This is a genomic window from Acidovorax sp. SRB_14 (assembly GCF_012932145.1).
Classification (GTDB): Bacteria; Pseudomonadota; Gammaproteobacteria; order Burkholderiales; family Burkholderiaceae_C; genus Simplicispira.
On the sequence record NZ_MWOK01000027.1, the window covers coordinates 1 to 43,033 of the forward strand.

Annotated in this window: 44 protein-coding genes; 27 read left to right on the forward strand and 17 right to left on the reverse strand. The window is 68.7% G+C overall.

Annotation, left to right across the window (positions count from 1 at the left end; genetic code table 11):
* Window positions 1–997, reverse strand: a 997-nt coding sequence (locus B2J86_RS15755) for a M48 family metalloprotease (protein ID WP_173026073.1), incomplete at its 3' end; no start/stop codon positions are given.
* 107 nt (window positions 998–1,104) lie between these two features.
* Between B2J86_RS15755 and moaC the strand changes: the two genes are divergently transcribed.
* Both moaC and B2J86_RS15765 read left to right on the forward strand, forming a co-directional pair.
* Complete coding sequence (gene moaC / locus B2J86_RS15760; protein WP_173026074.1) at window positions 1,105–1,593, forward strand: cyclic pyranopterin monophosphate synthase MoaC; 489 nt, start codon at window positions 1,105–1,107, stop codon at window positions 1,591–1,593.
* Window positions 1,594–1,816: 223 nt separating this feature from the next.
* Window positions 1,817–2,590 (forward strand): ferredoxin--NADP reductase, encoded by a 774-nt coding sequence (locus B2J86_RS15765; RefSeq protein WP_169170660.1) that lies wholly within the window; start codon window positions 1,817–1,819, stop codon window positions 2,588–2,590.
* Between the two features lie 125 nt (window positions 2,591–2,715).
* On the opposite strand, the gene B2J86_RS15770 is transcribed toward B2J86_RS15765, so the two are convergent.
* Window positions 2,716–3,354 (reverse strand): MBL fold metallo-hydrolase, encoded by a 639-nt coding sequence (locus B2J86_RS15770; RefSeq protein ID WP_173026075.1) that lies wholly within the window; start codon window positions 3,352–3,354, stop codon window positions 2,716–2,718.
* Window positions 3,355–3,518: 164 nt separating this feature from the next.
* Entirely contained in the window at window positions 3,519–4,439 is a 921-nt protein-coding gene (locus tag B2J86_RS15775) for a LysR substrate-binding domain-containing protein (protein WP_173026076.1), read from the reverse strand.
* 174 nt (window positions 4,440–4,613) lie between these two features.
* On the opposite strand from B2J86_RS15775, the gene B2J86_RS15780 reads away from it, so the two are divergent.
* From B2J86_RS15780 to B2J86_RS15820, 9 genes are all read left to right on the forward strand, one after another.
* Entirely contained in the window at window positions 4,614–5,612 is a 999-nt protein-coding gene (locus tag B2J86_RS15780; RefSeq protein WP_169636734.1) for a tripartite tricarboxylate transporter substrate binding protein, read from the forward strand.
* A 55-nt stretch (window positions 5,613–5,667) separates the two neighbouring features.
* On the forward strand, window positions 5,668–6,129 hold the full coding sequence (locus B2J86_RS15785) for a carboxymuconolactone decarboxylase family protein (RefSeq protein ID WP_169170656.1): 462 nt from the start codon (window positions 5,668–5,670) through the stop codon (window positions 6,127–6,129).
* Between the two features lie 35 nt (window positions 6,130–6,164).
* Window positions 6,165–7,625, forward strand: coding sequence for a 2-hydroxymuconic semialdehyde dehydrogenase (locus B2J86_RS15790; RefSeq protein ID WP_173026077.1), 1,461 nt, complete (start codon window positions 6,165–6,167; stop codon window positions 7,623–7,625).
* 67 nt (window positions 7,626–7,692) lie between these two features.
* Entirely contained in the window at window positions 7,693–8,475 is a 783-nt protein-coding gene (gene dmpE / locus B2J86_RS15795; RefSeq protein ID WP_173026078.1) for a 2-oxopent-4-enoate hydratase, read from the forward strand.
* 13 nt (window positions 8,476–8,488) lie between these two features.
* Window positions 8,489–9,403 carry an acetaldehyde dehydrogenase (acetylating) gene (locus B2J86_RS15800; protein ID WP_173026079.1) on the forward strand — a complete coding sequence of 305 codons (915 nt, stop codon included), beginning with the start codon at window positions 8,489–8,491 and terminating at the stop codon, window positions 9,401–9,403.
* 11 nt (window positions 9,404–9,414) lie between these two features.
* Complete coding sequence (gene dmpG / locus B2J86_RS15805) at window positions 9,415–10,455, forward strand: 4-hydroxy-2-oxovalerate aldolase (protein ID WP_169169781.1); 1,041 nt, start codon at window positions 9,415–9,417, stop codon at window positions 10,453–10,455.
* 11 nt (window positions 10,456–10,466) lie between these two features.
* Window positions 10,467–11,255 carry a 2-oxo-3-hexenedioate decarboxylase gene (gene dmpH, locus B2J86_RS15810; protein WP_169169782.1) on the forward strand — a complete coding sequence of 263 codons (789 nt, stop codon included), beginning with the start codon at window positions 10,467–10,469 and terminating at the stop codon, window positions 11,253–11,255.
* Between the two features lie 20 nt (window positions 11,256–11,275).
* Window positions 11,276–12,253, forward strand: coding sequence for a tripartite tricarboxylate transporter substrate binding protein (locus tag B2J86_RS15815; protein ID WP_173026080.1), 978 nt, complete (start codon window positions 11,276–11,278; stop codon window positions 12,251–12,253).
* 30 nt (window positions 12,254–12,283) lie between these two features.
* A complete protein-coding gene (locus B2J86_RS15820) occupies window positions 12,284–12,475 on the forward strand; it encodes a 2-hydroxymuconate tautomerase (protein ID WP_169169784.1) in 192 nt (63 codons plus the stop codon).
* Between the two features lie 101 nt (window positions 12,476–12,576).
* Here B2J86_RS15820 and B2J86_RS15825 read toward each other — a convergent pair whose 3' ends face one another.
* A complete protein-coding gene (locus B2J86_RS15825) occupies window positions 12,577–13,380 on the reverse strand; it encodes an exodeoxyribonuclease III (protein ID WP_169169785.1) in 804 nt (267 codons plus the stop codon).
* Window positions 13,381–13,390: 10 nt separating this feature from the next.
* Here B2J86_RS15825 and pyrE point away from each other — a divergent pair, with 10 nt between their 5' ends.
* Window positions 13,391–14,101 (forward strand): orotate phosphoribosyltransferase, encoded by a 711-nt coding sequence (gene pyrE / locus B2J86_RS15830; RefSeq protein WP_169169786.1) that lies wholly within the window; start codon window positions 13,391–13,393, stop codon window positions 14,099–14,101.
* 35 nt (window positions 14,102–14,136) lie between these two features.
* Window positions 14,137–14,820: a DUF4124 domain-containing protein gene (locus B2J86_RS15835; RefSeq protein WP_371736587.1), complete on the forward strand. Its 684-nt coding sequence runs from the start codon at window positions 14,137–14,139 to the stop codon at window positions 14,818–14,820.
* Window positions 14,821–14,871: 51 nt separating this feature from the next.
* Here B2J86_RS15835 and gatB read toward each other — a convergent pair whose 3' ends face one another.
* Genes gatB through gatC form a run of 3 tightly spaced genes read right to left on the reverse strand, consistent with a single transcriptional unit; the run spans window position 14,872 to window position 18,132 of the window.
* Window positions 14,872–16,323, reverse strand: a complete 1,452-nt coding sequence (gatB, locus tag B2J86_RS15840; RefSeq protein WP_173026081.1) for an Asp-tRNA(Asn)/Glu-tRNA(Gln) amidotransferase subunit GatB — start codon at window positions 16,321–16,323, stop codon at window positions 14,872–14,874.
* On the reverse strand, window positions 16,320–17,825 hold the full coding sequence (gene gatA / locus B2J86_RS15845; protein ID WP_173026082.1) for an Asp-tRNA(Asn)/Glu-tRNA(Gln) amidotransferase subunit GatA: 1,506 nt from the start codon (window positions 17,823–17,825) through the stop codon (window positions 16,320–16,322). Before gatA ends, gatB begins: the two co-directional genes overlap by 4 nt.
* Window positions 17,826–17,832: 7 nt before the next feature.
* Window positions 17,833–18,132 (reverse strand): Asp-tRNA(Asn)/Glu-tRNA(Gln) amidotransferase subunit GatC, encoded by a 300-nt coding sequence (gene gatC, locus B2J86_RS15850; RefSeq protein WP_169169789.1) that lies wholly within the window; start codon window positions 18,130–18,132, stop codon window positions 17,833–17,835.
* 206 nt (window positions 18,133–18,338) lie between these two features.
* Between gatC and B2J86_RS15855 the strand changes: the two genes are divergently transcribed.
* The 4 genes from B2J86_RS15855 to mrdA all read left to right on the forward strand — a co-directional run bounded on the left by B2J86_RS15855 (window position 18,339) and on the right by mrdA (window position 22,972).
* Window positions 18,339–19,382, forward strand: coding sequence for a rod shape-determining protein (locus B2J86_RS15855; RefSeq protein ID WP_169169790.1), 1,044 nt, complete (start codon window positions 18,339–18,341; stop codon window positions 19,380–19,382).
* A gap of 120 nt (window positions 19,383–19,502) precedes the next feature.
* Window positions 19,503–20,420, forward strand: a complete 918-nt coding sequence (gene mreC, locus B2J86_RS15860) for a rod shape-determining protein MreC (RefSeq protein ID WP_169169791.1) — start codon at window positions 19,503–19,505, stop codon at window positions 20,418–20,420.
* Between the two features lie 46 nt (window positions 20,421–20,466).
* On the forward strand, window positions 20,467–20,985 hold the full coding sequence (mreD, locus tag B2J86_RS15865) for a rod shape-determining protein MreD (RefSeq protein ID WP_169169792.1): 519 nt from the start codon (window positions 20,467–20,469) through the stop codon (window positions 20,983–20,985).
* A 37-nt stretch (window positions 20,986–21,022) separates the two neighbouring features.
* Window positions 21,023–22,972 (forward strand): penicillin-binding protein 2, encoded by a 1,950-nt coding sequence (gene mrdA, locus B2J86_RS15870; RefSeq protein WP_173026083.1) that lies wholly within the window; start codon window positions 21,023–21,025, stop codon window positions 22,970–22,972.
* Between the two features lie 22 nt (window positions 22,973–22,994).
* Here mrdA and B2J86_RS15875 read toward each other — a convergent pair whose 3' ends face one another.
* The 4 genes from B2J86_RS15875 to B2J86_RS15890 all read right to left on the reverse strand — a co-directional run bounded on the left by B2J86_RS15875 (window position 22,995) and on the right by B2J86_RS15890 (window position 26,315).
* Window positions 22,995–23,891 (reverse strand): DMT family transporter, encoded by an 897-nt coding sequence (locus tag B2J86_RS15875; RefSeq protein ID WP_173026084.1) that lies wholly within the window; start codon window positions 23,889–23,891, stop codon window positions 22,995–22,997.
* A gap of 116 nt (window positions 23,892–24,007) precedes the next feature.
* Window positions 24,008–24,751 (reverse strand): amino acid ABC transporter ATP-binding protein, encoded by a 744-nt coding sequence (locus B2J86_RS15880; protein ID WP_169169795.1) that lies wholly within the window; start codon window positions 24,749–24,751, stop codon window positions 24,008–24,010.
* Window positions 24,748–25,530 (reverse strand): amino acid ABC transporter permease, encoded by a 783-nt coding sequence (locus B2J86_RS15885; RefSeq protein ID WP_173026085.1) that lies wholly within the window; start codon window positions 25,528–25,530, stop codon window positions 24,748–24,750. The genes B2J86_RS15880 and B2J86_RS15885 overlap by 4 nt, the downstream gene beginning before the upstream one ends.
* Window positions 25,531–25,553: 23 nt before the next feature.
* Window positions 25,554–26,315, reverse strand: a complete 762-nt coding sequence (locus tag B2J86_RS15890; protein WP_169169797.1) for an ABC transporter substrate-binding protein — start codon at window positions 26,313–26,315, stop codon at window positions 25,554–25,556.
* Between B2J86_RS15890 and B2J86_RS18310 the strand changes: the two genes are divergently transcribed.
* On the forward strand, window positions 26,314–26,445 hold the full coding sequence (locus tag B2J86_RS18310) for a hypothetical protein (RefSeq protein WP_256368410.1): 132 nt from the start codon (window positions 26,314–26,316) through the stop codon (window positions 26,443–26,445). The genes B2J86_RS15890 and B2J86_RS18310 overlap by 2 nt on opposite strands.
* Window positions 26,446–26,500: 55 nt before the next feature.
* Here the strand turns inward: B2J86_RS18310 and rocF are convergent, their stop codons facing one another.
* From rocF to B2J86_RS15905, 3 genes are all read right to left on the reverse strand, one after another.
* On the reverse strand, window positions 26,501–27,421 hold the full coding sequence (rocF, locus tag B2J86_RS15895; protein WP_371736588.1) for an arginase: 921 nt from the start codon (window positions 27,419–27,421) through the stop codon (window positions 26,501–26,503).
* Between the two features lie 270 nt (window positions 27,422–27,691).
* Window positions 27,692–28,450, reverse strand: coding sequence for a TSUP family transporter (locus B2J86_RS15900; protein ID WP_173026086.1), 759 nt, complete (start codon window positions 28,448–28,450; stop codon window positions 27,692–27,694).
* Window positions 28,451–28,741: 291 nt separating this feature from the next.
* Entirely contained in the window at window positions 28,742–30,430 is a 1,689-nt protein-coding gene (locus B2J86_RS15905; RefSeq protein WP_173026087.1) for a GMC family oxidoreductase, read from the reverse strand.
* A 274-nt stretch (window positions 30,431–30,704) separates the two neighbouring features.
* Here B2J86_RS15905 and B2J86_RS15910 point away from each other — a divergent pair, with 274 nt between their 5' ends.
* The 6 genes from B2J86_RS15910 (at window position 30,705) to B2J86_RS15935 (ending at window position 35,368) form a co-directional block, all read left to right on the forward strand.
* On the forward strand, window positions 30,705–31,829 hold the full coding sequence (locus tag B2J86_RS15910; RefSeq protein ID WP_169636748.1) for an ABC transporter permease: 1,125 nt from the start codon (window positions 30,705–30,707) through the stop codon (window positions 31,827–31,829).
* The gene (locus B2J86_RS15915) at window positions 31,789–32,667 is read left to right on the forward strand and encodes an ATP-binding cassette domain-containing protein (protein WP_173026088.1); all 879 of its coding nucleotides are present in this window, start codon (window positions 31,789–31,791) and stop codon (window positions 32,665–32,667) included. The genes B2J86_RS15910 and B2J86_RS15915 overlap by 41 nt, the downstream gene beginning before the upstream one ends.
* Window positions 32,667–33,644 carry an MlaD family protein gene (locus B2J86_RS15920; RefSeq protein ID WP_173026089.1) on the forward strand — a complete coding sequence of 326 codons (978 nt, stop codon included), beginning with the start codon at window positions 32,667–32,669 and terminating at the stop codon, window positions 33,642–33,644. Before B2J86_RS15915 ends, B2J86_RS15920 begins: the two co-directional genes overlap by 1 nt.
* Window positions 33,645–33,654: 10 nt before the next feature.
* The gene (locus tag B2J86_RS15925; protein ID WP_173026090.1) at window positions 33,655–34,332 is read left to right on the forward strand and encodes an ABC-type transport auxiliary lipoprotein family protein; all 678 of its coding nucleotides are present in this window, start codon (window positions 33,655–33,657) and stop codon (window positions 34,330–34,332) included.
* 169 nt (window positions 34,333–34,501) lie between these two features.
* Window positions 34,502–34,720 (forward strand): CsbD family protein, encoded by a 219-nt coding sequence (locus B2J86_RS15930; protein WP_169169804.1) that lies wholly within the window; start codon window positions 34,502–34,504, stop codon window positions 34,718–34,720.
* 69 nt (window positions 34,721–34,789) lie between these two features.
* On the forward strand, window positions 34,790–35,368 hold the full coding sequence (locus tag B2J86_RS15935; RefSeq protein ID WP_169169805.1) for a hypothetical protein: 579 nt from the start codon (window positions 34,790–34,792) through the stop codon (window positions 35,366–35,368).
* Between the two features lie 114 nt (window positions 35,369–35,482).
* Here the strand turns inward: B2J86_RS15935 and B2J86_RS15940 are convergent, their stop codons facing one another.
* The 3 genes from B2J86_RS15940 to B2J86_RS15950 all read right to left on the reverse strand — a co-directional run bounded on the left by B2J86_RS15940 (window position 35,483) and on the right by B2J86_RS15950 (window position 38,613).
* Window positions 35,483–36,862 carry an aminopeptidase P N-terminal domain-containing protein gene (locus B2J86_RS15940; RefSeq protein ID WP_169638239.1) on the reverse strand — a complete coding sequence of 460 codons (1,380 nt, stop codon included), beginning with the start codon at window positions 36,860–36,862 and terminating at the stop codon, window positions 35,483–35,485.
* A gap of 54 nt (window positions 36,863–36,916) precedes the next feature.
* Entirely contained in the window at window positions 36,917–37,663 is a 747-nt protein-coding gene (locus tag B2J86_RS15945) for a TSUP family transporter (protein ID WP_169638240.1), read from the reverse strand.
* Window positions 37,664–37,800: 137 nt separating this feature from the next.
* Entirely contained in the window at window positions 37,801–38,613 is an 813-nt protein-coding gene (locus B2J86_RS15950) for a nucleotidyltransferase family protein (RefSeq protein ID WP_173026091.1), read from the reverse strand.
* 99 nt (window positions 38,614–38,712) lie between these two features.
* Between B2J86_RS15950 and tkt the strand changes: the two genes are divergently transcribed.
* The 3 genes from tkt to B2J86_RS15965 all read left to right on the forward strand — a co-directional run.
* Window positions 38,713–40,746, forward strand: coding sequence for a transketolase (gene tkt / locus B2J86_RS15955; protein WP_173026092.1), 2,034 nt, complete (start codon window positions 38,713–38,715; stop codon window positions 40,744–40,746).
* Window positions 40,747–40,777: 31 nt separating this feature from the next.
* Window positions 40,778–41,779, forward strand: a complete 1,002-nt coding sequence (gene gap, locus B2J86_RS15960; protein WP_169169810.1) for a type I glyceraldehyde-3-phosphate dehydrogenase — start codon at window positions 40,778–40,780, stop codon at window positions 41,777–41,779.
* 310 nt (window positions 41,780–42,089) lie between these two features.
* Window positions 42,090–43,033 (forward strand): YihY/virulence factor BrkB family protein (locus tag B2J86_RS15965; RefSeq protein ID WP_173026093.1); only part of this gene is annotated, 944 nt, incomplete at its 3' end.

Consider the following 43,033-nt stretch of genomic DNA (forward strand, 5'->3'; position numbering starts at 1 on the left):
GCGCCCCGGCCTGGCGCACCGGCCCCAGCGCCGCAAAGCCCGGGCCCTGCGGCTCGGCCAGCCACTGGCGCAGCACGTCGACGCCGGGCCGGGAGAGCACGCGCGCGCGCGCCGCCACCATGGCATGCTCGAGCGTCGGCGCGGGCGTCGCCGTGCTGCTGCCCGGCGGCAAGCGCGCGTGCATGTCGGCGATGCGCTGCGTGGTCAGCGGGTGGCTGCGCAGGTAGGGCCAGGAGCCGTTGTCGTTGAGGCGGTTGGCCTGCTGCAGCTTGTCGAACATGCTGACGAAGCCCTGCGGCGCAAAGCCGGCCGGCGCCATCAGGCCGTAGCCGATGCGGTCGGCCTCGCGCTCCATGTCGCGCGAGAAATTGAGCTGGTTCTGCATCGCCACGGCCTGCCCGCCCACCACCAGGGCCTGCGCGGCGTTCGGGCTCTTGCTGGCGGCCAATGCGCCCAGCACCATGGCGCCCAGCATCCAGGGCGTCTGGCGGCTTTGCTGCGACATCAGGCGCGAGATGTGGCGCTGCGTGACGTGGCTGAGCTCGTGTGCCAGCACCGAGGCGAGCTCGTCGCGGCTGGTGACCACGCCGATCAGGCCCAGGTGCACGCCGAGGTAGCCGCCGGGCAGCGCGAACGCGTTCACCGTGCGGTCGCGCCCGAGCAGCACCTCCCATGCAAAGCGCTCGTCGATTTCGGGCGAGAGCTCGCCGCGCGCGCGCGCCGCGTCCAGCAGCGACAGCCACAGGCCCTGCACATACTCGACCAGCACCGGGTCGTCGATGTAGTCGGGGTCGCGGTAAAGCTCGCGGATGATGCGGTCGCCGAGCCGGCGCTCGGCGCTCACGGTCATGTCGCCGCCGTCGCCGAGCGTGGGCAGGCTGGCCTGGGCGCGCGCGGGCACCGGCAGCAGCGCGCCAGATGCTATCAATAAAGAAGCTGCTAGGACAGATGCAGCAAGGGCCAGAGGCCATTTCGGCCTGAAACGTGGCGGGGCCATGGCGGCGTCGGACCCAAGACCATTCGGTGTGCGCTGGTGTGTCGGCATGAACGTATGATGCCCCGTCCCCCGAATGTTTCCCCACCGATTCACCCGGTTACCACCCCATGTCCGCACTCACCCACTTTGACGCCCAGGGCCAGGCCCACATGGTCGACGTTGCCGCCAAGGCCGCCACCCACCGCACCGCCATCGCCAGCGGCCGCATCGAAATGCTGCCCGCCACCCTGGCGCTGATCGAGGCCGGCACTGCCAAGAAGGGCGACGTGCTCGGCATCGCGCGCATCGCCGGCATCCAGGGCGCCAAGAAGACCAGCGATCTGATCCCGCTGTGCCACCCGCTCGCGCTGACCCGCGTCGCTATTGAATTCGAGGCTGCCAGCGCACGCCAGCCGGGCGCGACAGGCATATTGTGTACCGCCACGGTGGAAACCGTCGGCCCCACCGGCGTAGAAATGGAAGCCCTCACGGCCGTGCAGGTCGCCCTGCTCACCATCTACGACATGTGCAAGGCCGTGGACCGCGGCATGTCGATCCATGGCGTGCGCGTCGAGGAAAAACACGGCGGGAAGTCGGGCAGTTATGTGGCGCAGTGAGTGCGCCTAGCGCCTGGCGGCGCGGGCGCACCCGCGCGCCGGCCTTTTCCTTGCCGCACATCAAGCCATGCGGCCCTCCGGTCAGCGCCGATCGCGCTTTACGGGACAATACGCGCGAAGACGCTGCTGGGCACCAGGCAGCGCACTGCGGGGCCAGTCTTGCCGGCCCCGGCGCGCCACCCAGCCGCCGGAATCTGTTTCTCACACCCTCAGCCTACCCACCATGAGCGCATTTCTTGAAGAACGCGTGCTGTCGGTCCACCACTGGACCGACCGGCTTTTCAGCTTCACCACCACCCGCGACACCGCGCTGCGGTTCTCCAACGGCCACTTCACGATGATCGGGCTCAAGGTCAACGACAAGCCGCTGCTGCGCGCCTACAGCATCGTCAGCGCCAACTACGAGGAGCACCTCGAGTTCCTCAGCATCAAGGTGCCCGACGGCCCGCTCACCTCCAAGCTGCAGCACATCCAGGTGGGCGACACCATCGTCGTCGGCAAGAAGCCCACGGGCACGCTGCTGATCGACTATCTGCTGCCCGGCAAACGCCTGTACATGCTGTCCACCGGCACGGGCCTGGCGCCGTTCCTGAGCGTAATCCGCGACCCCGAGACCTATGAGAAGTTCGAGGAAGTGGTGCTGGTGCATGGCGTGCGCCACGCCAACGAACTGGCCTACCACGACTACCTGACGCAGGAGCTGCCCCAGCACGAGCTGCTCGGCGAGATGGTCACGGCCCAGCTCAAGTACTACCCGACGGTGACGCGCGAGCCGTTCCGCCACCAGGGCCGCATCACCGACCTGATCAAGAGCGGCAAGCTGTTTGCCGACCTGGGCCTGCCGCCGCTCGACCCGGTCACCGACCGCGTGATGCTCTGCGGCAGCCCCGAGATGCTGCACGACCTCAAGCACCTGCTCGAGCATGCCGACTTCGAGGAAGGCAACACCACGCGCCCAGGCGACTTCGTGATCGAGCGCGCGTTCGTCGAGAAATAAGACGGCCGCTGCGGGCGCCGGTGCCTGCGCGGCGCCGGTGCGGCCCGCGCGACTGAGCGTCTTTTGGGCTCCAAACGCTTGGTGGACAAGCGCCAGCAGCTATCAAACCAGAAGCACAGAACCCGTCAGGTTCCGCCCACGTACGGGTTGCTGGCGCGCTCGCGCCCGAACGTGCTCTCGGGGCCGTGGCCCGGAATGAACACCGTGGCGTCGCCCATCGGCCACAGGCGGCCGGTGATGCTGTCGATCAGCTGCTGGTGGTTGCCCTGCGGAAAATCGGTGCGGCCGATGCTGCCGGCAAACAGCACGTCGCCGACAAACGCGCGCCCGGTCTGTGGCGCATGGAACACCACATGGCCGGGCGTGTGGCCCGGGCAGTGGCGCACCTGCAGCGTCTCATCGCCGATCTGCACGCTGTCGCCGTCGTGCAGCCAGCGCGTGGGCGTGAAGGGCTGCGCGGGCGGAAAGCCGAACATCGCGCTTTGCTGCGGCAGGCCGTCGATCCAGAACTGGTCGCCCGGGTGCGGGCCGACGATGGGCAAGCACAGGCGCTCGGCCAGTTCGCCCGTGCCGCCCGCATGGTCGATGTGGGCGTGCGTGAGCCAGATCTGTTCGAGCGCGAGGCCCAGGCGCGCGACTTCGCCGAGCAGGGTGTCGAGGTCGCCACCGGGATCGATGACGGCGGCCTTCAGGGTGGCGTCGCACCAGACGATGGAGCAGTTCTGCTGGAACGGGGTGACGGGGACGGTGAGGTACTGGAGCATGGGCTGGCAGGGAGCGGACAAGAAAGCTTCACACTTCAACACATGACTTGAAAACGGTGCTGGCGGCATGTTGCGCAGAGCACAGCACCGTCTCAAATCGCGTTGAATGCAAACGGGTTTCAGCAGCGTACCACCGCTGCGCATGCGTCCAGGGAGGCAGTGGTTCACCCACGCCCGCCCGGGGTCTCGCCGATGTGTTGCTTGTCGGCAAACGCGCGCACCACGTCCAGGAAGGCCGACAGCACGGGCGAGGTGTCATCGCTGCGGTACAGGCAGCTGAGTTCGATGTCGCGCAGGTAGCGCGAGCGCAGCGGCCGGTAGACCACGCCCGGCAAGCGCAGGCTGGTGGCCGACTGGGTGGTGATGCAGCTGCCAAAGCCGCCCGCCACCAGGGCCACGCAGGTCAGCACATCCTCCACGGCCTGCACCACGTTCAGGCGGATGCCCTCGCGGTGAAACGCCGTGGCCACCTCCTGCGCCAGGCCGGGCAGCGGGGCGTTGGGGTAGACGATCATCGGCTCGCCATCGAGATCGCGCAGCGTGATCTCTGGCCGTGCACACAGCGGATGCGTCTCTGGCAGGCCGACCACCAGCGTTTCCTGCAACACGGCCAGCACCTCCAGGCCGGGCTCTGGGGCCACCAGCCGGTTGAAGCCGATGGTGATGCGGCGCTCGCGCAGCGCCTGCAATTGCTCGGCCTTCGTGAGGTTGTGCAGTTCGATGCGCACCTCGGGCCGCGCCCGGTGGAAGGCCGCCAGCAGCCGCGGGATCACGTCGAGCACGCCCGAGCCGAAGATGCCCACGTCGAGCTGGCCGATCAGGCCCTGCCCGGCGCGCTGCGCGCGTTCGCGCGCACGCAGCGCCAAAGCCAGGATGTTGGGCACCTCGTCCCGCAGCGTCTGGCCGGCGGCGGTCAACTCGACGCCCTTGGCGGTGCGCACGAACAGCGGGGTGCCGAGCTCGTCTTCCAGGCCGCGGATCTGCCGCGTCAGGGGCGGCTGCGCCATGTGCAAGCGCTCTGCGGCCCGCGTGAAGTTCAGCTCTTCACAGAGGGCCTGGAAGTACTTCATCTGCCGCAGGTCCATGTTTTTACCCCGTTTGTGAATACCTTAAAGGTATTGATTTTAGAGAATAAGGTATTGGACAGTATCGCAGGCGGTACCGTATCTTTGCGCCAGACCGCTGCGATAACTGCCCGAAACAGGGCTGGCCCGTGTGGCAGCAGCGGCATCCACCACAACACCAGCGAGACAAGACACATGGCGACACACCGGACTTTTTCCCGACCCAACGGCCTTTGCGCCGCGGTACTGCTGGCAGGCAGCTTGGTATGGGGCAGCGTGCATGCGCAGGCGCCGAAATACGCCCAGCGCCCGGTGAAGATGGTGGTGCCATTTGCCGCAGGCGGCGCGATCGATGCGATGGCACGCCCGGTCGCCGACGCGCTGGGCCGCGAGCTCGGCCAGACCGTGATCGTCGACAACAAGCCGGGCGCCGCCGGCAACATCGGCGCCGCGCTGGTGGCCAAGGCACCTGCGGACGGCTACACGCTGCTGGTGGGCACCTCGGCCACGCACGGCGCCAATCCTGCGATGTTTGCCAGCCTGCCCTACGACGCGGCGGCCGATTTCGAGCCCATCTCGCTGTGGGGCGCGGTGCCGAATGTGCTGGTGGTCAACGCGGCGCAGGGCGCGCGCTCGGTCCCCGAGCTGATCGAGGCAGCGCGGCGCGAGCCGGGCAAGCTGACCTACGGCTCGGCCGGCGCCGGCACCTCGCTGCACCTGGCCGGCGTGATGTTCGAAAAGGCCGCCAAGGTGCAGCTCGTGCATGTGCCCTACAAGGGCGGCGCGCCGGCATCGATGGACCTGCTGGGCGGCAACACGAACATGATGTTCGACACCATCTCCGTGGCCTTGCCAAATGTGCGCGCCGGCAAGTTGCGCGCCCTCGCGGTGGCCGCGCCCGAGCGCCACTTTGCGCTGCCCGATGTGCCGACTTTTGCCGAGCTCGGCCTGCCCAGCGTGGAAGCCGCCACCTGGGCCGGCGTGTTCGTTCCCAAGGGCACGCCCGCTGCCATCGTGCAGGAACTCAATGCCGCTTTTGCGCGCGTAATGGCGCAAAAGCCGGTGCAGGATGCGCTGCGTGCCAACGGCGTGCAGATCCAGTCGCTGCAGGGCGAGCGCTTTCGCACCTTCGTGAACGGCGAGATCAAGCGCTGGGGCGCCATGGTGCGCGAAGCCAAGATCACGCCCGAATGACCGCGCGCCGCACCCGCGCCGGCCTCCCCTTGCGTTCCACCACCGAAAGACTTCCATGATCCCTCCCCGCGTCAACGTCGATACCGTCCGCAAAGCCATGGGCGAATACGCCGACCCCGTGGCCAGCCGCGAAGAGCGCGGCCAGATCTACCAGGAGCTGCTCGGCTTCGTGCCGCCCCGCATCGAGGCGCGCCTGAACGTGACCGGCGCACTCGACCCGACGATGCTGGACCTGCAGGAGCAGATGCGCGCCCACGGCATGTACCCGAAAAGCTTCGACACCAAGACGGCGCAGCTGATGCTGTTCGGCATGCTGCTGATGGACGCGAGCGACGCGGCCATCCTTCACGGCATTGCGGCGCGCCGCGCCGGTGCCTCCTGGCACGAGATGCAGGACACGATCAACCTGTGCTTCCTGTTCCGCGGCCTGTCGGCCGCCAACCGGGGCGCCGAAATCCTCGCCAATATCGCCCAGCGCGAGCAGCAGGCGCCGCAGGACAAACCGGCCCAGGGCTGAACCAGCGCGGCCCCTTCCGACCAAGAGAGAGTGACATGCTAGAGCCCAAGATCCTGAACTTCATCAACGGCGAATTCGTCGCCACCAACAAGTGGTTCGACAACCGCACGCCCACCACCAACGCCGTCATCGGCCAGGTGGCCGAGGCCGGCAAGCCCGAGGTCGATGCCGCCGTGGCCGCCGCGCGCGCCGCACTCAAGGGCCCGTGGGGCGCGATGCCGCTGGCCAAACGCGTCGAGTTGCTCGAAGCCCTGGTGGCCGAGATCACGCGCCGCTTCGATGAATTCCTCGAAGCCGAGTGCGCCGACACCGGCAAGCCCAGGAGCCTCGCTTCGCACATCGACATTCCGCGCGGCGCCGCCAACTTCAAGGTGTTTGCCGACGTCGTGAAGAACGTGCCCACCGAGTTCTTCGAGATGGCAACGCCCGACGGCCGGGGCGCGATCAACTACGGCTACCGCAAGCCCGTCGGTGTGGTCGGCGTGATCTGCCCGTGGAACCTGCCGCTGCTTCTGATGACCTGGAAGGTCGGCCCGGCGCTGGCCTGCGGCAACACGGTGGTGGTCAAGCCATCCGAGGAAACCCCGCGCACCGCGGCGCTGCTCGGCGAGGTGATGAACAAGGTCGGTATCCCCAAGGGCGTCTACAACGTGGTGCACGGTTTCGGCCCCGGCTCGGCCGGTGAATTCCTGACCACGCACCCGGGCGTCGATGCGATCACCTTCACGGGCGAAACCCGCACCGGCGAAGTCATCATGAAGGCGGCCGCCAATGGCGCGCGCCCCGTGAGCCTGGAGATGGGCGGCAAGAACGCCGCCATCGTCTTTGCCGACGCCGATTTCGACGCCGCCATCGAGGGCACGCTGCGCTCGGCCTTCGTCAACAGCGGCCAGGTCTGCCTGGGCACCGAGCGGGTGTATATCGAGCGCCCGATCTTCGACAAGTTCGTCGCCGAGCTGAAGAAGCAGGTCGAGGGCTGGAAGATCGGCGTGCCCGAAGACACCGCCACCAAGCTGGGCCCGCTGATCAGCAAGGAGCACCAGGCCAAGGTGCTGTCGTACTACGCACTGGCCGTGGCCGAGGGCGCCACCGTGGTCACCGGCGGCGGCGTGCCCGACATGCCCGGCGAGCTGCAGGACGGCTGCTGGGTGCAGCCCACGATCTGGACCGGCCTGCCCGAGACGGCGCGCGTGATCCAGGAAGAAATCTTCGGCCCCTGCTGCCACATCGCGCCGTTCGACAGCGAAGACGAGGTGCTGGAAAAGGCCAACGACAACGTCTACGGCTTGGCGACCGCCATCTGGACCAAGGACCTGTCGCGCGCGCACCGCGTCGCGCAGCGCATGGAGGTCGGCATCTCCTGGGTCAACAGCTGGTTCCTGCGCGACCTGCGCACGCCGTTCGGCGGCTCCAAGCAATCGGGCATCGGCCGCGAGGGCGGCGTGCATTCGCTGGAGTTCTACACCGAACTCCAGAACGTCTGTATCAAGCTCTGAATTTGAATAAAAAAGGCTTCTGGCGCTTACTGGGTAAGCGCTGATAGCTATTAAATCAATAGTAATCATGAACACCACACAGATCGAATCCCTGGGTGACGAGCTCTACGAAGCGCTGCAGGCGCGCCGCACGGTGGCGCCGCTCACCAGCCGGCACCCCGACATCACCATCGAACACGCCTACGCGATCCAGCAGCGCATGCTCGCGCGCCGCCTGGCCGCCGGCGAGCGCGTGGTCGGCAAGAAGATCGGCGTGACCAGCGCCGCCGTGATGAACATGCTCGGCGTGTTCCAGCCCGACTTCGGCTGGCTCACCGACGCCATGGTCTACAACGAAGGCCAGGCCATCCCCGCCAACACCCTGATCCAGCCCAAGGCCGAGGGCGAGATCGCCTTCATCCTGAAGAAGACCCTGAAGGGCCCCGGCGTCACCGCCGCCGATGTGCTGGCCGCCACCGAGGGCGTGATGGCCTGCTTCGAGATCGTCGATTCGCGCATCCAGGACTGGAAGATCCAAATCCAGGACACCGTGGCCGACAACGCCAGCTGCGGCGTGTTCGTGCTGGGCGACCGGCTGGTCGATCCGCGCGACGTCGACCTGGCCACCGTCGGCATGGTGCTGGAGAAGAACGGCGAGATCGTCGCCACCGGCGCCGGCGCCGCCGCCCTGGGCCACCCGGCCAATGCCGTGGCCTGGCTGGCCAACACGCTGGGCGCGCACGGCATCGCGCTCGAAGCCGGCGAGGTCGTGCTCTCGGGCTCGCTCGGCATCATGGTCCCGGTCACGGCCGGCGACAACCTGCGCGTGACCATGGGCGGCATCGGCGGCTGCTCCGTTCGTTTCGTCTGAAGGAAAAACTCCCATGTCCCGAAAAATCAAATGCGCCCTGATCGGGCCCGGCAACATCGGCACCGACCTGCTGGCCAAGCTGCAGAGGAGCAGCGTGCTCGAACCCGTGTGGATGGTCGGCATCGACCCGGAGTCCGATGGCCTCAAGCGCGCCCGTGAAATGGGCATCAAGACCGCCTCGGACGGGGTCGACGGCCTCATCCCGCACATGAAAGCCGACGGCGTGCAGATCGTCTTTGACGCCACCAGCGCCTACGTGCACGCGGAAAATTCGCGCAAGGTAAACGAGCAGGGCGCGCTGATGATCGACCTCACGCCCGCGTCCATCGGCCCGTTTTGCGTGCCGCCGGTCAACCTCAAGGAGCACCTGGGCCAGGGCGCAATGAACGTCAACATGGTCACCTGCGGCGGCCAGGCCACGATTCCCATGGTCGCGGCGGTTTCCCGCGTGCAGGCCGTGGCCTATGGCGAAATCGTGGCCACCGTGTCGTCCAAGTCGGTCGGCCCCGGCACGCGCAAGAACATCGACGAATTCACCCGCACCACGGCCGGTGCGGTCGAGCAGGTGGGCGGCGCCAAGAAGGGCAAGGCCATCATCATCGTCAACCCGGCCGAGCCGCCGCTGATCATGCGCGACACCGTGCACTGCCTGACCGAGGAAGAGCCCGACCAGGCCGCCATCACGGCGTCCATCCACGACATGATCCGCGAAGTGCAGAAGTACGTGCCCGGCTACCGCCTGGTCAATGGCCCGGTGTTCGACGGCAAGCGCGTGAGCGTGTTCCTCGAGGTCGAGGGCCTGGGCGACTACCTGCCCAAGTACGCCGGCAACCTGGACATCATGACCGCCGCCGCCGCCCGCACGGCCGAGATGTTCGCCGAAGAAATCCTGGCCGGTTCGCTCACGCTTGAACCTGTGCCCGCGTAAAGAGACCGCACATGACCAACACACTCCAAGGCAAAAAAGTCCGCCTGCACGACATGACGCTGCGCGACGGCATGCACCCCAAGCGCCACCTGATGACGCTGGAACAGATGAAGACCATCGCCTGCGGCCTGGACGCTGCGGGCATGCCGCTGATCGAGGTCACCCATGGCGACGGCCTGGGCGGCAGCTCGGTGAACTACGGCTTTCCCGCGCACACCGACGAGGAATACCTCGGCGCGGTGGTTCCGCTGATGAAGAACGCCAAGGTCTCGGCCCTGCTGATCCCCGGCATCGGCACCGTCGACCACTTGCGCATGGCGTACGACCTGGGCGTGCACACCATCCGCGTGGCCACGCACTGCACCGAGGCCGACGTCAGCGAGCAGCACATCGGCATGGCGCGCCAGCTCGGCATGGACACCGTGGGCTTTTTGATGATGAGCCACATGAACAGTGCCGAGGGCCTGGTCACGCAGGCCAAGCTCATGGAAAGCTATGGCGCCAACTGCATCTACATCACCGACTCGGCCGGCCACATGCTGCCGCACGACGTGACGGAAAAGCTCGGCGCCGTGCGCCAGGCCCTGAAGCCCGACACCGAGCTGGGCTTTCATGGCCACCACAACCTGGCCATGGGCGTGGCCAACAGCCTGGCCGCCATCGAGGTGGGCTGCAGCCGCATCGACGCGGCCGCCGCGGGCCTGGGCGCCGGTGCCGGCAACACGCCGATGGAAGTGCTGGTGGCCGTGTGCGACCGCATGGGCATCGCAACCGGCGTCGACGTCTTCAAGATCCAGGACGTGGCCGAAGACCTGGTGGTGCCGATCATGGACTTCCCGATCCGCATCGACCGCGACGCGCTCACGCTCGGCTATGCGGGCGTGTACGGCTCGTTCCTGCTGTTCGCCAAGCGTGCGAGCGTGAAGTACGGCGTGCCGGCGCGCGAAATCCTCGTCGAGATGGGCCGCCGCGGCATGGTCGGCGGCCAGGAAGACATGATCGAAGACACCGCGCTCACGCTGGCCAAGGCGCGCGGACTGCAAGTGGCTTGAAGGACAAGAACATGGCATTGAACGCATCCACCCTCGACCAGCTTGCCGAACTGCTGGAAAACTGCCAGCTCCAGGCGCAAGACACGCTCAAGATCACGGACTCGCACCCCGACATGGACTGGGACGACGCCTACGCCGTGCAGGACCGCATCCTGGCGCGCAAGCGCGCGCGCGGCGCCCGCGTGGTCGGCTACAAGGCGGGCCTGACCTCGCACGCCAAGATGCAGCAGATGGGCGTGACCGACCCGGTGTTCGGCTTCCTGGTCGACGAGTTCGTCGTGGCCGAAGGCGCCGAGATCCAGGTCAGCGACCTGATCCATCCCAAGGTCGAGCCCGAGATCTGCTTCATCACGCGCACCGAGCTCAAGGGCCCCGGCTGCCACATCGGCGCCGTGCTGGCCGCCAGCGACGTGGTGCTGCCCGGCATCGAGGTCATCGACAGCCGCTACCGCGATTTCAAATTCGACCTCAAGAGCGTGGTGGCCGACAACACCTCGGCCGCGCGCTTCGTGGTCGGCGGCCGCATTGCATCGGCGCGCGACGTGGACCTGCGCACGCTCGGCGTGGTGCTCGAGAAAAACGGCCAGGCCGTGGCGCTGGGCGCCGGCGCCGCGGTGCTCGGGCACCCTGCCGCCGCCGTCGCCATGCTGGTCAACCACCTGGGCCGGCGCGGCCAGTCGCTGCCGGCCGGCTCGCTGGTGCTCTCGGGCGGCATCACCGAGGCGGTGTCGGTGCAGGCGGGCGACAACATCACGCTGCGCATCCAGAACCTGGGCAGCGTGTCGGTTCGTTTTGTGTGATAGAAAAGAAAGGCAGAAAAATGCAACGGAGACAAATCATCGCCGCCGGCGTGGGCGCCGCCCTGTCGGCCCCGCTGGCCACCTGGGCGCAGGACGCCTGGCCCTCCAAACCGGTCAGGCTGATCGTGCCGTTTCCGCCGGGCGGACCGACCGACGTGATGGGCCGCACGGCGGCCAAGGTCATGGCCGAGAAGCTGGGCCAGCCCTTCGTGGTCGAAAACAAGGCCGGCGCGGGCGGCAACATCGGCACCGAGGCCGTCGCCAAGGCGGCCACCGATGGCTACACCATCGGCCTGTCGGCGATCAGCAGCCTGGCCATTGCGCCACACCTGTACGCCAAGGTGCCGTTCTCGGTCGAGAAGGACTTTGCGCCGATCTCGCTCGTGGGCACTTCGCCGTGCGCCATCGTCGTGCACCCGACCGCGCCGTTCAACGACCTCAAGGGCCTGGTGGCCTATGCCAAGGCCAACCCGGGCAAGCTCAACTACGCGACCTCGGGCATCGGCACCAGCAACCACCTGGCGGCCGAACTGCTGCAGGCGACGGCGGGCATCCAGCTCACCAGCGTGCCGTACAAAGGCTCCAGCCAGATCGTGCCGGACCTGCTCTCGGGCATGGTCATGATGAGCATGGAAAGCTCGCTGGCCACCACGCTGCAGCACATCAAGGCCGGCAAGCTCAAGCCGATCGCCGTGACATCGGCCAAGCGCTCGCGCGCGCTGCCAGAGGTGCCGACGATTGCCGAGTCGGGCTACCCGGGCTTCGAGGTCGAGACCTGGTTCGGACTGGTCGCGCCCGCGGGCACGCCGCGCGCCATCGTGGACAAGCTCCAGGCCGCCTGGCGCGACGGCTCGAAGATGCCCGAGGCCATCAGCGCGTTCGATGCCATCTCGGCCGACATCCGCGTGCAGACACCGGCGCAGTTTGCGGACTTCATGCGCACCGAGAACGTGCGCTGGGGCGAGCTGATTCGCAAGCTGGGCATCAAGCTCGACTGACCCCGGGCGACGACATTCAAGGAAGCCACCATGCCATTTGCCCAGATTTACATGATCGAAGGCCGCACCACCGAGCAGAAGAAAGCCGTGATCGAAAAGGTCACAGAGGCCCTGCACCAAGCCGTCGGTGCCCCCAAGGAAAACGTGCGCGTGTGGATCCACGACGTGCCCAAGGAGAACTGGGGCATTGCGGGGATCAGCGCCCAGGAACTCGGGCGCTGAGCGCCGGCGCACCAGGCTCATTCCTGTTTTGATAGCGTGTAGCGCTTGCTGGGCAAGCGTTACACGCTGTTTTTATTGGAAACCCCCGGCACCCCGCCAACTCACAGCATGAAGTCGTACTCCAGCGTGATGGGCGCATGGTCCGAGAATTTCTCGTCCTTGTAGATGTGTTCGCTGCGCGCCAGCGCGGCGACGGCGGGCGTCGCCAGGTGGTAGTCGAGGCGCCAGCCGACGTTCTTGGCATAGGCCTGGCCGCGGTTGCTCCACCAGGTGTAGGCGGTGTCGGTGGCGTCGGGCCGCAGATGGCGGTAAACGTCGACCAGGCCGCCGCTGTCATCGCTTGTGTGCAACAACTTTGTCATCCAGGCGCGCTCCTCGGGCAGGAAGCCGCTGTTCTTCTGGTTGCTGCGCCAGTTCTTCAGGTCGATCTGCTGGTGCGCGATGTTGATGTCGCCGCAGAGGATGAATTCGCGCTCGGCCTTGGCGCGCATCAGGTGCGGGTGGAACTCGTCGAGGAAGCGGAACTTGGCCAGCTGGCGCTCCTCGCCCGACGAGCCGCTCGGGAAGTAGGCGCTGATGATGGAGAGCTTGCGCGCCGGCGTGTCAAAGCGCAGCTCGAGGTAGCGCCCCTCGGCGTCGAACTCGGGCGAGCCGTAGCCGATGTGCACGTCGCTGGGCTCGTGGCGCGTGTAGATGCCGACGCCCGAATAGCCCTTTTTCTGCGCAAAATGGAAATGCCCCTGCAGGCCCGCGAGCCGTTCGAACTTGCCCTGCACATCGGCCGCCTGGGCCTTGACCTCCTGCACGCAAATACAATCCGGCCGTGTTGCGGCAATCCAGGCTTCCACGCCCTTGCTGGTGGCGGAGCGGATGCCGTTGAGGTTGAGGCTGGTTAACTTGAACAAGGAATTTCCCATGGTTGGTAGCGCGCAGTCAGCAGAGCAGGACCGTTTGGCGCAGGATTTTGTGCGTTTTGCCGTGGAGTCGGGGGTGTTGCGCTTTGGCGAATTCAAGACCAAGGCGGGGCGCATGAGCCCGTATTTCTTCAACGCGGGTCTGTTCGACGACGGCGCGAAGATGGGTCGGCTGGCCGAATTCTATGCAAAAGCGCTGCTGGCCAGCGGCACCGAGTTCGACATGGTGTTCGGCCCGGCCTACAAGGGCATTCCGCTGGCCGCCACGGTGGCGGTGGAGCTGGCGCGCCAGGGCCGCAATGTGCCGTTTGCCTACAACCGCAAGGAGGCCAAGGACCATGGCGAGGGCGGCACGCTGGTGGGCGCGCCGCTGCACGGGCGGGTGCTGATCATCGACGACGTGATGTCGGCCGGCACGGCCGCGCGCGAATCGATTGCGCTGATCGAGGCGGCGGGCGCCACGCCCCACGCGATGGCGATTGCGCTCGATCGCCAGGAGATGGCCACGGAGAATGGCCGCGACGTGGCACACAGCGCGGTGCAGTACGTGCGCGGCCAGCTGGGCCTGCAGGTGTGTGCGATCGCCACGCTGGCAGACTTATTGCATTACCTCGCGCACAGCGAGGGCGGCGGCGAGATGGCCGCACACCACGAACGGGTGCTGGCCTACCGCCAGCGCTATGGCGTCAACGAGGAAGGACCCACCCATTGAACAGCAAACTGTGCCGCCCGGCATGGACCCGGGCCATGGCCGGCGCGCTTCTGGCGGGCCTGTGCATGGCCGCGGCGGCGCAGCAGCCAGCGCAGACGCCCGCCAGCATCTACACCTGTGTGGACAAAGCCGGGCGCAAGCTCACGTCCGACCGCCCGATCAGCGAGTGCATCGACCGCGAGCAGCGCGAACTGGGGCCGTCGGGCACGGTGCGCCGCGTCATCGGCCCGACCCTGACGGACCATGAGCGCGCCGCCCTCGACGTGCAGCGCCGCAAGGCGCAGGAAGAGCTCCACCGCCTCCAGGAAGAGCGCCGCCGCGAGCGCGTGCTGGTGGCGCGCTACCCCGACCAGGCCGCGCACGACGCCGAGCGCATGGCGGCCCTGGCGCTGGTGGACGAGGTCAGCGACGCGGCCTCCACGCGCATTCTCGCGCTGCGCCAGCAGCGCAAAGCGCTCGACCAGGAGATGGAGTTCTACCGCAAGGACCCGGCCAAGGCGCCGATGAAACTGCGCCGGCAGCTCGCCGAGAACGACGAAGGCGTCCAAGAGCAGCAGCGCTTTCTGGCCGCGCAGGAGCAGGAAAAAGGCCGTGTGAACCAGCGCTTCAACGCCGAACTGGCGCAGCTCAGGCGCCTGTGGGCGGCGCAGAATGTGCCGCTGGGCACGTTGCCCGCAGCCGATGCGGCGGCTTCTGCGCTCGCACCCGCGCTGCGCTGACCGTGGCGGGGGCGCAGGCGCCCGGCCTGCACCACGTTCCCCTGGTTGCTCTCAGCCGCCCAGGCGCGCGCGCAGCAGGTCGGTGGCCTGCTGCGGATTGGCCTTGCCCTTGCTGGCCTTCATGACCTGGCCGACCAGCGCATTGAACGCCTTGTCCTTGCCGGCCTTGAACTGCTCGACGTTGCCGGGGTTGGCGGCGATCACCTCGTCGACGATCTTCTCGAGCGCGCCGGTGTCGTTCATCTGCTTGAGGCCCTTGGCCTCGATGACGGCGTCCACGTCCGCGGCGTCGCCGCTCCACAGCGCTTCGAACACCTGCCGCGCGGCATTGTTGGAGACGGTGCCGTCGGCAATGCGCCCGACCAAGTGGCCCAGCTGCGCGGCGCTGACGGGGGCGGCGTCGATGCCCGCATCCTGCAGGTTCAACCGGCGCGAGACCTCGCCCATGATCCAGTTGCTGGCCAGCTTGGCCTGGCCGCTGGCGCGCGCGGCCTGCTCGAAATACGCCGCCATGGCCTTGCTCTGCGTGAGGATCGTGGCGTCGTACTCGGGCAGGCCGTAGTCCTGCACGAAACGCGCGGCCATCACGCGCGGCAGCTCGGCCATCTCGGCACGCACGCGCTCGACCCATTCGGGCGCCACCACCAGCGGTGGCAGGTCGGGGTCGGGGAAGTAGCGGTAGTCGGCCGCGTCTTCCTTGGTGCGCATGGCGCGCGTCTCGCCCGTGTCGGGGTTGAACAGCACGGTGGCCTGCTGGATCGCGCGGCCGTCCTCGATCTCTTCGATCTGCCAGCGGATCTCGTAGTCGATCGCCTGCTGCATGTTCTTGAACGAGTTCAGGTTCTTGATCTCACGGCGCGTGCCCAGCGGCTGGCCCGGCTTGCGCACCGAAACGTTGGCGTCGCAGCGGAACGAGCCTTCCTGCATGTTGCCGTCGCAGACACCGATCCAGGTCACGAGCTTGTGCAGCTCGCGCGCATAGGCGACTGCCTCTTCGGACGAGCGCATGTCGGGCTCGGTCACGATCTCGAGCAGCGGCGTGCCGGCGCGGTTGAGGTCGATGCCGCTCATGCCGTGGAATTCCTCGTGCAGCGACTTGCCGGCGTCTTCTTCGAGGTGGGCGCGCACCAGGCGCACGGTTTTCTTCTCTTCGCCGAGCAGGAACGAGAGCTCGCCGCCCTGCACCACCGGGATCTCGAACTGGCTGATCTGGTAGCCCTTGGGCAGGTCCGGGTAGAAGTAATTCTTGCGCGCGAAAATGCTCACCGGCGCAATGGTGGAGCCGACGGCCAGTCCCAATTTGATAGCACAGGCGACGGCCTCGCGGTTCATCACCGGCAGCGTGCCGGGCAGCGCCAGGTCGACGGCGCAGGCCTGGGTGTTGGGCTCGGCGCCAAAGGCCGTGGAGGCGCGACTGAAGATCTTGCTCTGCGTGGCAAGCTGGGCGTGGGTCTCGAAGCCGATCACGACTTCGTAGCCCTGGATGAGTTTGGCGGTGGTCATGGCTGGGCACCCTGCGGCTGTTGCAGGTGGAAGTCGGTGGCCTGCTGGAAGCGGTGCGCCGCGTTCAACAGCCGGGCTTCGGCGAAGTAGTTTCCGATCAGCTGCAGGCCGACGGGCATGCCGCCGGCGCCAAAGCCGGCCGGAATGCTCATGCCCGGCAGGCCTGCCAGGGACGCCGGCAGCGTGAAGATGTCGGCGAGATAATCGGCCAGCGGGTCGCTGCCGTGCTCTCCCAGCTTCCAGGCCACGGTGGGCGCCACCGGGCCGGCGATCAGGTCGCAGTCCTGGAAGGCGCGCTGGAAGTCGTCGGCGATCATGCGGCGGATTTTTTGCGCCTGCAGGTAGTAGGCGTCGTAGTAGCCGTGCGAGAGCACGTAGGCACCGGTCATGATGCGGCGCTTGACCTCGTCGCCGAAACCTTCGGCACGGGTCTTCTTGTACATGTCTTCGAGGTCGGTGAAGTCGCGGGCGCGGTGGCCGAACTTCACGCCGTCAAAGCGGCTCAGGTTCGAGCTGGCCTCGGCCGGGGCAATGATGTAGTAGACCGGAATCGACAGCTCGGTGCGCGGCAGGCTGATGGGCACGAGCCGGGCGCCCAGCTTTTCGTATTCGCCCAGCGCGGCATCGACGGCGCCACGCACATCGGGGGCCAGGCCGCCGCCAAAGAACTCTTTGGGAATGCCGATGCGCAGGCCGTCGAGCGGATCGTTCAGCGTGCGGCTGAAGTCCTCGGAGGGCATGTCGAGCGATGTCGAGTCGCGGTCCAGATCGGGGCCGCACATGGTGCTCAGCAGCAGCGCGCAGTCTTCGGCGCTGTGCGCCATGGGGCCGGCCTGGTCGAGGCTGGAGGCAAAGGCCACCATGCCATAGCGCGACGCCCGGCCGTAGGTGGGTTTGATGCCGGTGATGCCGCAAAAGCTGGCCGGCTGGCGGATCGAGCCGCCGGTGTCGGTGCCGGTCGCGGCCGGCACGAGGCGCGCGGCCACGGCGACGGCGCTGCCGCCGGACGACCCGCCGGGGATGCGCGCGGTGTCCCAGGGGTTGCGCACCGGCGCGGGCGCACCAAAGCCCACGGGCGCCACGGCCGAGTTCTCGTTGGCCGAACCCATCGCGAACTCGTCGCAATTGAGCTTGCCGAGCGTCACGGCGCCGGCCTCGGCCAGGCGCGTGACCACGGTGGCGTCGAACGGCGAGCGGTAGCCCACCAGCATGCGCGAGCCGGCCGTGGTGGGAAAGTCGCGCGTGACGAAAATGTCCTTGTGCGCGAGCGGCACGCCCTCGAGCGGGCCGGCCGTGCCTGCGGCGATGCGCGCGTCGGCCGCGCGCGCCTGGGCCAGCGTGGCGGCTTCGTCGATGGCGACAAAGGCGCCCAGCGACTGGTGGCTGCGCGCGCGCGCCAGAAAATGCTGGGCCGTTTCGGTGGCGCTCACGCGCTTCTCGCGCAGCGCGGCCGCGAGGGCGGCAACGCCGAGCGCGTGCAGGGGGGGTTGGGTTGAAGTCATGCGGGGCTCATTCGATCACTTTGGGCACCAGAAACAGGCCCCGCTCGACGGCCGGGGCGCTGCGCTGGTTGGCTTCGCGCTGGTCGGGCTCGCTGGCCACGTCCGCGCGCAGGCGCAAGGCCACGCTCTGGATGGTCGCCACCGGGTGCGCCAGGGGCTCGATGCCCCCGGTGTCGACCGCGCGCATTTGCTCGACGGTGTCGAAAAAGCCGTTCAACTGAACGAGCATGCGCCCACTTTCTGCGGGGCTGAGTTCCAGCCGCGCCAGATGGGCGATGCGATCGATGTCCTGGGGGGTCAATGCCATGGGAAAGAAAACGCGTCAGAAACCGGATGTAAAGCTGTGACCTGGCACAGGCCAGCGAGAGGCAATCACAGGGGATGCGTTATTATCCCGCCTTTGCCGCAATAGCCTCGAAACCGCCGGTCATTGTGCGAAAAAGAGCCCATTTTGACCCCCAAAACCCGGCGATGGCAGGCCGACGTGCATGCTGTGCCCGAGAGGATTTTTGAATGTTCGGAGCTTTCCGTCGGTATTTCTCCACCGATCTCGCCATCGACCTTGGCACCGCCAACACCCTGATCTTCGCCCGCGACAAGGGCATCGTGCTCGACGAACCTTCGGTCGTCGCGATCCGCCATGAAGGCGGTCCCCACGGCAAGAAAGTCATCCAGGCCGTGGGCCGCGAGGCCAAGGCCATGCTCGGCAAGGTGCCCGGCAACATCGAGGCCATCCGCCCGATGAAAGATGGCGTGATCGCCGACTTCATCATCACCGAGCAGATGATCAAGCAGTTCATCAAGATGGTGCACCCGCGCACCCTGCTCACCCCCAGCCCGCGCATCATCATCTGCGTGCCTTGCGGCTCGACGCAGGTCGAGCGCCGCGCCATCAAGGACGCGGCCGAAGCCGCTGGCGCCACCGCCGTCTACCTGATCGAGGAACCCATGGCCGCCGGCATCGGCGCGGGCCTGCCGGTGTCCGAGGCCTCGGGCTCCATGGTGGTCGACATTGGCGGCGGCACGACCGAAGTCGGCGTGATTTCGCTCGGCGGCATGGTCTACAAGGGCAGCGTGCGCGTGGGCGGCGACAAGTTCGACGAGGCCATCATCAGCTACATCCGCCGCAACTACGGCATGCTGATCGGCGAGCCCACGGCCGAGGCCATCAAGAAGAACATCGGCTCGGCCTTCCCGGGCTCCGAGGTCAAGGAGATGGAAGTGCGTGGCCGCAACCTCAGCGAAGGCGTGCCGCGCAGCTTCACCATTTCCTCCAACGAAGTGCTCGAAGCGCTGACCGAGCCGCTCAACCAGATCGTCTCTGCGGTCAAGAACGCGCTCGAACAGACCCCGCCCGAGTTGGGCGCCGACATCGCCGAGCGCGGCATGATGCTCACGGGGGGTGGCGCGCTGCTGAGCGACCTGGACCGCCTGCTGGCCGAGGAAACCGGCCTGCCCGTGCTGGTGGCCGAAGACCCGCTGACCTGCGTGGTGCGCGGCTGCGGCATTGCGCTGGAGCGCATGGACCGCTCGGGCGGCATCTTCACCAGCGAATGAAGCACCGGGGCCTGTGGATAGCCCCCCTGCACCGCGCGACCGCATGACCGTTCCTGTCTTGTCTCCCGCCGAGCACGCGCTGGCCATGGCCGTGCGCGGCGCTGACTGAGCGCCCCTGCCATGCCGCTGGGCACACTGGACCGCACCACCCCTTCCTTTCTCCGGCAGGGGCCGTCGGCCTTGTCGCAGATCGTCCTGTACAGCGCGTTGGCGCTGTTTTTGATGGTGGCCGACGCACGCTTCCAGGTCACCGGCCCGCTGCGCCAGGCGGTGGCCACCGTGCTTTACCCGGTGCAGTGGCTGATGCTGCGCCCGGTGGAGTGGGCCCACCTGGGCGCCGGCTACTTCCAGTCCCTGCAAAGCGCCCAGGCCGAAGCCGATGCGGCGCGCGCGGCGCTGGTGCTCCAGTCGCAGCGCGCCACCCAGGCCGACCAGCTGCTGCAAGAGAACGCGCGCTTGCGCAACCTGCTGGCGCTGCGCGCACGCCTGGACGCACCGTCCCAGGCGGCGCAGATCCTCTATGACGCCCCGGACCCCTACACCCGCCGCGTGGTGGTGGACCGCGGCCAGATGGAAGGCGTCGAGCTGGGCGCGCCGGTGCTCGACGAGTCCGGCATCCTGGGCCAGGTCACGCGCGTGCACCCTTTCCTCAGCGAGGTGACGCTGCTGGTGGACCGCGACCAGGCCATCCCGGTGCTCAACATCCGCACCGGCGCGCGCGGCGTCGCGTATGGCGACCCGGTCGCCAGCCACGGCGGCGGCATGGAGCTGCGCTTCATGTCGGCCAATGCCGATGTGCAGGAGGGCGACATGCTGACCACCAGCGGCATGGACGGCGTGTACCCGCCCGGCCTGCCGGTGGCCCGCGTGGTCCGCGTGGAGCGCCGCGCCGACTCGGCCTTCGCCCGCATTTACTGCAAGCCCATGGCCCAGATCGATGGCGCGCGCCACGTCATGCTGCTCACCCCCGTGACCGGACAGGTGCCCCCGCGGCCCGCGCCGGCGCCGTCCGTTCCGGCCAAGAAGGGCCGCAAATGAGGCGCCTGCCCCACCCCGCCGCGGCCACGGCCCAGGGAGGCCGGCCATGATCATGCCGCGCGGGCAGCCCCTGCTGCTGCCGGTCAACCCGGTGTTCATTGCGGCCAGCCTGGCGGCCGCGTTGGCGTTCAACATGCTGCCGCTGGGGCGCGTGCCGTGGATGCCCGACGTGCTGATGGTCCTGCTGGCGTTCTGGGGCGTGCACCAGCCCGCGCGGGTGGGCATGGGCGTGGCGTTTGTGCTGGGCCTGTGCATGGACGTGCACGAGGCGGCCCTGCTCGGGCAGCACGCGCTGGCCTACGCGGCGCTGATGTACGGCACGCACCTCACGCACCGGCGCGTGCTGTGGTTTGGCGTCTGGCCGCAGGCGCTGCAGATGACCGGCCTGTTCGCGGTGGCGCACGCGCTGCAGCTGCTGGTGCGGCTGCTCTCGGGCGGGCTGTTTCCGGGCTGGAGCCTGCTGGCGGCGCCCGTGGCCGAGGCCCTGCTGTGGCCACTGGTCAGCTGGGTGCTGCTGGCACCCCAGCGCCGCCCACCGGACCGCGACCAGAACCGGCCGCTGTGACCATGGACCGCAGCGCTCTCCTGCCAAGGCGCCAGCCATGACCGAGCTGCGCAACACGGAGGCAGACGCCTCGCGCTTTCGGCTGCGCGCCGTCGTGGTCGGCGCGGTGGTGTTCCTGGCGTTTTGCCTGCTGGTGGCGCGCCTGTTCTTCTTGCAGGTGGTGCGCCACGAGGACCTGGCCGAGCAGGCCGAGAGCAACCGCACGGCCATCGTGCCCATCGTGCCCAACCGCGGACTCATCCTGGACCGCAACGGCGTCGTGCTGGCGACCAACTATGCCGCCTACACGCTCGAGATCACGCCGTCCAAGGCCGGCGCGCTCGAAGACACCCTCAATGCGCTGGCCGAGGTGGTGGACATCCAGCCGCGCGACCGGCGCAAGTTCAAGCGCCTCATGGACGAGTCGCGCAACTTCGAGTCGCTGCCCATCCGCACGCGCCTGACCGACGAGGAGGTGGCGCGCTTCACGGCGCAGCGCTACCGCTTTCCGGGCGTCGACGTGAAGGCGCGGCTGTTTCGCAACTACCCGCTGGGCGAGGTGGCGAGCCACGCGATCGGCTACATCGGGCGCATCAACCAGAAAGAAAAAGCCGCGATCCAGGAGTCGGACGAAGAGGCCAACTACCGCGGCACCGACCACATCGGCAAGCTCGGCGTGGAACAAAGCTACGAGGCGCAGCTGCACGGCCTCACGGGTGTCGAACAGATGGAGACCTCGGCCGGCGGGCGCGCGGTGCGCCGGCTCAACAGCTTCCCGGCCTCGCCGGGCCACACCGTGATGCTGTCGCTGGACATCAAGCTGCAGAAGATGGTGGAGGACCTCTACGGCGAGCGCCGCGGCGCGCTGGTGGCGCTGGACCCGAGGAACGGCGAGGTGCTGGCGCTGGCGTCCAAGCCCACGTTTGACCCCAACCTGTTCGTCGATGGCATCGACCAGGAAAACTGGCAGGCGCTCAACGAGTCGATCAACAAGCCGCTGCTGAACCGTGCGCTGCGCGGCACCTACCCGCCGGGCTCCACTTACAAGCCCTTCATGGCGCTGGCGGCGCTGGAGCTGGGCAAGCGTGGCGCGAACGTGGTGGTGAACGACCCCGGCTACTACAGCTACGGGGGGCGGAACTTCCGCAGCCACGAGGGCGGCCTGGGCGGCGTGGACATGCACCGCGCCATCCAGTATTCGAGCAACACCTACTTCTATTCGCTGGCCGTGGAGATGGGCGTGGACGCCATCCACGACTTCATGGCGCCGCTGGGCTTCGGGCAGATCACGGGCATCGACCTGGGCGGCGAGCTGCGCGGCGTGCTGCCCAGCACCGAGTGGAAGCGAAATGCCTATAAGCGTCCGGAGGCCAAGCGCTGGTACTCGGGCGAGACGGTGTCGCTGGGCATCGGCCAGGGCTACAACAACTTCACCATGCTGCAGCTGGCCATGGCCCAGGCGACGCTGGCCAACGGCGGCACGCGCTACCGCCCGCACCTGATCAAGGCGATCAAAGACCCGATCACGGGCGCCGTCACCAAGGTGGCGCAGCCCCCGGGCAAGCCCCTGGGCTACGAGCGGCGGCACGTGGAGGTCGTCCTCAATGCGCTCAAGGCGGTGAACGAGGCCGGCACGGGCCGGCGCGTGTTCGCCGGCGCCCCCTACACCTCGGGCGGCAAGACGGGCACGGCCCAGGCCATCAGCCTCGGGCAAAACGTGAAATACAACGCCAGGCTGCTGACCGAATACCAGCGCGACCACTCGCTGTTCATCGCCTTCGCGCCCGTGGAAGACCCCAAGATCGCGGTGGCCTTGATCGTGGAAAACGCGGGCTTTGGCTCTGCCGCGGCCGCGCCCATCGTGCGGCGCGTGTTCGACTACTGGCTGCTCGGCCAGTACCCGAGCGAGGAGGATCTGGCCGCCGTCGCCAAGGGGCAGGGCGGCCCGCCCATCGGCACGCCGCGCCGCGCGCAGGACGTGCCGCTGCCCGCGGTCGCGGCGCACTGAGCGCCGCGGGCAGGCGGCGCGTTCAGGCCGTGGCCGCCGGTGCGGCGCGCGGCGGCTGCCACTGGCTCAGGATCAGGGCCGCCACGATCAGCGCTGCGCCGGCCAGACCGGCCGCGCCCAGCCGCTCGCCGATCAGTGCCCAGGCAGTGGCGGCGGCGAACACCGGCTCCAGGCCGAAGACGATGGCGCTGCGCATCGCATCCACGCGCTGCTGGCCCCAGGCCTGCAGGGTGACCACCAGCACACTGGCCACCAGCCCCAGATACACCAGCGCGACCAGCGCCTCGCCGTGCAGCGCGGCGAGGGCCTGCAGCGTCGGCGCCGCGCCGCCGTGGCGCGCCAGCACCAGCGTCCCGGCGGCCACGCACATCACCACCGCCTGCACGGCCGCCAGCCGCGTGGCGCGCAGCGGCGCGTGCGCGGTGCGGCGCGCGCATTCCTCCAGCGCCAGGATGTAGATGGCATAGAACAGCGTGCTGGCCAGGGTCAGCGTGTCGCCCAGATTCCAGGGCTCGTTCTCATGGAACATGAGCACCATGCCGGCCAGCGCCAGCGCACACGCGGCCCACAGCGCCCAGCCGTAGCGCCGTCCCAGCAGCGCCATGGCGATCAGCGGCACCACCAGTACGTTGAGCCCGGTCACAAAGGCGTTGCGGTTGCTGCTGGTGCGCGCCAGGCCCTCGATCTGCAGCCAGAACGCCAGGAACAGCAGCAGGCCCAGCAACAGGCCCCAGCGGCGCTCGCGCGCGCGCAGGCCGCGCAGCAGCGGCGCCAGCACCACGAGGGCGATGGCAAAGCGCGCCCAGATGATCTGCAGCGCATCGAGGTGCGCGGACAGCATCTTCATCGCGGGAAAGGTGGTGCCCCATACAGCCACCACGACCAGCAGGGCCGCCAGGCCCTGGCGTTCAGTGTGCATGTGGATCGTTCAAAAACAGGAGCTGCCGGCGCGCTAGGGTTGGTGATTTCGGCATCAAAAGATGCGGAAGCGTCCACATACAGAGCGCTGGCAGCTCCTGGATCAAGAGCAACACATCAGGCGCCCAGCCGCCCGATGAAGGCGCGGATGCGGTCGTTGCCAGGGTTGTTGAAGAAGTCCGCGGGCGGCGCGTCGTGGGCGATCCGGCCCTGGTCGAAGAACAGCACGCGGTCGGCCACCTCGCGCGCAAAGCCCATCTCGTGCGTCACGACGACCATGGTCATGCCGCCGCGTGCCAGCTCGCGCATCACGTCGAGCACCTCTTGCACCATCTCGGGGTCGAGCGCGGACGTGGGCTCGTCGAACAGCATGACCTTGGGCGCCATCGCCAGCGCGCGCGCAATGGCCACACGCTGCTGCTGGCCGCCCGATAGCTGCCACGGGTACTTGTGCGCATGCTCGTGCATGCCCACGCGGCGCAGCAGGGCCATGGCCTGCGCGTTGGCCTGGGCGCGCGCGGTGTGGCGGATGCGCCGCGGCGCCAGCGTCACGTTGTCGAGCGCGCTCAGGTGGCCGAACAGGTTGAACTGCTGGAACACCATGCCGACCTCGCAGCGCTGCAGCTGCAGGGTGCGCGGGTCGTCGGTGACCTCCACGCCGTCGATGCGGATGCTGCCGCTGTCGTGCGGTTCGAGGCGGTTGATGGCGCGCAGCAGGGTGCTCTTGCCCGAGCCTGAGGCGCCGATGATGGCGGTGACCTCGCCGGTGTTGAAGTGCGTCGAGACGTCGCGCAGCACCTGGTGCGGGCCAAACGACTTGCACACGTGCTCGGCGACGATGTAGGGCGTGGGTGCGCTCATGGGGCACGGCCTTCCACGTCGAAGCGGTATTCGACCGCGTTGGAGATTTGCGTCACCAGCGTGGTCAGCAGCAGGTAGGTCACGGCCACGGTCGAGAGCGTGGCGATCGGCTGGAACGTCGCCGACTGGATGCGGTTGCCGACGTTGGTCAGCTCGACCACGCCGATGGCGTAGGCCAGCGACGAGTCCTTGAGCAGGGCGACGAAGTTGCTCACCAGCGGCGGCAGCGAGATCTTGAAGGCCTGCGGGAACACCACGTCGAAGAACACATGCACGCGCCCCAGGCCCAGCGCGCGCGCAGCCTCGGTCTGGCCGCGCGGCACGGCCAGCAGGCCGGCGCGCACGGCTTCCGAGTTGTAGGCGCCGACGTTCAGGCCCAGCGCCAGCACGGCAGCGGCGAAGTCGGGCAGGTTCAGCCCCGGCACCAGCGCCGGCAGCGCAAAGTAGACGAACAGGATCTGCACCAGCAGCGGCGTGCCGCGGATGACCCAGATATAGAAGCTGGCCACCCAGCGCAGCGCCCGCCAGGGCGAGGTGCGCGCGAGCGCGGCGCTGGTGCCCAGCACCAGCCCGAGGCTGCCGCTGATCAGCGTCAGCCACAGCGTGGTGCGCGCGCCGTCGGAAAACGCCTGGGCGTTGGAGCCGATGGGCTCAGGAAGGAACGAGAGCAGCCGGCCCAGCAGGGCCAGCGCGAGCACCATCAGGAGGAGGGCCGAAACCAGCGTGGCGTTGCTGCGTTGCTGGCGGCTCCAGTGGTGCGGCCAAAGTGCGATGAGCATGGAGTGGCGTCAAGCGTCCCTGCTCAATGGCAGCGCACGTCTTCGTGGAAGTATTTCTGCGACACGGCGGCGTAGCTGCCGTCGGCCATGGTGGCGGCGAGCGCCTTGTTCCAGGCGTCGGCCAAGCCGGTGTTGCCCTTGGCAACGGCGGCGGCAATGCGCTCGATGAACACCATCTCGCCGAGCTTGAAGCCCGCGTTGGGGTTCTTGGCGATCACTTCCTTGGCGACGAAGCGGTCGGTCACCCAGGCGTCCACGCGCTTGGACACCAGCGCGCTGCGCGCATCCACGTCGGTCGGGAAGTTCTTGACCTCCTTGAGCGCGGCGACCTTTTGCACGTTCTCGAGGTAGCTGGTGCCGGTCTGCACCGCCACCGTCTTGCCCGCCAGGTCCTTGGCGCTGCGGATGGCCGGGTCCATGGCGATCACGATGCCGCCCGAGCAGTAGTGCGGCGCCGTGAACGTGACGGCCTTGGCGCGCTCTTCGGTGATGCCGTGCGAGGCGATCACCAGGTCCCAGCGGTCCTGCTTGAGGCCGGTCAACAGGGCGTCGAAGCCGATCGTCTTCCACTGGATCTTCAGGCCCATCTTCTTGGCCACGAGCTCGGCCACATCCACTTCGAAGCCCGCAAGCGTCGTGCCCTGGAAGTAGTTGAACGGGGCGAACTGGCCCTCGGTGGCAACAAGGATCTTGCCGTCCTTCTGGATGGCTTCGAGCGTGCGCGACTGGGCGGAAAAGGCGGCGCACAAGGCCACGGCGGCGGCAAGCAACTTGAAGAGCTTCATGGGTGATCCTGTCATTGGTGGGTTTCAGGTACAAAAAAACCGGCCCGCGATCCGCGCAGCCGGAGCCAAGAAACGTGCGCAGGCCCTGCAGATCGGGGCCGCGATGCCCCGAAAACTGCGCGAATTATAAATTGCCGCTATATGCATATGCCGACCGCCCAAGGCCCGGATGCGTGCTGCGCGCATCAGGCGGCGCGCATCAGCGTGGACTTGCCAAACAGGCTCTCGAGCAGGTCCACGGCCAGTTCGGCCGTCTGGTTGCGGACGTCCAGCGCCGGGTTCAGCTCCACCAGGTCGAGCGAACCGAGCGCGCCGCAGTCGGCCAGCATTTCCATGAACAGCTGGGTTTCGCGGTAGGTCGGGCCGCCGCGCACGGCCGTGCCCACGCCGGGCGCAATCGCCGGGTCCAGGCAGTCCATGTCGAAGCTCACATGCAGGTGCGTCGTGCCGTCCACCCCCATGAGCACCTGCTCCATCACGCTGCGCACGCCGAACTCGTCGATGTAGCGCATGTCGTAGACCTCGATGCCGAGCGCGTTGACGAAGCGCTTCTCGGCCGCATCCACGCTGCGCACGCCGATCAGGCTGAGCTGCGCGGGCGCCAGGGCCGTGGCGCCGCCCAGCTGCGTCAGGCACTGCGGCCCGTGGCCGAGCAGGCAGGCCACGGGCATGCCGTGCAAGTTGCCGCTGGGCGAGGTGCCCGGCGTGTTGGCGTCGGCATGGGCGTCGAACCACAGCACCTTCAGGCGCTTGCCCTGCTGGCGGCAGTGCTGCGCCACGGCGCTGATCGAGCCGATCGCCAAGCAGTGGTCGCCGCCCATGAGCAAGGGCAGCCGCCCGGCCGCCAGTTCGGCGAACACGGCGGCGAACACCGCCTCGTTCCAGGCCGTAACTTCAGGCAGGTGGCGAAAGCCGCCCTGCGGCGCCTGCTGCGGGTTGGGCGGGCCGGTGAGGTTGCCGCGGTCGGCCACGTCGAGGCCGTGCGCGCGCAGGGCCTGGGCAATGCCGGCAATGCGCAGGGCGTCGGGGCCGATGCTCGCGCCCAGGACGCTGGCGCCTATGTCGGTGGGCGCCCCGATGAGGGTGACGGATTGCTGCAGGGACACGAGGCCTCCATCGGTGGCTTAGAACGTGTTGACGATTTCTACGGGGTCGCGTTGGGGTTGCGCAGATCACGCCGCATGGGCTCGTGCCCATGCAAGGGATGGGGCAGCTCAATCGCCCGATTTCACCCCAACCCGCAGGGCAAGCGTCTTTTCGGGCGGTCTGCGGCGTTGCGATGCTTGCCCATAGCGGGGCTATGGGCTGCGCACCGCGCCTTGCATCCCATCCCGAAAAGAGACTTGCGCGACCCCGTAGAAATCGTCAACACGTTCTTAACGCAAAAAGGCATCGTAGCCCGTCTTGAGGATCAGCACGCTGACCACGAAGATGAAAATGCCGCGGACAAACCCGGTGCCGTGCTTGAGCGCCATGTGCGTGCCCAGCACGCTGCCGACCACGTTGGCCACGGCCAGCGGCAGCGCGAAGTGCCACCAGATGTGGCCCTTGAGCGAGAACAGGATCAGCGCCGCGACGTTGGTGGCGACGTTGAGCAGCTTGGCCGACGCCGAGGCGTTGAGGAAGTCGTAGCCGAGCAGGCGCACAAACAGGAACACGAAGAAGCTGCCGGTGCCGGGCCCGAAGAAGCCGTCGTAGAAGCCGATGCTCACGCCGATCAGGCTGGCGGCAACCCATTCGGCGCGGCCGGCAAAGCGCGGCGTGTGGTGGCGGCCCAGTTCCTTCTTGGCCAGCGTGTAGGCCAGCACGGCCAGCAGCACGAGCGGCAGGAGCTTGCGCAGGAAATCGGGCGAGAGCACGGTGACGGCCCAGGCGCCGGCAAAAGCGCCCGCGAAGCCGGCGAAGGCCGCGGGCAGCATGGCGCGCCAGCGGACCTGCACGCGGCGGCTGTACTGCCAGGTCGCCATGGCCGTGCCCCAGACCGACGCGCTCTTGTTGGTGCCCAGCAGCGTGGCCGGCGGCGCGCTGGGGAAGGTGGCAAACAGGGCGGGCAGCAGGATCAGCCCGCCGCCGCCGACGATGGCATCCACGAAACCGGCCAGCAGCGAGGCCAGCGTGACAACAATCCATTCCATGGCGCAATTGTCGCACCGCGTTTGCTATCGTTTTACCAGTGCGGTGCGGCGCTGCACAGGGCGCAGCGGCCGGAACCCCCGGAAGCCGCGGCCAAAAAAAAGGCGCCGACACAGGGTCGGCGCCTTGGCAAAACGGCATCTCATGGCGGATGCTTGGGAATGTGGTTCTGGCTGTAGGTTGTCTCCTCGGCCCCTCGTTGGGCGCACCGCAGTGCGCTGTCGAGTTCGGAGACTGTAGTGGCAGGGGCCGCCGCCGCGTATAGGGAATTTCCCGCCCCCGGCGGTGCCGCGTTACGTCGGGTGTGCGGCGCGGATCCACTGCGCCGCCTTCTCGGCCAGCATCAGCGTGGGCGCGTTGGTGTTGCCGCTGGTGATGGTGGGCATGGCACCGGCGTCGACCACGCGCAGGCCGGCCACCACGCCGCCGCGGCCATCGCGCACGCGCAGCTGCGCATCGAGCACCGCCATCGGGTCGCCGTCGCGGCCCATCTTCGTCGTGCCCACCGGGTGGAAGATGGTCGTGGCGATGTCGCCGGCCAGGCGCGCGAGCTCGTCGTCGCTCTGGAACTGCACGCCGGGTTTCCATTCTTCGGGCTGGTACGCGGCGAGCGCCGGCTGCGCGACGATGCGGCGCGTGACGCGCAGGCTGTCGGCCGCGACCTGGCGGTCTTCGGGCGTGGAGAGGTAATGGGGCGCGATGGCCGGCGCGTCTTCGAAACGCGGGCTCCGGACCTGCACCGTGCCGCGGCTCGTCGGGTTCAGGTTGCAGACGCTCGCGGTGAACGCCGGGAAGCGGTGCAGCGGCTCGCCGAACGCGTCGAGCGAGAGCGGCTGCACGTGGTATTCGAGATTGGGATGCTCGAACGCGGGGCTGCTGCGCGTGAAGGCGCCGAGCTGCGACGGCGCCATGCTCATCGGGCCGCTGCGCTTGAGCGCGTATTCGAGGCCGATCCTGGCCTTGCCCAGCAGCGAGCCGGCCAGGGTGTTGAGCGTGGGCACGCCCTGCACCTTGAACACCGCGCGGATCTGCAGGTGGTCCTGCAGGTTGGCGCCGACGCCGGGCGCGTCCTGCACGACCTCGATGCCGTGCCCCTGCAGCAGCGCCGCCGGGCCGATGCCCGAGAGCTGCAGCAGCTGCGGCGAGTTGATGGCGCCGGCGCTCAGGATCACTTCGCACTGCGCATGCGCGGTGACCATCTCCTGCCCCGTCCACACCTGCACGCCGGTGCAGCGGCGGCTGCCGTCGCCCTGGGTCTCGAATACCAGCCGGCTGGCCTGGGCCGAGGTCCACATCTCGAAGTTCGGCCGGCCATAGCAGAGCGGGCGCAGGAACGCCTTGGCCGTGTTCCAGCGCCAGCCGGCCTTCTGGTTGACCTCGAAGTAGCCCACGCCCTCGTTGGTGCCGCCGTTGAAGTCGTCGGTGGCCGGAATGCCGGCCTGCTGCGCGGCCTGCGCGAACGCGTCGAGCACGTCCCAGCGCAGGCGCTGCTTCTCGACCCGCCACTCGCCCTTGCCGCCGGTGCTCTTGCTGCCGTGCAGGCGCTTGAAGTCTTCGCTCTCGCCGTCGGGCTGGTCCAGGCGCCAGTGGTCTTCGTGGCGGCGAAACGCCGGCAGCACATTGTCCCAGCGCCAGGTGTCGTCGCCGGTGAGCTGCGCCCACTGGTCGTAGTCGCGCGCCTGGCCGCGCATGTAGATCATGCCGTTGATGCTGCTGCAGCCGCCCAGCGTCTTGCCGCGCGGGTAGCGCAGGCTGCGGCCGTTGAGGCCCGCGTCGGGTTCGGTCTGGTAGAGCCAGTCGGTGCGCGGGTTGCCGATGCAGTACAGGTAGCCCACGGGGATATGGATCCAGTGGTAGTCGTCGCGCCGGCCGGCCTCGACGAGCAGCACGCGCCGGCGCGGGTCGGCGCTGAGGCGGTTGGCCAGCAGCGCACCGGCCGTGCCGCCGCCGATGATGACGAAGTCGAAAGTGGTGTCGCCCATGGAGTCTCCGGTGTGGGTGCCGTCTGTGCGGCCTGCGCCGTGCATTGTGCGGTGCGGCCCGCAGTCGCCCCGACAAGGATTGTGTTTTGCTATAAAAAAATGAGCTATTGGCGCTTGCCTGTATTGCGCTGGCGTACTTTTTGATGTTATTTTCTGGCGTGCGGTGCTTTGCACGCGCGGGCCGGGCTTGGCCTATCCTGCGCCCTGGCTTCATTTTCAAACGCCCCTGCCGGTGCCGCTACCATGGCCCCAGCCCTTGCCCCATCCCTTGCCCATGCCCGACAGCCCGCCCCGCATCACCCGCGCCGACACGCCCGAGGGTCCGTGCGCGCTGCTGCAGGGGCGCTGGGGCGCGGCCGAGATGGGCTCGCGCGCGCAATGGCGCACGCTCTCGCGCCAGCTCGCCGGCCTGCCGGCGCAGCCGGACCTGGGCTGGGACCTGCGCGGGCTGCAGTGGCTCGACCATGTCGGCGCACAGCTGCTGTGGAACCACTGGGGCCGCGCCTGGCCGCAGCGCCTGGCGCTCACGCCCGGCCAGCGCGCGCTGCTCGAGCGCGCCGAGCGCTACAGCACCACCGCGCCGCCGGCCGAGCCCTGGCGCACGGCCGACCAGGTGGACCGGCTCGGCGTGCTGGTGCTGCACGGCGTGGACCATGCGCGCCACCTGCTGGTGCTGGTGGGCCAGCTGGCGCTCGACCTGCTGCGGCTGCTGCGCGCGCCGCGCCGCGGGCCCTGGCGCGACATTTCGGGCCACCTCTACCGCATGGGCGCGACCGCGCTGCCGATCACGGCGCTGGTGGGCTTCCTGATCGGCGTGGTGCTGGCCTACCTGATGAGCCTGCAGCTGCGCCAGTTCGGCGCCGAATCCTTCATCGTCAACATCCTCGGCATCTCGCTGATCCGCGAGCTCGGCCCGATGCTGGCGGCGATCCTGGTGGCCGGGCGCTCGGGCTCGGCCATCACGGCGCAGATCGGCGTCATGCGCGTGACCGAAGAGCTCGATGCGATGCGCGTGATGGGCATCGCGCACGGCTTTCGCCTGGTGCTGCCGCGCGCGCTGGCGCTCGCGCTGGCGATGCCGTTGATCGCCGTGTGGACCACGCTGGCGGCGCTGGCCGGCGGCATGCTCGCGGCCGACGTGGCCATGGACGTGTCGCCGGCCTACTTCGCGCAGGCGCTGCCGCGCGCCGTCGATGCAGCCAACCTGGCGCTGGCGCTGTCCAAGTCGGTGGTGTTCGGCGTGCTGATCGCGCTCATCGGCTGCCACTGGGGCCTGCGCGTCCAGCCCAACACGCAAAGCCTGGGCGCGGGCACGACGGCCTCGGTGGTGAACTCGATCACCATGGTCATCGTGGTCGATGCGCTGTTCGCCGTCGCCTTCAAGAACGTGGGGATCTGACGTGGACGCGACCGACCCCGCCCCCGCGCCACTGCCGGCCCCTGCCGCAGCCGATGCGGCACCGGTGGTCGACATCGCCGGCCTGTCGACCGTGTTCGGCAAGGGCGACGAGGCCTTTGCCGTGCACCAGGATCTGGACCTCAGCGTGCGGCGCGGCGAGATGCTGGGTCTGGTCGGCGGCTCGGGCACGGGCAAAACGGTGCTGCTGCGCCAGATGCTGGGCCTGGAACGCCCCACGCGCGGCCGCGTCGCGGTGCTGGGACGGCCGGCGTCCGAGATGGGCGGCGAGGGCGCGGCCAGCCGCGTCGGCATGCTGTTCCAGCACGGCGCGCTGTTCTCGGCCTTCAACGTGATCGACAACATCGCCTTCGCGCTGCGCGAGCAGGGCACGCTGCCGCCCGCGCTGGTCTGCGACGCCGCGATGGTCAAGCTGCAGATGGTGGGCCTGCTGCCCGAGCACGCCACGCGCATGCCGGCCGATCTCTCGGGCGGCATGGTCAAGCGCGTGGCGCTGGCGCGCGCGCTCATCATGGACCCGCCGCTGCTCTTGCTCGATGAGCCCACGGCCGGGCTCGACCCGAATGGCGCGGACGAGTTCTGCACCCTGCTGCGCGAACTGCACGCCACGCTGGGCCTGACCATGGTGATGGTCACGCACGACCTCGACACGCTGTTTGCGCTCGCCACGCGCGTGGCCGTGCTGGCCGACAAGAAAGTCATCACCACCGGGCTGCCGCGGGAGGTGGCGCATTTCCCGCACCCGTTCGTGGAGCAATTTTTTCTGGGTGAGCGCGGCCGCCGGGCCATGGCGCCCGCCACGCCAGACAAGGAACGCTGATGGAAAACAAATCCCACGCCCTCGCGGCCGGCATTTTTGTGGTGTTCGTCGCCGCCATGGTGGCGGCGCTGGCGATATGGCTCACGCGGGACAACGGCAGCTACCACCTGTACGAACTCTCCAGCCGCGAAGGCGTGAGCGGCCTGCAGCCGCAGGCCGCCGTGCGCTACAAGGGCGTGGCCGTGGGCAAGGTCACGCACATCGGCTTTGACCCGCAGGTCAGCGGCAACGTGCTGATCCGCATCGCGGTCGACGACGGCACGCCGCTCACGCCCACCACCTTCGCCGTGCTCGGCTACCAGGGCATCACGGGGCTGGCCTATGTGCTGCTCGACGATGCCGGCGAGCCGCAGCCCGCGCTGCCGCCCGGCGCCAGCGGCCTGCCGCGCCTGCCGCTGCGCTCTTCGCCGTTCAGCCAGCTGGCCGACCAGGGCCCTGAAATTCTGGCGCAGGTCGAAGAGGCCACGCGCCGCATCAACCAGCTGCTCAGCGACGACAACCAGAAACTGGTCAGCGCCGCCATCGCCAACCTCGGCGCGGCGGCCGGCGGCGTGAACACGCTGGCCCAGCACCTGGACGCGACAGTGACGCAGAAGCTCGACCCCGCGCTGGCCACCCTGCCCGCGCTGGCGCACGACGCCGGCCGCACGCTGGCCGCGCTGCAGGCGGCGGGCACCGACGTCTCGGGCATGGCCGCCGAGATCGGCCGCACCGCGCAGCGCCTGAACGCGCCTGACGGCGCCATTGCCCAGGCCGGCGAGGGCGCACGCGCCGCGGTGCGCACGGTCGAGCGCTTCAACGCGCGCACGCTGCCGCGCATCGAGCGCGCCGGCGACGCCGCCGCGCGCGCGGCGCGCCAGCTCGGGCGCGCCGCGACCGGCGTGACCGACAACCCGCAGGCGCTGATCTACGGCGCCGGCAGCACCCTGCCCGGCCCGGGCGAGCCCGGTTTTTCCGCCCCGGCCCCAGCGCCTTGAGGAGGCCTCCATGTCCACATCAAATTTCATAGCTCCACCCGCAAGACTGGCGGGCGCTGCACTGGGTTTTGCCTTGATTTCTCTGGCCGGGTGCTCGGCGCTGCCGACGCCACCGGCGCGCCCGATGCTCTACGACTTCGGACCGGGCGCCGCCGCGCCCGCCGCCGCGCCTGCCGGGCAACGTGCGCCGCTGCCGGCGCTGGCCCTGGCCGAGGTCGAAGGCGTGGGCGCCAACGAGGGCAACACCGCCGTGGTCTACCGCCTGGCCTATGCCGATGCGCGCCAGCTGCGCCCCTACCAGCTGGCGCGCTGGAGCCAGCCGCCAGCGCAGCTGGTGCAGCAGGCGCTGCGCAGCGAGCTGGGCCAGCGCCGCGCCGTGCTGCGCGCCGGCGACGCGCTGGCCATCGTGCCCGGCGCGGACGGGCGCCTGCCGGACGTGCTGCGCGTGGAGATCGAGGAATTCAGCCAGGTCTTCACCAGCCCCGGCGCCAGCGCCGCCGTGGTGCGCCTGCGCGCCACGCTCACCGGCTCGTCGGTGCTCGGCGAGAGCCTGCTCGGCCAGCGCCTGTTCACCGTGCAGCACCCCGCCACCAGCGCCGATGCCGCCGGCGGCACGCGCGCCCTGGCCGAGGCCGCGGCGCAGGCCGCGCAGGACATCGCGCAGTGGCTCGAGCAGGGCGGCCACTGAAGCGCTCACTTCGGTCCTACACCCACGTAGGCGGTCACTGACGCGCACTGCCCCGCGCCGCCTACGCACCGACCCAGGGTGCCGCCGTACAGTTTCTCCATCGCATCACGCAGTGGTTCCACACACAACGGGTGGATGGCAGAAGCGAAAATTTCGGAGGATTCGGACCATGAATGAAGACCGCATCAAGGGCAACTGGAAGCAATTCACCGGCAAGATCAAAGAGCAGTGGGGCAAGCTCACCGACGACGACCTGGACGTGGTGGCCGGCAAGCGCGACCAGTTTCTGGGCAAGCTGCAAGAGCGCCAGGGCATTGCCCGCGACGTCGCTGAAACGCAGCTCAAGGACTGGCAACAGCGCAACCCCGACTTCCGCTTCGACGACTGAATGCCGCCCCGCGCCGGCAGATGTCTTTCGCCGGCGCCCGTCTGCGCCCCTGGCGCTCAGGAGAATCCCATGACCCATACCCGCAATCTGCTCGCATTGGTGGCTGCCAGCCTGGTAGCGACAGCCTCGATGGCCATGCAGCCGGCCGAATACTCGGCCGCCAAAGACCGCATCACGGCCGACTACAAGGTCAACAAACAGAAATGCGATGCCTTGAAGGCCAATGCCAAGGACATCTGCATGAAAGAAGCCAAGGGCCACGAAAAGGTCGCCAAGGCCGAACTTGAAGCCGAGTACAAGCCCAGCGACAGCACCCAGTACAAGGCCCGTGTCGCCAAGGCCGATGCCGACTACGACGTGGCCAAGGAACGCTGCGACGACCAGACCGGCAATGCCAAGGACGTGTGCAAGAAAGACGCCAAGGCAGCGCACGTGAGTGCGGTCGAGAACGCCAAGGTCGCCAAGGCCCAGGCCCAGCCCGCCAACACCGCGGCTGAAAAGGGCGCCGCCGTCTCGGCAGCCCGCAAGGACGCCGCCGCCGAGAAGCGCGAGGCCGACTACAAGGCCGCCAAGGAGCGCTGTGACGCGATGTCGGGCGACGCAAAGTCCAAGTGCGTGGACGACGCCAAGCGCATGTACGCGCAGTAAGCCCGCCTTGCAAGGCGCAGCCCATCAGCTGCGCTGCCCACCCCGAAACCCCGCACTGCGGGGTTTCTTGTTGGCCGGTCAGCCGCGCACGGCCTGGTCCTGGGGTGCGGCCCCTCAGCGCATCAGCGCCTCGATCTCGTCCGGCTCCACCGGCACGCCGCGGCTGATGAGCTCGCAGCCCGCGTCGGTGACGATGGCATCGTCCTCGATGCGGATGCCCAGGTGGTGGAAGGCCTCGGGCACGCCGGGCGCGGGGCGCACGTACAGGCCCGGCTCGATGGTCAGCGCCATGCCGGCGCGCAGGATGCGGCTGGGGCGGTCGGTGATGGTCTCGCCCGAGAGCGGGTCGCGTCGCTCGCTCGTCTGGCCGACCTCGGACGGCTCGACGTAGCTTCCGCAGTCGTGCACGTCCATGCCGAGCCAGTGGCCGGTGCGGTGCATGTAGAACGGGAAGTAGGCGCGGCTGGCGATCACGTCCTGCGCCGTGCCGACCCGGCTCTTGTCGAGCAGACCCAGGTCGAGCAGGCCCTGCGCGAGCACGGCGACGGTGGCCTCGTGCGGATCGGTGAAGCGCGCGCCGGCGCGCGTGGCGGCCACCGCGGCCTGCTGGCTCGCCAGCACCAGCTCGTAGAGCGCGCGCTGCGGGCCCGTGAAGCGGCCGTTGGCCGGGAAGGTGCGCGTGATGTCGCTGGCGTAGCCGTCGAGCTCACAGCCCGCGTCGATCAGCACGAGGTCACCGCTGCGCACGGGCGCGGCGTCGGCTCTGTAGTGCAGCACGCAGGCGTTGGCGCCGGCGGCGACGATGGAACCATAGGCCGTGTGCTGCGCGCCGCGCTGGCGGAATTCGTGCAGCAGCTCGGCGTCGAGGTGGTACTCGCGCACGTCTTCGCCGGAGCGCAGCATCGCGGCGCTGCGCTGCATGGCGCGGATGTGGGCGCCGGCGCTGATCTGCGCGGCGCGGCGCATCAGGTCCTGCTCGTGTGCGTCCTTGACCAGGCGCATCTCGTCGAGCGGCACGCACAGGTCGCTCTGCTGCGGCGGGCACAGCGCGCCGAAACGCACGCGCGCACGCACCGGCTGCAACCAGGCGTCGACGCGCGCGGCGAGGCCGGCGTGCGTGGCAAACGGGTACCAGACGCAGGCGTGGTTTTCGAGCAAGCGCGGCAGGCGCTGGTCGAGTTCGCCCACGGGCAGCGCCGCGTCCACGCCGAGCGCCTCCAGCGCCGCTTCGGGGCCCAGCCGGTAGCCGTCCCAGATTTCGCGCTCCAGGTCCTTGGGCTGGCAGAACAGCGTGCTGTGGCCGTCGCCCGTGAGCACCAGCCACGCGTTGGGCTCGGTGAAGCCCGTCAGGTAGTAGAAGTAGCTGTCGTGGCGGTACAAGAAGTCGCTGTCGCGGTTGCGCTGGCGCTCGGGAGCCGTGGGAATGAGGGCGATGCCTTGGGGTCCGAGCTGGGTGGCCAGGCGCGCGCGGCGTTGGGCGTAAACAGAGGTCATGCGCTATCGTACTGCGCGGCCCCGGCCGGCGCCGGCAGCGCCTTCAGAACGTTCTTACAGCGCCGAGGCCAGCATGCTGCCGCCCGCCAGCATGAGCAGCAGGCACACCAGCCATTCCACCAGGCGCTGCGGCAGGGCCGGCGGGTGCCGGGCGTGCAGCCAGGTCACGAGCGTGACCACCGGAAAGGCCAGCGCGGCGACCAGCACCAGTTCCCAGCGCAAGTCCCCTGTGGCCACGACCACGCCCAGGCGCAGCACGGTGCAGGTGATGAACATCACGAACAGGCACTGGCGCACCAGCAGGCGGTCGAGCGGCTGGCGGTAGAGGTGGTAGACCATCGGTGGCCCGGGCGTCGCGAACAGCCCGCCGAGCAGCCCCGAGAGCACGCCCGCGCCCCACAGCGAGGCCGGCCCCGACATCTGCGTGCGCACCTGCTTTTGCAACAGCAAGGCCACGGCGCAGCCCACGATCGCCACGCCCAGCAGCAGGCGCAGGCCGTTGAGCGCATGGCCGCTGAGCCAGGACAGCAGCACAAGGCCGCCGGCCACGCCGACCACGCTGCTGGCCAGCATGGGCCGCAGCAGGCGCCACTGCGGCGAGAACGGGTGGTTGCGCAGGTAGGCCACGCCGTTGACCAGCGACAGCAGGCAGGCGACGTTGGCCGCGTCGGCGATCGGCATCAGCTGCGTGGCGCCGGCCAGGCCCACCAGGATCAGCCCGAAGGCAAAGCCGGTGAGGTTCTGGCAGAACGTGGCCAGCGCGACGAGGCAAAAGAACAGCAGGTATTGGGCAAGGCTCATGGGGCAGACGGCGCACGCGGCCCGGCGGCGGGCGCGGCAAAGCTATGAAAAAAGAAGCGCTGTGCGTTGGCACATCCTCGATTTCGGACGGTTTCGAGTCGCAAAACGAAGTTGGACAAGCGCAAGCAGCTCACATATCAGGAGCGCGCATTGAGCGCGGCGAGCCGCTCGGGCGTGCCCACATCGACCCAACGCCCGGGGTAGAGCGCGGCGCTGACGCGGCCCGCGTCCATGGCGCGGCGCAGCAGCGGCGCCAGCGGGGCCGCCACGCCGCCCGGGTTGCCGGCCGGGATGTCGCACCACGGCGGCGCGAACAGCTCGGCGCGCAGCAGCGCGAGGGTGCTGTAGGTGTAGCGCGGTGCCGGGTCGTCCGCGGGCAGGTTCAGCGCCAGGCCCTCGGGCGAGAGGCCGAAGTCGCCGCGCGGGTGCTGCGCCGGGTTGGGCACCAGCCACAGGTGGGCCAGCCGGTCGCTGGCCGCAAAGGCCTGCGCGGCGGCGCTCTCGAAGCCGAAGTCGGGCGCGAACACGTCGCCCGCGGCCAGCCAGAAGATGCTGCCCAGCTGCGGCAGCGCGCGCGCGATGCCGCCCGCAGTCTCGAGCGCGGCGCCGAAATCCAGGCCTTCGTGCGAATACGAAATCGACAGCTGCCCACCCTTGTCTGTAAAGGGCTGGAGGCTGAAATGGCTGCCGAAATGGCTGCTGATCTGCGCGCCCAGCCATGCCGTGTTGATGACCACGCGCGGCACGCCGGCGCGCGCCAGCGCCTGCAGATGCCACTCTAAGAGCGGCTGGCCCTGCACGCGCAGCAGGGGCTTGGGCGTGGTGTCGGTCAGTGGGCGCATGCGCTCGCCGCGGCCGGCGGCCAGCAGCAGGGCGGGGGGTGCGGCGGCAGTGGCTGGAAGGTGCGCTGCGCGGGGGTCTGGGGTGGTCGAAGCGGTGGGGCGGGGCATGGGACGGCACTGTAGTGCATGGCCCTTGCCGACAGGCCGCGCGGGCGGCCCCGTTAAAATCTCGGGTTTTCCCTCTTCTTCCTGACCGGAACCGCCCCCATGGCCCACTCTCAACAAATGGCGAATGCGATCCGCGCACTCGCAATGGATGCCGTTCAACAAGCCAATTCCGGCCACCCCGGAGCCCCCATGGGCATGGCGGACATGGCCGTGGCGCTGTGGGGCCGGCACCTCAAGCACAACCCCACGAACCCGCAGTGGTTCGACCGCGACCGCTTCATCCTGTCCAACGGCCACGCCTCGATGCTGCTGTATGCGCTGCTGCACCTCACGGGCTACGACCTGCCCCTGGCCGAGTTGAAGAACTTCCGCCAGTTGCACAGCAAGACCGCCGGCCACCCCGAGCATGGCATCACCCCTGGCGTGGAGACCACCACCGGCCCGCTGGGCCAGGGCCTGACCAACGCCGTGGGCTTTGCGCTGGCCGAAAAGCTGCTGGCCGCCGAGTTCAACCGCAAGGGCCACACGGTGGTCGACCACCACACCTACGTGTTCCTGGGCGACGGCTGCCTGATGGAAGGCATCAGCCACGAGGCCATCGCGCTGGCCGGCGCCTGGCGGCTGAACAAGCTGATCGCGCTGTATGACGACAACGGCATCAGCATCGACGGCCAGGTCGCTCCCTGGTTCATCGACAACACGCCCCAGCGCTTCGCCGCCTGCGGCTGGAACGTGGTCGACGCGGTCGATGGGCACGACGTGGAGGCCGTGGCCGCCGCGATCGCCACGGCCAAGGCCAGCAGCGACAACCCCACGCTGATCGTCTGCAAGACCGCCATCGGCAAAGGCAGCCCGAACCGCGCCAACACCGCCAAGGCCCATGGCGAACCGCTGGGCGCCGAGGAAATCAACCTCACCCGCGCCGCGCTGGGTTGGTCGCACGAACCCTTCGCGATTCCCGAGTCCGCCTATGCCGACTGGGACGCCAAGGCCGCCGGCCTGGCTGCCGAAACCGATTGGACGCTGCGCTTTGCCGCCTACGAGGCCGCCTTCCCCGAGCTGGCGTTCGAATTCACGCGCCGCATGCGCGGCGACCTGCCCCAGGAGTTTGCGCAGACCGCCGTGGACACCGTGGTCAAGGCCCACACCGAAGGCGCCACCGTCGCCAGCCGCAAGGCCAGCCAGCTAGCGCTCGAAGCCTTCACGGCCGCCCTGCCCGAGCTGCTCGGCGGCAGCGCCGACCTCACGGGCTCCAACCTCACCAACACCAAGAGCACGCCGGCGCTGCGCATGGATGCGCAGGGCGCCGTGGTGCGCACCGAAGACGGCCAGATCGGCCGCCACATCAACTACGGCGTGCGCGAGTTCGGCATGGCCGCGATCATGAACGGCGTGGCGCTGCACGGCGGCTTCATCCCCTACGGCGGCACCTTCCTGACGTTCAGCGACTACAGCCGCAACGCCATCCGCATGGCCGCGCTGATGAAGCTGCGCGTGGTGCACGTGTTCACGCACGACTCCATCGGCCTCGGCGAGGACGGCCCGACGCACCAGTCGATCGAGCACGCCGCGAGCCTGCGCCTGATCCCGGGCCTGGACGTCTGGCGCCCCGCCGACACGGCCGAGACCGCCGTCGCCTGGAGCGTGGCGCTGACCAACCGCAACAAGCCCACGGCGCTGTTGCTCTCGCGCCAGAACCTGCCCTACGCGCCCAAGCGCGACCTGGGCGACATCAGCCGCGGCGCCTATGTGCTCTCCGAGCCGAGCGACGTCGGCCTCAAGAAGAAGGCCCGCGCGGTCCTGATCGCCACCGGCTCCGAAGTGCAGCTGGCGCTCAAGGCGCAGCGCCTGCTGGCCGCCAAGAAGATCCCCGTGCGCGTCGTCTCCATGCCCAGCACGACCACCTTCGACCGCGAAGACGTGAAGTACAAGAAGTCCGTCCTGCCCGCGGGCCTTCCGCGCATCGCCGTGGAGATGGGTGTGACCGACTTCTGGTGGAAGTACGGCTGCGCCGCCGTGGTCGGCATCGACAGCTTCGGCGAATCGGCGCCCGCGCCCGTGCTGTTCGCGCACTTCGGCTTCACCGAAGAGAACGTGGCGGCCACCGTGCAGGCGGCGCTCAAGCGCAAGTGAATTTGGCAATCAACCTTGGAGAGATAGAGCTATGACGATCAAGATTGGCATCAACGGCTTCGGCCGCATCGGCCGCATGGTGTTCCGCGCTGCCGTGCAGAACTTCAGCGACATCGAAGTCGTGGGCATCAACGACCTGCTCGAACCCGACTACCTGGCCTACATGCTCAAGTACGACAGCGTGCACGGCCGCTTCCAGGGCGAGGTCGCGGTCGAAGGCAACCACCTGATCGTCAACGGCAAGAAGATCCGCCTGACGCAGGAGCGCGACCCGGCCGCCCTGAAGTGGAACGAGGTCGGCGCCGACATCGTCATCGAAGCCACGGGCCTGTTCCTGACCAAGGACACCGCGCAGAAGCACATCGACGCGGGCGCCAAGAAGGTCATCATGTCGGCCCCGTCAAAGGACGACACGCCGATGTTCGTGCACGGCGTCAACTGCCAGAGCTACGCCGGCCAGCCCATCATCAGCAACGCCAGCTGCACCACCAACTGCCTGGCCCCCGTGGCCAAGGTGCTCAACGACAAGTGGGGCATCAAGCGCGGCCTGATGACCACGGTGCACGCGGCGACCGCCACGCAAAAGACCGTGGACGGCCCGAGCAACAAGGACTGGCGCGGCGGCCGCGGCATCCTCGAAAACATCATCCCCAGCAGCACCGGCGCCGCCAAGGCCGTGGGCGTGGTGATTCCTGCGCTCAACAAGAAGCTCACGGGCATGTCGTTCCGCGTGCCGACCTCCGACGTGTCGGTGGTCGACCTGACCGTGGAGCTCGACAAGCCCGCGACCTACGCCGAGATCTGCGCCGAGATGAAGGCGCAGTCCGAAGGCGCCCTCAAGGGCATCCTCGGCTACACCGAAGACAAGGTGGTGGCCACCGACTTCCGCGGCGAGAGCTGCACCAGCGTGTTCGACGCCGAGGCCGGCATTGCGCTCGACGACACCTTCGTCAAGATCGTCGCCTGGTACGACAACGAATGGGGCTACTCGAACAAGTGCCTGGACATGGTGCGCGTGGTCGCCGCCCGCTGAGCGCCCGGCCTGCCCTCTGACCGCAGCCGCCCGCACCGCGCGGGCGGCTTTTTTTTGCCGGGGCAGCGCGCCCCGGGCGCCGCCCCGGCCACCCACCTTCCAGCCAAATCGTCCTCCAGCCCTTGTGGCACAAGCGCTGACAGCTCTTTTTTCAGGAGCAAGCACGCCCGGCGACCGCAGCCGCCGGCGCAGCGCCGCACGCGCAAGCGGCTTTGGCCTACACGCGCTGTCGCCCGCAGCGCGCACCGCGGCGGCGCGGCGCTGGGCACAGTCGGGCCTGGCCCTCCTTGTTCTTGTGCCCACCGCCGCCATGCGCCTTGACTTCAAACACCTGTTCGCCCTGTGCCGCCGGGCCGTCGTGGCTTGGCTCGACGACTTTGCGCCCAGCATGGGCGCGGCCATTTCGTACTACACGGTGTTCTCGCTCGCGCCGCTGCTGGTGATCGTGATTGCCGTGGCCGGCGCGGTGTTCGGCCGCGAGGCGGTGCAGGGCGAGATCGTCGGCCAGTTGCAGGGCCTCATCGGGCACGAGGGCGCCGTGGCCGTGCAGGGCCTCATCAAGAGCGCCAGCGCGCCGGCCAAGGGACTCGTCGCCGGGCTGATCAGCGTGGGCGTGCTGCTGGTGGGCGCCACCACGGTGTTCGCCGAGCTGCAAAGCGCGCTCGACCGCATCTGGCATGTGCCCGAAAAGCAAAAGCCCAGCGGGGTCTGGGCCGTGCTGCGCGCGCGCATTCTCTCGTTCGGGCTGATCCTGGGGCTGGCGTTCCTGCTCATGGTGTCGCTGTCGGTCAGCGCCGGCATCTCGGCCTTTGGCAGCTGGGCCGGCGGACTGCTGCCGGGCTGGGAGGTGCTGCTGCAGGGCATCAACATGGCGCTGTCGGTGGCCGTGACCACGGTGCTGTTCGCCATGATCTTCAAGTTCATGCCCTCGGTGCCCATTGCCTGGCGCGACGTCTGGGTGGGGGCGCTGGTGACGGCGGTGCTGTTCGAGGTGGGCAAGTTCTTCATCGGCCTGTACCTGGGCAAGAGCGGCGTCAACGAGTCCTTTGCTGCCGCCGGCTCGCTGGTGGTGCTGCTGGCGTGGGTCTATTACGCGGCGCAGATCTTCCTGCTTGGCGCCGAGTTCACGAAGGTGTATTCCGACGACCGCGGCGCACCGGCCGGCATGGAGGCCACGGCGGCAACGCGGCACAGCGCCGCGGTGGCGGCCGCCGGCACCGATGCGGTGGGCGGCGGCGCGGCGCTGCCGGGGCC

Coding starts and splice junctions, on each gene's coding strand:
- moaC (WP_173026074.1), top strand. CDS start 1,105: ATGTCCGCACTCACCCACTTTGACGCCCAGGGCCAGGCCCACATGGTC.
- B2J86_RS15765 (WP_169170660.1), top strand. CDS start 1,817: ATGAGCGCATTTCTTGAAGAACGCGTGCTGTCGGTCCACCACTGGACC.
- B2J86_RS15770 (WP_173026075.1), bottom strand. CDS start 3,354: ATGCTCCAGTACCTCACCGTCCCCGTCACCCCGTTCCAGCAGAACTGC.
- B2J86_RS15775 (WP_173026076.1), bottom strand. CDS start 4,439: ATGGACCTGCGGCAGATGAAGTACTTCCAGGCCCTCTGTGAAGAGCTG.
- B2J86_RS15780 (WP_169636734.1), top strand. CDS start 4,614: ATGGCGACACACCGGACTTTTTCCCGACCCAACGGCCTTTGCGCCGCG.
- B2J86_RS15785 (WP_169170656.1), top strand. CDS start 5,668: ATGATCCCTCCCCGCGTCAACGTCGATACCGTCCGCAAAGCCATGGGC.
- B2J86_RS15790 (WP_173026077.1), top strand. CDS start 6,165: ATGCTAGAGCCCAAGATCCTGAACTTCATCAACGGCGAATTCGTCGCC.
- dmpE (WP_173026078.1), top strand. CDS start 7,693: ATGAACACCACACAGATCGAATCCCTGGGTGACGAGCTCTACGAAGCG.
- B2J86_RS15800 (WP_173026079.1), top strand. CDS start 8,489: ATGTCCCGAAAAATCAAATGCGCCCTGATCGGGCCCGGCAACATCGGC.
- dmpG (WP_169169781.1), top strand. CDS start 9,415: ATGACCAACACACTCCAAGGCAAAAAAGTCCGCCTGCACGACATGACG.
- dmpH (WP_169169782.1), top strand. CDS start 10,467: ATGGCATTGAACGCATCCACCCTCGACCAGCTTGCCGAACTGCTGGAA.
- B2J86_RS15815 (WP_173026080.1), top strand. CDS start 11,276: ATGCAACGGAGACAAATCATCGCCGCCGGCGTGGGCGCCGCCCTGTCG.
- B2J86_RS15820 (WP_169169784.1), top strand. CDS start 12,284: ATGCCATTTGCCCAGATTTACATGATCGAAGGCCGCACCACCGAGCAG.
- pyrE (WP_169169786.1), top strand. CDS start 13,391: ATGGTTGGTAGCGCGCAGTCAGCAGAGCAGGACCGTTTGGCGCAGGAT.
- B2J86_RS15835 (WP_371736587.1), top strand. CDS start 14,137: ATGGCCGGCGCGCTTCTGGCGGGCCTGTGCATGGCCGCGGCGGCGCAG.
- gatB (WP_173026081.1), bottom strand. CDS start 16,323: ATGACCACCGCCAAACTCATCCAGGGCTACGAAGTCGTGATCGGCTTC.
- gatA (WP_173026082.1), bottom strand. CDS start 17,825: ATGACTTCAACCCAACCCCCCCTGCACGCGCTCGGCGTTGCCGCCCTC.
- gatC (WP_169169789.1), bottom strand. CDS start 18,132: ATGGCATTGACCCCCCAGGACATCGATCGCATCGCCCATCTGGCGCGG.
- B2J86_RS15855 (WP_169169790.1), top strand. CDS start 18,339: ATGTTCGGAGCTTTCCGTCGGTATTTCTCCACCGATCTCGCCATCGAC.
- mreC (WP_169169791.1), top strand. CDS start 19,503: ATGCCGCTGGGCACACTGGACCGCACCACCCCTTCCTTTCTCCGGCAG.
- mreD (WP_169169792.1), top strand. CDS start 20,467: ATGATCATGCCGCGCGGGCAGCCCCTGCTGCTGCCGGTCAACCCGGTG.
- mrdA (WP_173026083.1), top strand. CDS start 21,023: ATGACCGAGCTGCGCAACACGGAGGCAGACGCCTCGCGCTTTCGGCTG.
- B2J86_RS15875 (WP_173026084.1), bottom strand. CDS start 23,891: ATGCACACTGAACGCCAGGGCCTGGCGGCCCTGCTGGTCGTGGTGGCT.
- B2J86_RS15880 (WP_169169795.1), bottom strand. CDS start 24,751: ATGAGCGCACCCACGCCCTACATCGTCGCCGAGCACGTGTGCAAGTCG.
- B2J86_RS15885 (WP_173026085.1), bottom strand. CDS start 25,530: ATGCTCATCGCACTTTGGCCGCACCACTGGAGCCGCCAGCAACGCAGC.
- B2J86_RS18310 (WP_256368410.1), top strand. CDS start 26,314: ATGGGTGATCCTGTCATTGGTGGGTTTCAGGTACAAAAAAACCGGCCC.
- B2J86_RS15890 (WP_169169797.1), bottom strand. CDS start 26,315: ATGAAGCTCTTCAAGTTGCTTGCCGCCGCCGTGGCCTTGTGCGCCGCC.
- B2J86_RS15900 (WP_173026086.1), bottom strand. CDS start 28,450: ATGGAATGGATTGTTGTCACGCTGGCCTCGCTGCTGGCCGGTTTCGTG.
- B2J86_RS15905 (WP_173026087.1), bottom strand. CDS start 30,430: ATGGGCGACACCACTTTCGACTTCGTCATCATCGGCGGCGGCACGGCC.
- B2J86_RS15910 (WP_169636748.1), top strand. CDS start 30,705: ATGCCCGACAGCCCGCCCCGCATCACCCGCGCCGACACGCCCGAGGGT.
- B2J86_RS15915 (WP_173026088.1), top strand. CDS start 31,789: ATGCGCTGTTCGCCGTCGCCTTCAAGAACGTGGGGATCTGACGTGGAC.
- B2J86_RS15920 (WP_173026089.1), top strand. CDS start 32,667: ATGGAAAACAAATCCCACGCCCTCGCGGCCGGCATTTTTGTGGTGTTC.
- B2J86_RS15925 (WP_173026090.1), top strand. CDS start 33,655: ATGTCCACATCAAATTTCATAGCTCCACCCGCAAGACTGGCGGGCGCT.
- B2J86_RS15930 (WP_169169804.1), top strand. CDS start 34,502: ATGAATGAAGACCGCATCAAGGGCAACTGGAAGCAATTCACCGGCAAG.
- B2J86_RS15935 (WP_169169805.1), top strand. CDS start 34,790: ATGACCCATACCCGCAATCTGCTCGCATTGGTGGCTGCCAGCCTGGTA.
- B2J86_RS15940 (WP_169638239.1), bottom strand. CDS start 36,862: ATGACCTCTGTTTACGCCCAACGCCGCGCGCGCCTGGCCACCCAGCTC.
- B2J86_RS15945 (WP_169638240.1), bottom strand. CDS start 37,663: ATGAGCCTTGCCCAATACCTGCTGTTCTTTTGCCTCGTCGCGCTGGCC.
- B2J86_RS15950 (WP_173026091.1), bottom strand. CDS start 38,613: ATGCCCCGCCCCACCGCTTCGACCACCCCAGACCCCCGCGCAGCGCAC.
- tkt (WP_173026092.1), top strand. CDS start 38,713: ATGGCCCACTCTCAACAAATGGCGAATGCGATCCGCGCACTCGCAATG.
- gap (WP_169169810.1), top strand. CDS start 40,778: ATGACGATCAAGATTGGCATCAACGGCTTCGGCCGCATCGGCCGCATG.